The following is a 55,666-nucleotide window of genomic DNA, read 5'->3' on the forward strand; positions in this document are numbered from 1 at the left end:
GCTGGTCGACGTCCTGCGTTCGGCGCTGGTCAAGGTCGGGCTGCCCGCCGACGCCGTGCAGCTGCTGCCCAGCGAGAGCCGGGAGAGCGTGCGGCACCTGATCACCGCGCGCGGCCTGGTCGACCTGGTGATCCCGCGCGGCGGGGCCGGGCTGATCTCCTCGGTGGTGACCGAGGCGACGGTGCCCACCGTGGAGACCGGCATCGGCAACTGCCATGTGTACGTCGACGCGTCCGCCGACCTGGAGTTGGCCGAGCGGATCGTGCTCAACTCCAAGACCCGCCGGCCGTCGGTGTGCAACGCCGCCGAGACGCTGCTGGTGCACGCCGCCGTGGCCGACACGTTCGTGCCCGTGATCGCGGCGGCGCTGCACGAGGCCGGCGTCACCGTGCACGCCGACAAGCGCTTCGCCGCGCTCGCCCCGTCCGCCGTTGCGGTGACCGACGAGGACTGGGACACCGAGTACCTCTCGCTGGACATCGCCGCCGCCGTGGTCGACTCCCTGGACGACGCCGTCACCCACATCGCCGAGCACGGCTCGTCCCACACCGAGGCGATCGTCACCACCGACCTCTCGGCGGCCGATGCCTTCACCTCGCGCGTAGACGCAGCCGCCGTGATCGTAAACGCCTCCACCGCCTTCACCGACGGCGAAGAGTTCGGCATGGGCGCCGAGATCGGCATCTCCACCCAAAAACTCCACGCCCGAGGCCCCATGGCCCTCCCCGAGCTCACCTCCACCAAGTGGATCGTCTGGGGCACCGGCCAAACCCGCCCCGCCTAAAAGCCTCCGCGAGTCGGGGGTTTTGTCAGGGTGAGTCGCGGATTTTGTCAGGGCCCGTACGTGTTGACGGATCCTGGCTGATCACGTCATCAAGGTTGAGGGCGCGCTCCGCGTTGTCGAGGAGTTCCTTGTATGTGATGACGTCAATTCGGTTCCAGTGGCTCGCCTGAGTGCGTAGCACTTCGTTGATGAATGACTCATCCTGGTCTGGTGAAAAAAGAGGGTGACCTGCAACAACCGTGCCATGCGCGCGCCGAGCCTCGATGCCATGTTCCTCCAGTAGCTCATTCCGATGCTCATCGAGCACGCGAAGGTAGTTGACGACCTGCCCGATTGCATCGAAAACTTCCGAAGTGAGAACATGGCCGCTCCTCCTGTGCGGTTTGATCAGCTGAACATTGGCCTTCTTCAGTTCAACTACATGAAGTACGCCGTCAGGGCGGAGTAGTGGTATGTCAATCTCCAGACCTGCTGTGAGCCTTCGGAGTGGAGCTACGCTCAGGAATTGTCCGCCAAAGATCCACGGCAGTCCTGAGATTGCGCTCTGGATCTGTCGCTCGGTACAATACCGGTTCGCAACCAACTGTCGGATGTCCTGAAGTTTCTCGCGCCTGATCGTTAGTTGGGCTGCCGCGACGAGAGCCTCTGCGTCCGGCTCGGCAAGGAGCGTTCGCAGGCGGCGGTCGTCTCCGGTGCTACTGAGATCGCTGATGAAGTCAATTCGGTCGGATAGGACGTCAGTCACCCAGGCGTAGCCCTCCGTTCGTATTCTGTAGGCACCGTAGTGGCCGCCTCTCCGGGCGCGTACAAATCGCAGTGCCTGTCCTCCGCGCTCTTGGAAGTGCGCTTTGATGTCCGCCGTGGACGAATCGGGATGATCATCTAGATAGGATTCGATTTCCTTGGCGACTGCTGCGCTGAATCCTGACATGATGCGTTCCATCATGTGAATGTCGTCCTGGCCGCTCCCGTCGTACATGGCGTAACGCTGCTTTAGGTCATCTACGAGGACTTTTCCGGTGGCGTAGCCGAGAGCGTCGTCCAGCCCTGACAAACTGTCGTCAGATTCGTGGAGCTGTGCTTCCCGTCGGGCGAATGTCAAGAGATCCAGCAGCCGACGTCCACCCTTGTACGGGCTCTGCGTGCCGAGATGGTCAAGCACTTCCATGATCGCCGATGCGACCTCGGTCTTCTCGGCGTGCTCGTGGAGTGCCAAGAGTAATGACCTCAACATGAAGTCACTTCTGATGCGCACTGGCCCGGTCTCCCTTGATCTTTGTTCATTCGTGACCCGTTTTCTACATGAGGAGCCACCGACGTCGGTCCAGATACGCGAACGGTGTGCAGACCACTCGCCGCGCGCGATCTCTCTGTGAGTGGCAGAGCTACGCCGTTGCTGTCATGGCGGGGCGCTGTCGGTGCCGCGGTTGTGGGGTCGGTGTACCTCCACGGGCGGTGTGCGGGTGCCTCCTCCGGTATGACGCCGCGCGGGCTTTTCGTGCTTAGCGTTTGCGGGCATGAGGGAGATCGGGCGTGAGCTGTGGGGGAGCTGGCGCGGCGGGCGGCGGATTGAGCGGCTGTGTTACCTGGTCGGTGCGGTGCTGGTGCTTTCCGGGGTGGCGCATCTGGGGGTGCAGGCGGTGGTTGGTGGGCCTTGGGAGGGGCCGGTGTCGTGGCGCAAGCCGGTCACGTTCGGGTTGTCGTTCGGGCTGACGCTGGTCAGCGTGACGTGGGTGGCGTCGTTTGTGCGGATGGGGGTACGGGCGCGCGCTCTGCTGCTCGGCGCCTTCGGCGTGGCCAGCGTCGCGGAGGTCGGGTTGATCACGGCGCAGGCCTGGCGGCGGGTGCCGTCGCACTTCAACTTTGAGACGACGTTCGACACCCGCGTCACCACCGTGCTCGCGGCCGGCGGCGGGGTGTTGATCACGGTGGTGGTGTCGTTGTTCGTGCTGTCGCTGCGCGCCCAGCCCGGGCTGGAGCCGCTGTTGCGGGCGGCGATCCGGGCGGGGTTCGGGGCGTTGGTCGCCGCGATGGCCGTCGGCGCCGTGATGATCGGCATCGGCACCACGCTGGCCAGGGGCGGCGACCCGCAGGCTGCGTACCACACGGCGGGCGCGTTCAAGCTCGCGCACGCGGTGGCCATGCACGGCATCGCGCTGCTGCCGGGGCTGGCCTGGCTGGGTCGGTTCGGCTCGCTGGCCGGCGAGCGCCGCGCGCGGTTGCTCGCGCTCGCGGCCGTCGGCTACGTCGGGCTGCTCGGCTGCGCGCTGGCGGTCGGCCCGACGGTGGTCTGGGTCCTCGGCGCGGCGTTCGCCGCCATACTGATCACCGCCGCCACCCCGATCGTTCTCGACGCATCAGGCCTGGTCAGAGGCCGTGAGTGGTTAGCGTCGTCATAGCAACCCTAACCACTCACGGGTGGTGACCTGGGGTTTTAGGCGGCGAGGGCTAGGGCGAACGGCAACACGGACGGGGCGCCGGCGGTGCGCAGTGTCCTGGCGGCCACGGTCATCGTCCAGCCGCTGTCGATCACGTCGTCGACCAGTAGGACCGGGCCGGTCACGGTGGAGAGGTCGGGGAGGGCGTCGGCTTCGAAGGCGTTCCAGACGGCCGCCAACCGTTGCGCGGAGTTTTGTTGTCCTCCCGAGCCGGAGCCGGCCGGGACAAGTGTGCCGAGCAGCGGCAACCGGCCGATCTCCGAGATCCGCCTGGCCAGGTGCGCGAGCTGGTGCGGGCGGCGGCGTGAGCCGAGGCCGACCACCCCGACGGGCCGCTGCGTCCAGCCCCAGCCGGACAGCACCCGCACGCATGCGTCGAGCACCTCGGCCGGCACCGGCCCGTCTTCCCCGTCCAACAACGAGCGCAGCCGGGCGCCCCAGCCGATGTCGGACAGCCGGCCGATCACGCGGCCCTCCTCGGCCAGCTCACCGGCCGCGATCCGCCCGGCCAGCGGCACGCCGAGCTCCTTCATCCCGCTGGGCCACTGCTTGCGCGGTGGCACCGCCACCCCGGGCCGCGCCACCCGCTCGGCCGCCGCCGCCTCGGCCGACCCGTCCACCTCGGACGACCAGACGGTGCCGGTGCACACGTCACACCGGCCGCACGCCTCGTCGGCGCCTGGGTCGTCGAGCTGGCGGCGCAGGAACACCAGCCTGCACTCGGAGGTGTCGAGGTAGTCGAGCATGGCGCGCTGTTCGGCCTCGCGTGCGGCGGCGATCCGGCGGTGCCGCTCGCCGTCGTACACCCATGGCTCGCCGGTGCCGACCCAGCCGCCCTTGACGCGGCGGGCGGCGCCGTCGCTGTCCAGCACCTTGAGCAGCATCTCCAGCCGGGTGCGGGACAGGTCGACCCTGGTCTCCAGCGCGGCGGTGGACAGCGGCTGGTCGGACAGCGCGGCCAGCGTGTGACGGACCAGCGGTTCGGGCGGGAAGGCCAGCGAGGCGAAGTACGCCCAGATGTCGCGGTCCTCCCGGCCGGGCAGCAGCACCACCTCGGCCCGGTCCACCGCGCGGCCGGCCCGGCCGATCTGCTGGTAGTACGCCACCGGCGAGGCGGGCGCGCCCAGGTGCACCACGAAGCCGAGGTCGGGCTTGTCGAAGCCCATGCCCAGCGCGCTGGTCGCCACCAGGGCCTTGACCCGGTTCGCCAGCAGGTCCGCCTCGGCGGCCAGCCGTGCGTCCTGGTCGGTCCTGCCGGTGTACGAGGCCACCGCGTGCCCGCGCTCGCGCAGGAACTCCGCGACCTCCTCGGCGGCCTGCACGGTCAGCGTGTAGACGATCCCGGCGCCGGGCAGCTCGTCGAGCCGGGACGCCAGCCAGCCCAGCCGCTGTGCCGCCGTGGCCAGCTTCACCACGGACAGCCGCAGGCTGGCCCGGTCCAGCGAGCCGCGCAGCACCAGCGTGTCGTCGTCGCTGCCCAGCCCCAACTGCTCGGTGACGTCGTGCACCACCCGGTCGTTCGCGGTGGCGGTGGTGGCCAGCACCGGGATGCCGGCCGGCAGCTCCGCGATCAGCGCCCGCAGCCGGCGGTAGTCGGGACGGAAGTCGTGGCCCCAGTCGGACACGCAGTGCGCCTCGTCCACCACGAGCATGCCGGCGGTCGCGGTGAGCCGGGGGAGCACCCGGTCGCGGAAGTCGGGGTTGTTCAGCCGCTCCGGGCTGACCAGCAGCAGGTCCACCTCGCCGGCGTCGATCGAGGCGTACAGCTCGTCCCACTCGTCGACGTTCGCGGAGTTCACCGTGACCGCCTTGATGCCCGCGCGCCCGGCCGCCTCGATCTGGTTGCGCATCAGCGCCAGCAGCGGCGAGACGATCACCGTCGGACCGGCGCCGGCCTCCCGCAGCAACGCCGTGGCCAGGAAGTACACCGCCGACTTGCCCCACCCGGTGCGCTGCACCACCAGCGCGCGGCGGCGCTGGCCGACCAGGGCGTGGATGGCCGTCCACTGGTCGTCGCGCAGCCGCGCGTCCGGCCCGGCGAGGTCGGCGAGCAGCTCGTCGGCGCGTCGACGGAGGTCGGTGTCGGTCAGCGTCACGGACATGGCGACCATGGTGCGGCCCGGCCCCGACAACTCCGCGCCCGGGTCTCCTCCGATCCGTCGAGTAGTAGAACGCGCGCGCACAGTGCAGGATGGGCCTGGTGAGCGCAGAACAGTCAGACGTCCGGCAGACGCCCCTGTTCGGCTCGGTGGACGACGTCACCGAGCGGCTGGCCGGGGTGGGCTACCTCGCCTCGACCGCGGCGGCCACCACTGTCTACCTCGCCGACCGGCTCGGCAAGCCCTTACTGGTAGAGGGTCCGGCCGGGGTCGGCAAGACCGAGCTGGCCAAGGCCGTCGCGGCGGCCACCGGCTCCGGGCTGGTGCGGCTGCAGTGTTACGAGGGCATCGACGAGGCCCGCGCGCTGTACGAGTGGAACCACGCCAAGCAGCTGCTGCGGATCACGTCCGGCCAGGGTCGGGAGAGCTGGGACGAGACGCGCGACGACGTGTTCTCCGAGGAGTTCCTGCTGCCCCGCCCGCTGCTCACGGCCATCCGCCGCGACGACCCGACGGTGCTGCTGGTGGACGAGATGGACAAGGCGGACGTGGAGGTCGAGGGCCTGCTGCTGGAGGTGCTCTCCGACTTCCAGGTGACGGTCCCGGAGATGGGCACGGTGACCGCGACCCGCCGCCCGTTCGTGCTGCTCACCTCGAACTCGACCCGTGAGCTGTCCGAGGCGTTGAAGCGGCGCTGCCTGTTCCTGCACCTGGACTTCCCGGACGCCGAGCTGGAGCGGCGGATCGTGCTGACCAGGGTGCCGGAGCTGCCCGAGGCGCTGGCCGACTCGCTGGTACGGACGGTGCGGGTGCTGCGCGGGCTGGAGCTGCGCAAGGTGCCCTCGGTCGCGGAGACCATCGACTGGGCGCGCACCCTGCTCGCGCTCGGCCTGGACACCCTCGACGACGACGCCGCGCGGGCCACCCTCGGCGTCGTCCTCAAGCACCACTCCGACGCCCAGCGGGCGGCGGCCGAGTTGAGGTTGAACTGACGTGACGGTGCCGCTGAAGAACGGGCCACCCGAGCACGGCCTGCCCGGGCACCTGGTCGACTTCGTGAGCGCGCTGCGCCGCCACCAAGTACCGGTCGGGCCGGGCGAGACGGTGGACGCGGCCGCCGTGCTCGGCGCGGTCAACCTGCTGCGCCGCGACGAGCTGCGCGAGGGCCTGGCGTCCGCGGTGCTGCGCCGGTCCGGCCAGCGCGCCGTGTTCGACACGCTGTTCGACCTGTACTTCCCGGCGGCGCTGGGCCGTGGCCACGGCGACGTGGAGGTGCCCTGGACCCCCGACGGCCAGGTCGACCTGGACTCGCTGCGCGACATCCTGGCCGACCTGCTGCGCGACGGGGACGATGCCGCGCTGCGCGAGCTGGCCCGCGCGGTGGTGGACGCGCTCGGGCAGGCCAACGGCCCTGGCTCCGGCGGGCCGAACGGGCCGCGCAACTGGTCGGCCTACCAGGTGCTGCGCCAGGTCAGCCCGGAGACCCTGCTGGCCGGCATCCTGGCCGACCTCCTCGGGGAGAACAAGGACGCATTCGCCGAGGAGGTGGCCCGCCGCGAGATCCGCCAGCGGATTGCCGAGTTCCGCAAGATGGTCACCGAGGAGGTCCGCCGCCGCACCGCCGAGACCCGGGGCCGCGACCAGGTGGCCAAGACCGCGGTGCCCAAGCAGGCCGAGCAGGTGGAGTTCCTGTCCGCCTACGCCGACCAGCTCGCCCAGCTGCGCCGCACCGTCCACCCGCTGGCCCGACGCCTGGCCAGCCGCCTGGCGGTGCGCCGCAAGCACGCCAAGCGAGGCGAGATCGACATGCGCCGCACGCTGCGCCGCTCGATGTCCACCGGCGGCGTGCCGATGCGCCCGGCCTACCGCACCCGCCGCCCCGGCCGCCCGGAGCTGGTGGTGCTCTGCGACGTCTCCGGCTCGGTGGCCGGCTTCAGCCACTTCACCCTGCTGCTGGTCCAGGCGCTGCGCGAGCAGTTCAGCAAGGTGCGGGTGTTCGCGTTCGTGGAGCGCGCCGACGAGGTCACCCACCTGTTCGAGCCCGGCAATGACCTGGCCAACGTGATGACCAGGGTGCTGCGCGAGGCCGAGCTGGTCACCTTCGACGGCCACAGCGACTACGGCGGGGCCCTGGCCAGCCTGGTCGAGCACTGGCCGGACGCGGTCGGCCCGCGCAGCTCGCTGCTCATCCTCGGCGACGGCCGCACCAACTACCGCGACCCCAACCTGTCCGTGCTGCGCCGCCTGATCGGCCAGGCCCGGCACAGCCACTGGCTCAACCCCGAGCCCCGCCGCCAGTGGGGCAGCGGCGACTCGGCCGCCCTGCGCTACGCCGAGCTGATGCCGATGCACGAGTGCCGCACCGTCGCCCAGCTCGCCGACGTGGTCGAGTCACTGCTGCCGGTCTGAGTGCCCGACAAGATGCCGGCCGTGGGCGCGCGCCACCTTGTGTGACCGGCCGAGGACGGTGGCCACCAGGAGCAGCAGCGATACCGCCGTCATGATCCCGCCGAGCAGGTGCAGGCCGGCGTCGGTGGCGCGCTCGCGGTAGGTGACGCCGATCAGGCCGGCGGAGAGCACGGCGCCGATGTACATGAAGGTCCGCATCAGGCCGGCCGCGGTGCCGATCTGGTCGGCCGGGGCCTGGGCGTACATGGCGGCCTGGTTGCCGACGGTGTTCAGGCCGGTCGGGATCCCGAACAGGACGCTGACCCCGACCAGCGCCCAGACCGGCGTAGTGGCGTGCAGGAACAGCAGGCTCGCGCTGCCGGCGGCCAGCGCGGCGGTACCGACCAGCAGCGGCCCGAGCACTCGTCGCCCGCGCGAACCGATCGCCGAGGCCACCGCGGCGACCACGAAGCCGGGCACCAGCAGCACGCCGGTGGCCGAGGACGAGCGGCCGGTGCTCTGCTCCAGCCATTGTGTCCAGCCGTATACGAAGCAGTAGTTGACCAGGAACGTCGCCGCGTAGCGCAGGTAGGTGGCGGTCAGCGGGCGGTTCGCGGCGAGCATCCGGGTGTCCAGGAACGGGGTGTGCGCGCGGTGCTCCCACCAGAGCAGGCCGCCCAGCGCCAGCACGCCGAGCGCCAGCAGCGGCCAGGACGGCGTGGCCAGCTTCATCAGGAACAGCATCAGGCAGGTCAGGCCGGTTGCGAACAGCGCGAGGCCTGGCACGTCCAGTGCCCGGAACAGCTCGCTCGCGCGGTGCCGGGTGCCGGTCCGGGAGTCCGAGGGCAGCCAGCACAGCGCGAACACCGCGCCGACCAGCGCCATCGGCAGGTTGACCAGGAAGATCGCCCGCCAGCCGCCGGCCGCGATGAGCAGGCCGCCCAGCGGCGGACCGACCGCCATGCTGACCTGCCCGGCGATGGCCAGCGCGCCCAGCACGCTCCCGGGCGCCGAGGTGTCCAACCGCTCGGACTGCCGGCGTACCAACGCCATCGCCGCCGGGTACGCCGCCGAGGTGCCCAGCCCGATCACCACCCGCGCGACGACCAACCAGCCCAGCGTGGGACCGGCATAGCCGAGCAGACCGCCGGCGCCGACCAGGGCCAGCCCGGTCAGGTACACCCGCCGGGCGCCGAAGCGGTCGGCGAGCTTGCCCATGGTGGGCTGGCCGACCGCGGTGGCCAGGTAGAGCGCGGACACCAGCCACGCCGTGGTCTCCGCGCCGACGCCGAACGCGGTGCCGATCGACACCAGCGCCACGGCGATGATCGAGGAGTTGATCGGGTTCAGGATCGAGCCGGTGGACACCGCCGTGACGAACCGGGCGCCGAAGCCCAGCGCGGCCGGGTCCCGGTTCACGGCGTCCGCCGTTCGAACCGTTCGTACGTCTCGATCTTGTCGTCGATCGCCTTCAGGTCGTCCTGCAGCGCGGCGATCCGGGCGGCGACGGCCTGGCGGTGGCCCAGCAGCAGCTCCCGCCGCTCGCCGGTGGTGGCCTCTCCGGCCCGGGCCAGCTCGGCGTACCGACGCAGCCGCGCGATGGGCATCCCGGTGTTGCGCAGGCGCGCGACCAGGCGGATCCAGGACTCGTCGCGCTCGGAGTACCGGCGCCGGCCGTTGGTCCTGGGCGGCGGGGCGATCAGGCCCTCGCGCTCGTAGTAGCGCAGGGTGTCGGCGCTCAGGCCGGTGCGGGCGGCCATCTCGGTGATGGACAGCAACGGGGTCACGTCCTGGAGTCTCCTGGTTGGAGTGCACTCCAGGTCAAGCGTCAGTACTGGCGGGTTCGGGTGCCCTCGTCCAGGATCCGGTCCAGGTCCGCCACGGAGGTGCCGTTGGTGCCGGACGCGCTGCGCAGGAGCTGGCCGCCGGTGGGCAGCTCGCGGCGGCTCGGCCAGCTCTCGGCCTTCCACAGGCTGGAGCGGACGAACGCCTTCGCGCAGTGCATGTACAGCTCGTCCACCCGCACCTCGATGACGATCTCCGGGCGGTGGCCCTTGACGGTCAGCTGGTCGGCGTACGGCGCGTCGCGCAGGATCGTCGCGGTGCCGTTCACCCGGATCGTCTCGTTCATCCCGGGCACCAGGAACAGCAGCGCCACCTTCGGCTGGGTCAGGATGTTCTGGAAGCTGTCCAGCCGGCGGTTGCCCTTGCGGTCGCCGAACGCGAGCGTGTGGTCGTCCAGGACCAGCACGCTGCCCGGCGGGTCGCCGCGCGGCGAGACGTCGCAGTCGCCGTCGGGCGAGGCGGTGGCGAGCAGGAAGAACGGGCTCGCCCGCAGGACCCGGGCGGACTCCTCGTCGATGTGATCGGTGACCTTGTCGACGGCGAGCCCGGACGGCTCACCCATGATCTCGCGCAGCTCGTCCTCGGTGGTGATCCGCGTCCCCGGCATGCCTCCGACGGTAACCGGACTTTCCCCGGCACGCAGGGTGTGCACCCGTTCGCCCGAACCCGGCGCTATATCCTGCCGCAATGGGCGGCGGATGTGAGGAGCCGAGGCGCATCGGCGTCATGGGCGGCACCTTCGACCCCATCCACCACGGTCACCTGGTCGCCGCCAGCGAGGTGAGCTTCAAGTTCGGGCTGGACGAAGTGATCTTCGTGCCGACCGGCCAGCCGTGGCAGAAGAGTAACCGGATGATCAGTCCGGCCGAGGACCGGTACCTGATGACGGTGGTCGCCACCGCGTCCAACCCTCGGTTCTCGGTGGACCGCGCGGACATCGACCGCCCCGGCCCGACGCACACCGTGGACACCCTGCGCGAGCTGCGCGAGAAGTACCCGGGCAGCCAGCTGTTCTTCATCACCGGCGCGGACGCGCTCGCCCAGATCCTGTCCTGGCACAAGGTCGAGGAGCTGTTCGAGCTGGCCCACTTCGTGGGGGTGACCAGGCCCGGTTACGAGCTCGGCGACGAGCACCTCCCGGACGGCTCGGTCACGTTGATCGAGGTGCCGGCGATGGCCATCTCGTCGACCGGATGCCGGCAACGGGTCAGGGAGGGGCGCCCGGTCTGGTACCTGGTGCCGGACGGCGTCGTCCAGTACATCTCCAAGCGGCACCTGTACCGGGCGAACGACTGCTGACCGGCACGAACTACTGCGCCTCGCCGTCCTCGCGGGTGAGCAGGCGCAGATGTGTGATGGCCATGTCGATCGCGGAAGCCATCGGCGTGACATCGCGGCAGGTCTGCGCCAACAGGTAGCCGCCCTGGACGGCCGCCACGAAGCCCGTGGCGAGCTGGGCCACGTCGGCGTCCCTCGGGATGACACCTTCCTGTTGAAACCGGCGAAGGAGGTCCTCGAAGAGTTCTTGCCAGGCCGTGAACAGGTCGAGCAGTTTCCCGCGCGCGATCGAGTCCTGATCGGAGACCTCGTTCGCCAGGGAGCCCAGGGGGCACCCGTACCGGCCCTCTTGCAGGGCATTGTGCTCGACGAGTGCATCTCGCCAACGTCGCAGGCCCGCGAACGTCCTCACTTTCTCCAGGCGTTCTCGCTCACCGGTAATCGTTCGCTCGCCCACAAACTCGATCACCGCGCGCACCAGGGCCGGCTTGTCCTCGAAGTGTCGGTACAGCTGCGACTTGCTGACCTTGCTCGCTGAGACGACATCGTCCAGTGTCGTTCCACCGACTCCTCGCACGCGCATCAGTTCGGCGGCGTTGGCGACGATTCGAGACCTCGTCTTCGCGCCGCGCGCCGTCAACCGCGCGGCCGCGGCCGTCCGCGCGCGCTCCTCCACGCCGCCATGGTAGTGACTACCCGGTCGTATCTGGACGATTCCGTCTCAATGATCGTCGAAATACTTGCAACAGGACGCTACTCTGGACGAACTCGTCCAGTTGTAGCGCTGGACACAAGGAGGTGTCGGATGAAGGCGATCGTGGTGACGGACCAGGCCGAGGGAACGGCCGGGATGACGCTGGTCGAGCGTCCTGAGCCGGAGGCCGCGGGGAACGACGTCCTCGTCGAGGTTCACGCGTCGGGATTCACCCCGGGTGAGCTGTCGTGGCCGTCGACCTGGACGGATCGCCTCGGCCGCGACCGGACGCCGTCGATCCCGGGGCACGAGCTGGCCGGTGTGGTCAGCGTCCTCGGCTATGGGACGACGGGGCTGTCGGTCGGACAGCGGGTGTTCGGCCTCACCGACTGGACTCGCGACGGCACCCTCGCGGAGTTCGCGGCCGTCGAGGCGCGCAACCTCGCGCCGCTGCCGGGCGACGTCGACTTCACGGTGGGCGCGAGCCTGCCGATCTCGGGGCTGACCGCATGGCAGGGACTGTTCGAGCACGGCCACCTTCGGCCGGGACAGAGCGTGCTCGCGCACGGTGCGGCCGGCGGCGTCGGATCGATGGTGGCCCAGCTCGCGCGTGAGGCCGGTGCGTACGTCATCGGTACCGGGCGCGCCGCCGACCGTCAGGCCGTGCTCGACTTCGGCGCGATGGAGTTCGTCGACCTCGAGAACGACTCACTGGAAGACGTCGGCGGAGTCGATGTGGTGTTCGACGTCATCGGTGGCGACATCGGGAAGCGGTCGGCGGCGCTGGTCCGAGCCGGCGGAACACTGGTGACCATCGCCGGCCCGCCGGCCGCACGGCCCTCGGACGGCCTGGCGATCGACTTCGTCGTCGAGTCCGATCGCGCCCAGCTCGGTGAGGTTGTCCAGCGGGTGCGGGACGGACGTCTGCGGACGGTCATCGGCAACGTCGCGACCCTCGACGATGCCGTCGCCGCCTTCAACCCGACCGAGCGGACCAACGGAAAGACGATCATCCGCGTACGTCCGTGACGGTCGAGGGAAGCCTGGTCAGGAGAAGATGGCGTGCACCTGGTCGACCGCCTCCGGGCCGTAGCCGACCGTGCCCACCGGGACGGCGCCGTCGATCGCCTCGATGATCCGGCCCGCCCACACCGGGCCGAAGCCGCCGCACAGCTCGATCAGCTGCACGCCCTCGGCCACCAGTCGCCGCGCCACCTCGACACCCTGCTCGGGCTTCTCCACGCCGACCAGCACGGTGCGGCAGCTCCCGGTGTCGGCGACCGTGTACGAGCCAGCCGCGTCGCTGCCGGCCGCCGTGTAGATGAAGCCCCAGTGGGTCAGCGCCATGCTCCCTTCCTACCCGAGCACGGCGGTGCCGGCCGTCGCGGCGTGACGCACCGCATCCAGGAGCTCGTGCACCCGTACGCCGGTCGCGAAGTCCGGGACGTTCCGCCCGCCGGTGCGGATGTCCTCGGCGAGGTGCCGGTAGAGCCGTGACACGTGGCGCGCGGCGGTCACCGTGATCGCCGAATCGGGCCGGTGCCGCGCGGGGATCGGAAGTTCTCGCCACGGACGGCCGGGGCCGTCGGACGCGAGCAGGCGCAGCTCACCGATGGGCAGTTGGACGTCTTCGAGGGCGGTGGCCGGGGTCGACACGAGGGCCAGGCTTCCCGAGGTGCCGGCGATCTCCAGCCTGGACCTCGGCTCGGCCACCTCGGCCTGCGCGATGTGCACCGAGGCGACCACGCCGTCGCCCAGCACGCCGCTGACCAGCACGTGGTCCGGGCTGGTGACGGCCACCTCGGCGCCGGTCTCGGCCACGGCCAGCGTCGGGTGGCGCACCGCGAGCGTGGCGGACAGCTCGGAGAACCCGCCGAGCAGGTACTCCAGCGCGTCCAGGGCGTGGCCGCCGATGACCTCGAGCAGGCCGGCGCCGTTGGTGGCGTCGAGGGTGTACGCGGCCCAGCCGGGCAGCGTCCCGCCGGCGCCCAGGGCGCGGGCCGTGAACAGGTTCACCGACGTGACCCGGCCCAGCTCGCCGTGGGCGAGAAGCTCCCTGGCGTAGCCGACCGCCGGGGCGTACCTGGTCTGCAGCCCGACCGCAGTGTGCACCTCCCGGGCCGACCCGGCGAGCGCCACGCCCTCCTCGGTGGTCCGCGCCAGCGGCCACTCGCAGTAGACGTGCTTGCCCGCCGCGAGCGCCGCGCCGACCAGCTCGGCGTGCGCGGGCACCTTGACGGTGACGGTGACCAGGTCCACGTCCGGGTGTTCGGCCAGCGCGCGCGGGTCGGTGAACGCGTGCGCGGCGCCGAACATCCCGGCCGCCCGCTCGGCGCTCTCCGCCCTGCTGGTGCCGACCGCGACGAGCCGGTACTCGGGCAGCGCCCGCAGCGCCGGGACGTGCGCCCGGCCGGCCCAGCCCCGGTCCGGGCCGGCGCCGATGATCCCCACCCCGATCGGTCTCATCCTTCCTCCCTTCGCATAAGCGGACTTTGTGCGTCCGCTTATGCGAGCCTAGCAGGAAGCGGACGTGAGGCGTCCGGATAGGCTGGAGGCATGAGCGGTGCGGACGGCGCGGTGACACGGCTGCTGGCCGGGGGCGGCGGTCAGCCGCGCGCGGACGCCCGGCGCAACGTGGCGCGCCTGGTGGATGCCGCCCGGGCCGCGGTCGCGGAGGTCGGCGTGCAGGTCACCGCGCACGAGATCGCCCGGCGGGCCGGGGTGGGGGTGGGCACCTTCTACCGGCGGCTGCCGTCCAGGGAGGCGCTGCTGGAGGCCGTGCTCGCCGACGTCATCGACGAGATGCTGGCCCTGGCCCGCGAGTGCCTGCGTGATCCGGACCCGTGGCGCGGGTTCCGCCGGTTCGCCGTCGACTACGTCCAGCTGCGGGTGGCCAGCTGCGGGCTCAACGAGGCGCTCGGCGAGCACCGGGGCCTGGACCTGGACCCAGCGCTGGCCGAGCTGCGCGGGCACCTGGAGCGCCTGGTCACCCGCGCGGTCCAGGCCGGGGCGATGCGCGCCGACGTGCGCTGGCCGGACGTGGCCTTCCTGCTCGCCTCGGCCGTGCCGGAGCCGGCGACGATCGGGCTGCGCGCCGAACCGGAGCAGTGGCGCCGCAACCTGGACGTCATCCTGGACGGCCTGGCGGCCCCGACCAGCCCGTTCAGTAGTGTGAAAGGCCGAGTCGAACCTGGAGTGGAGGGAGTGCGGTGAGCGCGACCACGCAGTCGTTGGAGTTGGCCAGGGTCGCGGCCGGCGCCGCGGCCAACAAGAAGGCACGCGAGATCGTGGTGCTCGACGTCTCCGACCGGCTGGTCATCACCGACTGCTTCGTGATCGCCTCGGCCCCCAACGAGCGTCAGGTGCAGGCGATCGTCGACGAGGTGGAGGAGCGGCTGCGGATGGCCGGCAGCAAGCCGATCCGCCGCGAGGGCACCCGGGAGGGTCGCTGGGTGCTGCTCGACTTCGTGGACGTGGTGGTGCACATCCAGCACGCCGAGGAGCGCGGCTTCTACGGGCTGGACAGGCTGTGGAAGGACTGCCCGAGGATCGAGTTCCCGGAGGCCCGGGTCGATCCGGCGGGCGATGATGATCCCGACACGGAGGGGTACGCCGGGTGACGCTGCGGCGGCTGGTGTTGGTGCGGCATGGCGAGACCGACTTCAACGCCGAAGGCCGTATGCAGGGACATCTGGAGTCCGAGCTCACCCCGGTCGGGGTTTCTCAGGCGCGGCGGGTGGCGCCGGCGCTGGCCCGGTTCAAGCCGGCCCGCCTGGTCAGCTCCGACCTGAGCAGGGCGGCCCGCACCGCCGAGGAGATCGGGCTGGTCTGCGGCCTGCCGGTGGAGCTGGACACCCGGCTGCGGGAGACGCACCTGGGGGAGTGGCAGGGGCTCACCGTCGAGCAGGTCGAGGAGGGCTGGCCCGGCGCGCTGGACACCTGGCGGGCGGACCCGACCTGGTCGCCGCCCGGTGGGGAGTCCCGGGTGGCGGTGGCTGCGCGGGCGATGCCGCTGGTGGAGGAGCTGGCGGCGAAGTTCGCCCCGGAGCCGCCGACGACGGTGCTGCTGTGCGCGCACGGCGGGTTGATCTCGGCGTTGACCTGCGCGCTGCTCGGGCTGGAGCCGTCCAGCTGGACGGCGCTGGGCGGGCTGGACAACGCGCGCTGGGCAACCGTGCGGCGCCGCCCGGCCCCGACCGCGCCGTGGCGGCTGACCGGGTACAACGTCGGCATCCTGGACTGAGACGTGTCCGGACCGGTGCTGCTGGTGCTCGGCGACTCGCTGGCCTTCCACGGCCCGTCGCGCGCGGAGCCGGCGAACGAGCCCCGGCTGTGGCACAACGTCGCGGCCGAGGCCCTTGGCGGGCGCGCCGAGCTGCTCGCCGGGTACGGCTGGACGGCGCGGCACGCCTGGCGGGCGCTGATCCACGACCCCCGGATCTGGCCGGTGATGCCCACGGTGGACGCGCTGGTGCTCGGCGTCGGTGGCATGGACACGTTGCCCTCGCCGCTGCCGACGGCGGTGCGCGAGCTGATCCCGTCGCTGCGTCCTGACGGGCTGCGGCGGGTGGTGCGGGACGGTTACCAGGCGGCGCAGCCGTGGCTGTCCCGGGCGCTCGCCCGGCTCCCCGGCGGTGGGCCGGTCGCACTGCCGCCCGCGCAGACGGTGCGGTACCTGGAACAGTGCCGGCGCGCGGTGACGACCATCCGGCCGGGCATCCCGGTGGTGGCGTTCCTGCCCAGCGTGCACCGGGCGCCGGCGTACGGGTACGCGCACCCGGGGCGGCGTCCCGCCGAGCGGGCGACGCGGGCGTGGGCCACCTCGGTGGGCGCCGCGACGCTGGACGTGCCGACGCTGGTGCGCTCGCACGTGTTCGCCGGCGAGGGGAACCCGGACGGCATGCACTGGGGTTGGTGCGGCCACCGCGTCGTCGGCGAGGCGCTCGCCAAACTGCTCCGCGAGTCGGGGCTCTCGGCACCTTGAGTCGGGGCTCTCGGCACCCTGAGGGGTTGTTCACGCTCCAGCCAGGAGGGCGGGCCGGAGGCTCGTCCGAGTGGCTGGATCGGGCTTTGTGATCGCCGGAGGCGATTCGTGAACAACCCCGGTTCACGGGATGACCGAGTCGGGGGTTTGGGCGCCTTTGCGGTGGGGCGGCCGGCTGGATGCGTCGTGGCGGCACGCTCTAGGGTCGAGCGACCGCATCGGGTCGGCGCGCTCCGACCCCACCAAGTCGTCCTGACGGCCGGAGGTCGGCGTGCCCGTCGCCGTGGTGACCGACTCCACCGGCTACCTGCCGGCCGGGTTGGCCGAGCAACACCGCATCCACGTGGTGCCGCTGCGGGTAGTGTGGGGCGAACGGACCGGGCTGGACATCGTGGACGTCGGGCCGGCCGAGGTCCGGGCGGCGCTGGCCGACTCGAACGTGCTGGTCGGCACCTCCCGGCCGGCGCCCGCCGAGTTCGCCGCGCGCTATCGGGAGCTGCTGGACGGGGGCGCGGACGAGATCGTCTCGGTGCACCTGTCCCGGCGGCTGTCCGGCACCTGGGAGGCCGCGCGGATCGCCGCCGAGGAGGTCGGTTCCGGTCGGGTGCGGGTGGTCGACTCCAGGTCGACCGGGATGGGGCTCGGGTTTGCCGTGCTGGCCGCGTCGCGGGTGGCGTTGGCGGGTGGTGAGGGTGCGGAGGTGGAGGCGGCCGCCGCCGATGTGGCCGCCCGGAGCCGGGTGTTCTTCTGCGTGGACTCGCTGGAGCACCTGCGCCGGGGCGGGCGGATCGGCGCGGCGGCAGCCTGGTTGGGGAGTGCGCTCGCGATCAAGCCGGTGCTGCATGTCAGCGACGGGTTGATCGAGCCGTTGGAGAAGGTGCGGACGGCCGCGAGGGCGGCGACTCGGATGGTGGAGCTGGCGGCGCGGGAGTGCGGGACGGGGCCGGCGGAGCTGGCGGTGCACCATCTGGGCGCGGTGGCGCGTGCGGAGGAGCTGGCCGGACGGCTGGCGGAGCGGTTGCCGGCGGCGGGGCCGTGCGTGGTGTCCGAGGTGGGAGCCGTGCTCGGGGCGCACGCCGGGCCGGGGTTGTTGGGGGTTGTCGTGGTGCCCGGTGTGTCCGGCGTGCCCGCCGACCGAGCGGGGCGTACGTCGCCCCGGCCAGTGTGACACGCCGACCGGACGTTTTCGCGCCCTCCGGCGCCGTGGCGGCTCGGTTGTCCACAACTCCCGGGTAATCCACAGGGCGGGCCGCTGACCTGCACCGATCGCTCGGGAACTTCCTAGCCTCGCTCCCATGACGACGGCGCGCAGTGACGTTTCAACCGAGCAGGAGAGGTCGGCGGCCGAGCGGCTGGCCGCGCTTCGGGCGGCGCGGGGCTCTCCGGGCGCGGCGCGGGCTCGCGGTGACACCGCCCGGCCGGCCGAACGGCGGCCGTCCCCGCGCGCACCCGGAGCCCGCACCAAGCCCGCGCCGACCGACACCGCCCCGCTCCCGGTCCTCCCCGCCCCGCCCCGGTCGCTGACCCGGCTGCTGGAGCGGTGGCTGCCCTCGGCGTGGCGCGGCGCGCGACTGGACCCGGGCCGGCCGGGCGCGCTGGCGCTCGTGATCGTCGCCGTCCTCGCGGCCGTGCTCGCCACCGTCGCGGTCTGGCGCTCCCGGCCGGTCGCCGAGCCGGCGCCCGCACTCGCGGTGGCCACGCCCGCCGTGGAGACCGCCCCGTCCGTGCCAGCGCCCGCGCGAGCCCCGACCGCCGGCCAGCCGCTGGTGATCAGCGTCGCCGGCAAGGTCCGGCGGCCCGGCCTGGTCCGGTTGCCCGACGGCTCACGGGTCGCCGATGCGATCGCGCAGGCCGGCGGCCCGACCCGAGACGCGGACCTGACCACGCTGAACCTCGCACGGCGCCTCACCGACGGCGAGCAGATCCTGGTCGGCCTGCCGCAACCGGCCGAAGCCGCCGCCGGCGCACCGGCGAGCCCGTCCGGCGGACCCGGCGCCGCCGCACCGCCGTCCACGGGCGGCAAGGTCGACCTGAACCGCGCCACCCTGGAGCAGCTGGACACCCTCCCGGGCATCGGCCGGGTCACCGCCCAGCGAATCCTCGACTGGCGCACCCAACACGGCCGGTTCACCTCGATCGAGCAGCTCCGCGAGGTCGAGGGCATCGGTGAGCGCCGGTTCGGCCAGCTCAGGGCGCAGGTGACGATATGAGCCGCCCGGACGAGCGACCCGACCCGGCCGACGTCCTCGACCTGCGCCTGGTGCCCGCCGCCCTGCTGAGCTGGCTGGTGGTGATCCTCGGGCTCACCGCGGGCTGGCCGGTGTCCGCGATCGTCGCCGGGCTCGCCGTGCTGGTCGGGTTGCTCGCCCTGGCGCGGCCGGCCCGCCGTCGAGGTCGGTACGCCCACGGCCTGCTCGCCGCCGCCGGATGCGTCGCCGTCGCCGGCCTGGTGACCACCCTGAACGTCGCCCAGGTCACCCGGCACCCGTTGCGTGACGCGGCGGCACAGGGCAGCGCCGCCACGGTCCGCGCCGTCGTCACCGGCGACCCCACGCCGCTGCTGAGCGCGGGGTCCGACGGCTACGGCGGCCGCCAGGGCGGGGCCACCGAGGTGACGATCTCGACCGAGCTGGTGAGCGCGAGCTCGGGCGGCGGCCGATGGACCACCGGAGGCCGGTTGCTGTTGATCGCCTCCCGGGCGGAGTGGGGGAGCGTCCTGCCCGGCTCCGAGCTGACCGCCTCCGGGCTGCTCGCCCCGGCGACCAGGCCCGACCTGACGGTCGCCGTGCTGCGAGTGCGCGGCCCGCCCACCGACGCGACCGAGCCGCCCTGGTGGCAGCGCGGCGCGGACACCCTGCGCGACGGCCTGCGCCGGACGGCCGCATCGGTGCTGCCCGAACGCCCGGCCCAGCTGCTGCCCGGCCTGGCCATCGGTGACACCAGCACGATGTCCTGGACGCTGCGCGAGGAGTTCCGGGCCACCGGGCTCACGCACCTGGTCGCGGTGAGCGGGGCGAACCTCGTGATCGTGTGCGGCGCCGTGTTCGGGCTGCTGGGCCTGCTGCAAGCCGGGATCCGCACGCGCGTGCTGGTGGCACTGCTCGCGCTGGTCGGGTTCGTGCTGTTGGCCCGGCCGTCACCGAGCGTGCTGCGGGCCGCCGTGATGGGCGGGGTCGGTCTGCTCGCGGTGCTGGCCGGCCGGCGCCGGCAGGTGATCCCGGCGCTCGCGGCCGCCGTGATCGGACTGCTGCTCATCGACCCGGCATTGGGCACCGATCCGGGGTTCGCGCTGTCCGTGCTGGCCACCGCCGCGCTGGTGCTGCTCGCACCGCCGTGGGCCGCCTGGCTGCGCGCGCACGGCGTGCCACCGGGTGCCGCCGAGGCGTTGGCGGTGCCCTCGGCCGCGCACCTGGTCACCGCTCCGCTCGTGGCCGGCCTGTCCGGCCAGGTCAGCCTGGTCGCGGTGGTGGCCAACCTGCTGGTCGCCCCGGCGGTGGCACCGGCGACGGTGTTGGGCGTGCTGGCCGCGGTGGTGTCACCGGCCAGCACGGCGGTCGCGGAGTTCTGCGTCTGGCTGGCGGGGCATCCAGTGGCCTGGCTGGTCACGGTGGCGCACTGGGGCGCGGCAGTGCCGGGCGGCTCGGTGCCGTGGCCGGCCGGGGTCGGCGGAGCCCTGCTGCTGGCGGCGGCCGTGGTCGGGGTGGTGGTGATGTTCCGCCGCCGGCGGGTGCGGGCGTTGGTCGTGGCGGCGTTGCTGGGTGCGCTGCTGGTCCTGGTCCCGACGCGGTTCGCCACCCCGGGGTGGCCGGTGGAGGGCTGGTCGGTGGTGGCCTGCGACGTCGGCCAGGGAGACGCCCTGGTTCTGGCCACCGACCAGCCCGGCCGGGCGGTTCTGGTGGACGCGGGCACCGAGACCGGAGCGGTGGACGGCTGCCTGAGCCGCCTCGGGGTCAGCGTGCTGTCGCTGGTGGTGGTCAGCCACCTGCACGCCGACCACGTGGGCGGGCTCGGTGCCGCCCTCGACGGCCGCGCGGTGGGAGCGGTGGCCGTCGGCCCGGCCCGCCAGCCGGCGTGGGCGTTCGAGCGCGTACACCGGCTGGCGAGCGGGAACCGGGTCCCGGTCGTCGAGCTGCGCGCCGGCCAGCGGCTGAGCTGGCCGGGCCTGGTCCTGGACGTGCTCGGCCCGCGCGAGCCGCCGGCCTACCTGGACCCGGAGGACGGGACGGACGTGAACAACACCTCGCTGGTGCTGCGCGCGACCACCCGAGGCGGCACCGTGCTGCTGCCCGGCGACATCGAGCTGCTCGCCCAGGCGAACCTGCTCACCGACGGCGCCCTGCTACGCGCCGACGTGCTCAAGGTCCCGCACCACGGTTCCCGGTACACCTCGCCGGGCTTCCTGGCGGCGGTGCATCCTCGGCTCGCGCTGGTCAGCGTGGGCGCGGGCAACCGCTACGGACACCCGAACGCCGCCGTCCTGGACGCGCTGGGCAGGGGTGGCGCGCTGGTACGCCGCACCGACCAGGCCGGCGACGTGGCGGTGGTCGCCGCCAGGGACGGGCCCGTGGCGGTCGCCCGCGGCCAACCTCGGCCGGCACCCCGCCGTGGCTGAGGCGCCGGCCGGTGGCGCGGGCTCGGCCCGGCCGTGCTCAGCCGGCGAGCGCCTCCCGCACCGCGGCGGTGGACGCCGACACCACGGCCGTCGGGCGGGCGTGGTCGGCGACGGCGTCCAGGGTCTTCAGCCCGTCCCCGGTGATCAGCAGCACGGTGTCCGCATCCGGGTCCAGCTGGCCGCTCTCGACCAGCTTGCGGGTGCACGCCACGGTCACCCCACCCGCGGTCTCGGCGAAGATCCCCTCGGTGCGGGCCAGCAGCCGGATCGCGTCCACCACCTCGGAGTCCGAGACGTCGGTCACCGCGCCCCCGGTGCGACGCACGCTGTCCAGCACGTACGGGCCGTCGGCCGGGTTACCGATGGCGAGCGAGCGCGCGATCGTGTCCGGGCGCACCGGCCGGACCACGTCCTGCCCCTGCGCGTACGCGGTGGACACCGGGGAGCACCCGGTGGCCTGGGCGCCGAACATCCGGTACGGGGTCGGCTCGACCAGGCCGAGCTTGCCCAGCTCGCCGAACGCCTTGTCCACCTTGGTCAGCTGGGACCCGGAGGCCACCGGCACCACGATCTGGCCCGGCAGCCGCCAGCCGAGCTGCTCGGCCACCTCGAAGCCGAGCGTCTTGGAGCCCTCGGCGTAGTACGGCCGGACGTTCACGTTCACGAACGCCCAGTCCTCCTCCTCGGCGGCCAGCTCGGTGGCCAGCCGGTTCACGTCGTCGTAGTTGCCGTCGACGGCGATCAGGGTGCCGTCGTACACGGCCGTCATCTGGATCTTCGCCCGCTCCAGGCTCTTCGGGATGAGCACCACCGAGCGCCAGCCGGCGCGGGCGGCCGCCGCGGCCACGGCGTTCGCCAGGTTGCCGGTGGACGGGCAGGCCAGCACCCGGAACCCCAGCTCACGGGCGGCCGCCAGGGCCACCGCGACGACCCGGTCCTTGAACGAGTGGGTCGGGTTGCCGGTGTCGTCCTTCACCCACAGCCGCTTGATTCCCAGCTCGGCGCCCAGCCGCTCGGCCCGTACCAGCCGGGTCAGCCCGGGCTCGGTGTTGGGGTGGCGGGCGACGTCCGCCGGCACCGGCAGCAGCGGGGCGTAGCGCCAGATCGACTTCGGGCCGGCCTCGATGCGCTCGCGGGTCACGTCGCCGAAGTCGTAGGCCACCTCGAGCGGGCCGAAACACTCCGGACAGGCGAACTCGGGGGCCAGCGGGATCTCGTGGCCGCACTCCCGGCAGGACAGGGCGCGGGCGGAACCCAGGTCGAGCGAGGTGTTCGTGGACAGGGCAGCGGTGTCAGCGCTCATGGCGAGGTCTCCTCATCTGTCCCGCGCTTGCGGGTCGGAATTGGCACCGTGATCGTCGACGACCTCGCCCTACGGACGTGCTGCGCTACGGCAATGCGCAGATCGCTCGACGCCGGTTGCCGGGGCTTCGCAGGGCCGTTCCCTCTGCCCCTCTGGATGAGCCGTATTCGGTTGTGCCCGGTCACCGGGCGGTCCGCATCGGAACGGACTGCCAAACACGGTACGTCAAGGTCGTCGGGTCCGCCCAGCGCGTCTCGTGATCTGGGAGCGGGCTCACCCTTCCGATGCCGCCCGGGGGTGGGCCTGGGACGATGGCGGCATGAGTCGCTCCGCCGCGAGCCCGACCGGCGACACCGACCAGGTCGGGGTGACAGCGATCCCGCTGCGGTTGATCATCGGGGACGAGGAGCTGCTGGTCGAGCGGGCGGTGGCGCGGGCGCTGGCGTCCGCGCGGGCCGCCGACCCGGACGCGGAGCTGCGCCGGGTCGCCGCCGCCTCGTTGACCCGTTCCGAGCTTGCCGAGCTGGTCAGTCCCTCGCTGTTCGCCGAGGGGCGGGTGGTGGTGCTGGACTCCGCGCACGAGGCGAGCAAGGACGTCGCCGCCGCGATCACGGACTACGTCAAGGCGCCCGTCGACGGGGTGAGCCTGGTGGTGCTGCACGCCGGCGGCGCGCGCGGCAAGGCGCTGGCCGACGCGCTGCGCTCCGCCGGTGCCGAGGTCACCGAATGCACGAGGGTGACCAGGTACGACGAGCGGGTCGACTTCGTCAAGGCCGAGGTCCGCCGCGCCGGCGGGCGGATCACGCAGGACGGCGTGCGGGTGCTCATCGACGCGGTCGGCAACGACCTGCGCGAGCTCGCGGCCGCCGCCGGGCAGCTGGTCGCCGACACCGCCGGGGCCGTCGACGAGACCGCCGTGCGCCGCTACCACCGGGGCCGCGCCGAGGTGACCGGTTTCGCGGTGGCCGAGAAGGCGGTCACCGGGGACCGGGCCGGCGCGCTGGAGGCGCTGCGCTGGGCGGAGCTGCTGGGCGTGCCGGCCGTGCTGGTGGCCGACGCGCTGGCCGACGCCGTGCGCACGGTGGCCAAGGTGGGCGCGGCCGGTCGCGGCGACCCGTACCGGATGGCGGGATCGCTGGGCATGCCGCCGTGGAAGGTCCGCAAGGCGCAGGCGCAGGCCAGGGGCTGGCGCCCGGCCGGGATCGCGCGCGCCATGGCGGCGGTGGCCGAGGTGAACGCCGACGTCAAGGGCGCATCGGCGGATGCGAACTACGCGCTGGAGCGCGCGGTCATGAGGGTGGTGAGCGCCCGCGAGGCGCGCTGAACGCGCTGGACGGTCGAGGGCCGCACACACGTCGGCGGCGCTGCCCCACGGGAGTGGACAGCGCCGCCGATGTGCCGAAGAAGTTCTACCAGGTCTTCGTTGTCGCTGAGTACAGCGTTACATCCGATCCGGAAATTCCCTACCGGATGTGACGTAGACCCGATGTGACGTGGGTCAAAGCCCAGGTCAGAGCGCGTTGGCCCGGCGGGCCATGGCCGACTTCTTGTTCGCCGCCTGGTTGCGGTGGATGACGCCCTTGCTGGCCGCCTTGTCCAGCGCGCGGCTGGCGTAGCGCTGCCGCTCGACGATCTGCTCGGTGTCCCCGGCCTCGACGGCCTCGCGGAAGCGGCGGATCGCGGTGCGCACGGCGGACTTCACGGACTTGTTGCGCAGGCGACGCTTCTCGTTGGTCTTGACCCGCTTGATCTGCGACTTGATGTTGGCCACGCGACTGCCTCTGGTCTTCCTGTTCGTTGTCGTCCGCCGCGCGCCGGGACCTTGGCGCCGGAGTGCTGCCGGATTCCTCTGGCCCAGCGGTGGGATCACGCCGGGCGTTCGGCCTCCCAGGGTAACAGCGCGGGTCGGCCTCAGGGTTCCCGGGGCGAATCTCCGTAATCTCCCTGATGTCCCGCCCCACCCCTCCCGGCCACGATCGATGGCATGAGGGGAACACAGCTTTCAGACCAGCCGGCGCCCGCCTCGATCGGTACCGACCGCGTCCCGCACCCCCCGTCGGCCGTGCGCACCCCCTGCGCCGACGCCAACCCCGACCTGTGGTTCGCCGAGCGTCCGGCCGAGCTCAACGTCGCCAAGGCGCTCTGCGCGCACTGCCCGATCAAGGCCGCCTGCCTGGCCGGCGCGCTGGAGCGCGGCGAGCCGTGGGGGGTCTGGGGCGGTGAGATCGTCCAGCAGGGTGTCGTACTGGCGTACAAGCGCGGCCGCGGCCGGCCGAGCAACGCCGACCGCCAGCTCGGCCTGGTCACCAAGGTCGCCGATCCGAACGCGGACGGTGCCTCGGACATCGTCGAGGCCGCCGCCCGTCGCGCCGACCGGGCAGCCAGGGTCTCCGCCGAGCGGCGCCGGGCTCGCCGTCGCGTCACCGTCGTCCCCGGCGGCGCCGATGGGACCGGCCGGCCCACCGTGAGCGTGCACGGCCCGGCGGCGGCACACAGCTTCGCGTCGTGACACACAGGCCGGGCGTTGTGTGCGGCGCCGAGACGCCGTATGCGGCGCGGGTGGCGGGCGGTCACCAGGTTCGGTAGGGGAGGAACTTGCCGTTCAGGGTGAGCTTGACGCGGTCGCCGTTGGGGTCGGGGACGCGTTCGACGGACAGCTCGAAGTCGATCGCGCTCATGATCCCGTCGCCGAACCGCTCGCGGATCAGCTCGCTGATCGTGGAGCCGTAGACCTGGATCGCCTCCTGGAGCCGGTAGACGATCGGCTCGCTGGTGTCCACCGCGTCCGCTCCGCGCACCGGTGGCAGCCGCAGCGCCTCGACGACCGCCTCGTCCAGGTCGAGCAGCGAGCCGACGGCGCCGGCCTGCACGGCGGTCAGCGGCTGCTGGCCGAGCAGCGCGGAGGTCGTCCACTCGGTGGAGCTCCCGAGGCGCTCGGCGATCGCGGACCAGGACAGGCCGCTCCGCCGCTTGGCGGCCAGCACCGAGGCGGCCGCGTCGCGGCGGGTCAGCGGCGGCAAGGGGGTGAAGTTCATCGTGCGCTCCCGGGTTCGTCGGACGATCGTGATCGTCGTCCGCCCACCGACCGGCCGGCAAGCTGCCCAGAGCGAACACGGCGGACAGTTCGCGCACGGCGGACGCGCGGACGTCGACGCGCGGACGTCAAGACCGCGACACCGGCTCCGACCCACGGGTGTCACAAGACCCCTGGAACGGAGCAGAACGATGCGAATCCGCGCCCGCATGGCCATCAGCGCCGACGGCTACGTCACGACCCCGAGCGGCTGGCCCTCGCTGGCCGCCGACCCGAGCTTCGCCCGCGACAGCCACGGCATCCCGGAGTTCCTCGACGGGTGCGAGGCGGCGTTGATGGGCCGCACCACGTTCGAGCCCGCGCTGACCAACGAGTGGTGGCCGTGGCCGAACCTGGAGGTGTTCGTGCTCGGCTCGCACCGCCCCGCCGGCACCCCCGACCACGTCGTGACCGACCCCGACCCGGCCCGCCTGCTGGACAGGCTCCGCGCGGCCAACCGGGGCGGCGACGTGCACCTGGTCGGCGGCCCGCGCACGATCGAGACCTTCCGCGCCCTCGGCGCGCTCGACGAGCTGCACCTGCTGGTGCTGCCGCTGCTGATCGGCGGCGGGATGCGGCTCACGCCGTGGCTCAGCGTGCACACCGGCCTGGTCCTCCAGCGCCAGCGCGCCCTCCCGGAAGGCTCGGTGGAGATCGTCTACGCGGTGGACGAGGATGCGCGCCCCGCCTCGCCGGCGCTGGACGAGAACTGGCTGCCGGCCTCCCAGCGGGTGCGTTAGACCGGGTCACCGCCCCGGGCGCCCGGGGCCGTGCGCGCCGCGCAACGGGAGCAGCGCGAGGGCCGCCGCCGTGGCCAGCGCGGCGGCCAGCGCGATCGCCCACCGGTACCCGCCGGTGGCGTCGATGAGCAGCCCGGCCAGCGGCGGCCCGACCAGCACCCCGATCGCCGAGCCGGTGCCGGCGAGCCCGAGCGTCCCGCCCAGCCCCTCGGTTCCGAACAGCTCGGCCATCACCGCCGGCCCCAGCGCGATCCAGCCGCCGTAGCCCACGCCCAGTATCGCCGCGAAGGCGACCAGCGCGGGGTAGCCGGACACCGCCAGCCACACGATGTAGCTGGCCGCCATGATCCCGAAGCAGAACCGGTAGGAGCGCAGGTAGCCGATCCGCTCGGCCACCGGGCCGATGGCCAGCCGCCCGACCACGCTGGCCACGCCGACCACTCCCATCAGGCTCGCGGCGGCGATCGGGGCGGTGCCGTTCGCGGTGGCGAAGGCGGGCAGGAACACGAACGGCACGAACAGCGCGAGCGACGAGCACACCGTCGAGACGTACAGCGCCCGGAACCGGCGGTCGCGCACCAGCCGCCCGGCCCCGGACCCACCGCCGGCCGCCGCGGCTTGCACCGGAGGAGTGGTGGTCACCAGCGCGCAGCCGACCAGCGCGGCCGCCCCGGCGAACCCGAAGATCTGGTACGCCGTGCGCCAGCCGTACGCCGCGATCAGCACGGCGGCCACCGGCGCGCCGAACAGCGTGCCCGCCCCGATTCCCGACACCGCCACCCCGAGCGCGAGCCCCCGCCGCCGGGAGAACGAGCCCCCGACCGCCGCGACCATCGGGATGTACCCGCACCCCGCCGCCACCCCGACCCCGAGCCCGTGCGCCAGGTACGCCAGCCACACCGTGTGCGCGTGCGCGATGACCTGCAGCCCGCACACCAGCGCCACCGCCCCGACCAGCAGCAGCGGCCTCGGCCCCCACCGGTCCCCGGCCCGCCCGGTGACCAGGCCCAGCAGGAACCAGCACGCGGCGGTCACCGAGAACACCACGGAGGTGGCGCCGCTGCTGGTGTGGAACTCCCTGGAGATCGGGGTGAAGAACGCGCCGAAGCTGTAGCCGATCCCGAACACCACGAACGTCGACACGAATGCCGCGCCCGCGTTCAGCCACGCCCGTACCGGGTCGATGCCCCCCTCCGCGGCGCTGCGCATCGGTTCGATCGTGACACCGCCTGGCCGCCCGCGCCGCCTGTGACAGGTATCTCAGCGCTGTGACATATCACACGCCGAGCTGTCACATGCGACCAGCTCCGCGTGCCGGGCCAGCCCGTCGATGAGCTGCTCGCGGCTCACCCCGGCGTCGAGCTGGGCGAGCAGGTGCTCGGCGGCCAGCGGTCCGAGCAGCGCATGCGCCAGCACCACCGCCCGCGCCGGCGGGTGCCCGGCCCGTTCGAGCAGGATCCGCAGGTGGGTGTGCCAGAAGCCGAACGCGCCCAGCCGGAACCGCGCGCCCGAGCTGGCCGTCTCCGACATCCGCACCAGCTCGGGGGCGCCCAGCACGTAGTCCAGGTAGGCGCGCACGAACGCCACCACCCGCGCGGCCGGCCCGGCACCGGGCCCCAGCGGCGGCGGACCGGCCAGCATCGCCTCCTGCAGCTCGCGCTCCCGCTCGTCGAGCAGCGCCGCCGCCAGCCCCGACTTGTCCCCGAACCGCCGGAACACGGTGCCCTTGCCCACCCCGGCCTCGGCGGCCACCGCGTCCAGGCTCACCGCGTCCACCCCGTGCTCGGCGAACAGCCACGCGGCGGCGTCCAGGATGCGCCGCCGGTTGCGGGCGGCGTCGGACCGTTCCCGGGGCGGCGCGGGACGGCCGAGCGTGGGCGGTTCCAGCGGCGTTGACGAAACGGACCACGGTCCGTAATCTCGGGGCGACGGCATAACCGGACCGTAGTCCGAAACGACGGAAGGATCCACTCATGGCCACATCGATCACCCGCGAGGAGCTCCGCTCGGCCATCGCCGAGGGCTCGGTGGCGGTCGTCGACGCGCTGCCCGAGAGCTACTACGCGAAGGCGCACCTGCCCGGCGCGCTCAACCTGGAGGAGGCCGACGTGCCCGCCCGCGCCGCCGAGCTGCTGCCGGACCGGGCCGCCGCGATCGTCACCTACTGCGCGAACACGGCGTGCGCCAACAGCCACGCCGTGGCCAGCAAACTGGAAGCCCTCGGCTACACGAACGTGCGCACCTACCGCGAGGGCATCGAGGACTGGACGACCGCCGGCCTGCCCACCGAGTCCGGCATCCCCGCGACTCACTGACCAAGGCGGAGGGTGCGTTCCGACGCGGTACGGACTCCCAAACACCGACGCCGGAACGCCCCTCCGTTCTCACTGCACGGCTGACGCCCGAGGAAAGCAGACATCGAGCAAACTCGCCACGGCCGTCCCGTGAGCCGTCATAGGTTAGCCCGACCGATCTTGGTGCTTTCAAGTGGATGGGTTCGTACCCCCTCCGTCCACCTACAAGACGCACAAGCCCGCACCCAGTAACCCCCGCGAGTCGGGGGTCTCAGCACACTGAGTCGCGCGTTTGGGCACATCCGCGGCCGCGCGTCGCGGCAACGGCCGGTGTGCCAGAACGCCCGACTCGGTGTGCCAGAACGCCCGACTCGCGGGGGTTTTGGGCGCGGGCGCGGGGGAATTCCGGGGGGTGGGGCGGGCGCGGCCAGGTCACCCGGATGGCGTGCGACGATGGAGTAGACCCCCGCACGCAAAGGATCCGAGTGAGCACGTTCGCCGACCGTACCTTCACCGCGCCGGAGCGCATCCGCAACTTCTGCATCATCGCGCACATCGACCACGGCAAGTCCACCCTGGCCGACCGCATGCTGCAGTTCACCGGCGTGCTGGACGAGCGCAGCTACCGCGCCCAGTACCTGGACCGGATGGACATCGAGCGCGAGCGCGGGATCACCATCAAGGCGCAGAACGTCAGGCTGCCCTGGCGGGTGGGGGACACCGACCACGTCCTGCACCTGATCGACACCCCGGGGCACGTGGACTTCACCTACGAGGTGTCGCGCGCGCTGGCCGCCTGCGAGGGCGCGATCCTGCTGGTGGACGCCGCGCAGGGCATCGAGGCGCAGACGCTGGCCAACCTGTACCTCGCGCTGGAGCGCAACCTCACCGTCATCCCGGTGCTGAACAAGATCGACCTGCCGGCCGCCGACCCGGACCGCTACGCCGCCGAGCTGGCGCACATCATCGGCTGCGAGCCGGACGAGGTGATGCGGGTCAGCGCGAAGACCGGCATGGGGGTCCGCGAGCTGCTCAACGAGGTGGTCCGGCTGGTGCCGCCGCCACAGGGCGAGCCGGACGCGCCGCCGCGCGCGCTGATCTTCGACTCGGTGTACGACAGCTACCGGGGCGTGGTCACCTACATCCGGGTGGTGGACGGCAAGATCACGCCACGGCAGCGGATCACCATGATGTCCACCGGGGCCAGCCACGAGCTGCTCGAGGTGGGCATCATCTCGCCGGAGCCCAAGCCGTCGCAGGGACTCGGCGTCGGCGAGGTCGGGTACCTGATCACCGGGGTGAAGGACGTCCGCCAGTCGCGGGTCGGCGACACGGTCACCTCGCAGCGCCACGGCGCGACCGAGCCACTGGGCGGCTACCGCGACCCGCGCCCGATGGTCTACTCCGGGCTCTACCCGGTGGACGGCTCGGACTACCCGGAGCTGCGCGACGCGCTGGAGAAGCTCCAGCTCAACGACGCGGCGCTGACCTTCGAGCCGGAGACCTCGTCCGCGCTGGGCTTCGGCTTCCGCTGCGGGTTCCTCGGCCTGCTGCACCTGGAGATCACCCGCGACCGGCTGGAGCGCGAGGCCGGCCTGGACCTGATCGCTACCGCGCCCAACGTGGTGTACCGCGTGATCCTGGACGACGGTACCGAGCAGGTGGTGACCAACCCGTCGGACTGGCCCACCGGCAAGGTCGCCGAGGTGTACGAGCCCATCGTGAAGACCACGATCATCGCCCCGTCCGAGTACGTCGGTGCGATCATGGAGCTGTGCCAGAGCCGGCGCGGCCAGCTCGGCGGCATGGACTACCTGTCCGAGTCCCGCGTGGAGATCCGCTACACGCTGCCCCTCGCCGAGATCATCTTCGACTTCTTCGACGCGCTGAAGTCCCGCACCCGCGGCTACGCCAGCCTGGACTACGAGGAGGCCGGCGAGCAGGCCGCCGACCTGGTCAAGGTGGACATCCTGCTGCAGGGCGAGACGGTCGACGCGTTCTCCGCCATCGCGCACCGCGACGCCGCCTACGCCTACGGCACCCGGATGACCGCCAAGCTGCGCGAGCTGATCCCGCGCCAGCAGTTCGAGGTGCCGATCCAGGCCGCCATCGGCTCGCGGATCATTGCCAGGGAGAACATCAGGGCCATCCGTAAGGACGTGCTGGCCAAGTGCTACGGCGGTGACATCACCCGCAAGCGCAAGCTGCTGGAGAAGCAGAAAGAGGGCAAGAAGCGGATGAAGACGATCGGCCGTGTCGAGGTGCCGCAGGAAGCCTTCGTCGCGGCCCTGTCGACCGACGAGGCGGGCGACAAGCCCAAGTCCAAGAAGTAGTTCGTCGGGAAACGAAATCCACTCCTGGGTGGAAGGTAAAGGCACCTCTACTCGGTGGGCGCCACGGCGCTGGCCAGGCGAAATCGCTGATCGCGCCCTGCGGTGCGGGTAATGGGTGTCCTTGTTCTCGATTCGTTCACTCTCGTGTCGAGAAGATGTCACGCGGGTTTCTGAGGCAATAGTGAAACGTCCAGTGGGCGTGTGATCACGTGCCTGGCGTCCTCTTTATGCCAACACGCGCATAACGGTGCGAGCAGATTGATGCCGGTTACTTGGGGGCTCTACTCTGACACGCCCAGTTACCAGGGAGGGTGCATGAAAGCCAGGGACAGGCAAGGTCACGTACTGGAGCTGACCAGGATTGCCGGCGACTGGAGCATTGACGAATGTGAGTGCGTGTCACGGACCGACCGGGGCACCGCCGTGGTGCGCGGCACCGTGCTGCGCAGCGTCGACACGCCGCAGGGCGACGTGCTGGCCGAGATATCGATCAAGCTGCTGCTGGAGGCCGCCCGTACCCTCCGCTGAGCGCGCCGGGCGTACGCCCCGACGACCGGTCCGTTCACACCCGTGGGAGACCACCCTGTCGAACCCTGACCTGACCGAGTCCCGGCGCTATCGTGGCGTTGCGCTGGCCAAATCCGCTCGTCTTCCACGCTTGTCGACCGCTGACCGGGACGTGAGCCTGCAACCAGAGTGGTCCGAGGCGGACCGCACCGAGCTGGCCGGGGCACTGCGCGAGCTGCGCAGGGCCTCCGGCCTGTCCGGCGCGGCCCTGGGGGCCAAGGTCTACATGAGCCAGGCCAAGGTCTCGCGCATCGAGACCGGCCGCATCGTGCCCAGCGTCACCGACGTCGAGCTGCTCGTGCACGCGCTGCAGGTCGAGCCGGAGCGCGCCAGGGAGCTGGTCGGCCTGGCCAGGGTGGCCAACACCGAGCACCAGTCCAACCGGGTCATGCAGCGGCGCGGCTACGGCACCCGGCAGCGCGACCACCTGGCGATGGAGGAGCAGTGCCGGCTGCGCCGCCAGTTCCTGCCGACGGTGCTCGGCGGCGTCATGCAGATCCCCGCGTACACCCGCCGGGCGGTGACCGACCCGGTGCTGGAGGAGCCCGAGTCGATGATCGAGGAGATCATGGCCGGCAAGCGGCTGCGCCGCGCGGTGCTCGACCGGCCGGACAAGCGTTTCGAGTTCGTGCTCACCGAGGCGGCGTTGCGCACCCGGCTGCTGGACGCGACAGGGATGACCGAGCAGATGGACGACCTGGTCGCCACCGCGGCCCGCCCGAACGTCACGGTGGAGGTCATCCCGTTCAGCACCGAGCTGCCGACCGGGCCGCTGAACATGTTCTCGATCTACGACGACAGGCTGGTCGCGATCGAGGACGAGACCGGCCTGCTCATGCTGCGCGACCCCACCGACATCCGCTACTACACCGACCTGTTCGAGGTCTTCCGCGGCTACGCGCTGCGCGGCGACGAGGCGCGCGAGTTCGTCCGCTCCGTCGCCGACGACTACCGCCGGGAGACCTGACCTCGGGTGGCCGCCAAGACTGTCGGTGCCGTGCGGCGAGCTGGTCACCATGGGGAAAAGGAGGCACCATGACGGTCATGACCACGTCCATCCCAGGGCGTCCGTTCACGGTCGACGACCTGGAGGCGATGCCCGACGACGGGCATCGCTACGAGCTGCTGGACGGGGTGCTTCTGGTGAGCCCGGCACCCGGTAGGCGACATCAGCGGGTGTGCGGGCAGCTGTTCATCAAGCTGGAACAGGCATGCCCGGGTGGCATGGAGGTGTTGTTCGCGCCGTTTGCCGTACAGACATCCAAGAGCACCGAACTGCAGCCGGACGTTCTCGTCGCCCGAGAGTCCGACCTGACCGAACAGAACCTGCCGGCGGCGCCGCTGTTGGCTGTCGAGATCCTTTCACCGAGCACGGCGTTGTTCGACCTGAATACCAAGAGGGCCGCGTACGAACGGATGCGGGCGCCGTCCTACTGGGTGGTTGATCCCGACCAATTGGTGCTCACCGCGTTCGAGCTGGACGAGAACGGCCGGTATCAGCAGGTTGCGGAGGTCAAGGGCACCGAGGAGTTCCGGGCCGAGCGTCCGTTCCCGGTACGAATCGTGCCCGCGGAGCTGCTGAAGGGGCCGCGCCGGCGCGACCTGTGAGCCGGCGGCTACTCGGTGGCGGGGACGGGGAGCTGGTGGGCAAGGCGGGCGAGCAGGGTGGACAGCGCGGTGTTGCCGTCGGCCAGCTCGACCAGGGAGCCGTCCACCCGCTGCTCCAGTTGGCGACTGATCCTGGCGACCACCTCGCGGCCGTTCGGGGACAGGTGGACCAGGACGCGGCGGCGGTCGGCCGGGTCGTTGCGGCGGAACGCGAACGACTGGGCCACCAGGCGGTCCACCACCCGGGTGGCCGTCGGGTTCGGCACCGCCGCGTGCTCCGCGATCTCGCCCATGCTGCGGCCGCCACCGCGCGACAGCAGCAACAGGACCCTCCAGCCCTCTCGGCTCAGGCCTTCCTCCTCGGTGACCGGGGTGAGCACCGCGTCGACGGCCCGGTCGGCGTGGTCGAGCAGCTCGACCACGCTCGGGTAGGTGATCGCCGGGGTGCGTGGCGTAGGCACGAATGGACGCAACACGAGGGAAGAGTGTACGGCTGTTCTCACTAACGTGTGACGCCGGGTGGCGCTATAGAGTGATACTGGTCACCTTGTCCTATCCGGAGAGTCACTCCCGGGAAAAGACGATCTTGCCGGCGGTGCGGCCGTCCAGCATCGCGCGGAAGCCCTCCTCGGCGCGCGACAGCGGCAGCGTCAGGCCCACCTCCGGGACGATCCCGGCGGTCTCCACGAACCGCAGCAGGTCGCGCAGCTCGTCCAGCGTGCCCATGGTCGAGCCGACCACGCGGAGCTGCAGGAAGAACACCCGCTGCAGGTCGGCAGGGGGGTTCGGGCCGCTGGTCGAGCCGGAGCAGACGATCACGCCGCCGGGCTTGAGCGCGCGCAGCGAGTGGCTCCAGGTGGCCTCGCCGACGGTCTCGAACACGCCGTCCACCTTCTCCGGCAGCCGCTCGCCGGAGCCGAACGTGGCGTGCGCGCCGAGCTTCTCGGCGAGCGCGCGCTTCTCGTCGGTGCGGCCGGTCACCCAGACGCGCAGTCCGGCGGCGCGGCCGAGCTGGATGAGCGCGGTGGACACCCCGCCGGAGGCGCCCTGCACCAGCATGGTCTGCCCCGGCCGCAGCCCGGACTTGGTGAACAGCATCCGGTACGCGGTCAGCCAGGCGGTGCCCATGCCGGCGGCGGCGGTCGCGGACAGCCCGGCCGGCCGCGGCACCGCGTTGCGCGCCGGCACGACGACCGTCTCGGCGAAGGTGCCCTGGTGCTTCTCGGTGAGCAGGGTGCGCTTCGGGTCCAGCGTCTCGTCGCCGGTCCAGGCCGGGTCGCCGATCACCGAGTGCAGCACCACCTCGGTGCCGTCGGGCAGCGTGCCGGCGCCGTCGCAGCCCAGGATCATCGGGAACTGCTCGGGCTTGATGCCGACCCCGCGCAGCGTCCAGATGTCGTGCATGTTCAGGCTCGCGGCGGTGACCCGGACCGGCACCCAGCCGTCCGGCGCCTCGGGCTCGGGGCGCTCCCCGACGGTGAGCGAGGCGAGCGGGTCGTCGCGGTTGGGCTCGGCTGCGTAGACGGCGTACATACCCTGAACGTAGTGCCGATCCGGCTTGTCTACCCTATGGGGCGTGCTGCGCTCCTTGGCCAACTGGTGGGACTCGGTCGAGCTGTGGATCACCCAGCTCCCGTTCCCGTTCCAGGTCGCGCTGGCCATCGTGGTGTTGCTCCCGCTGTGCGCTTTGGTGGCGGCGTTGGCCGACAAGGCCTCCGACGCCTGGGACGCCTGGTGGGAGCGGCTGCGCGGGCCGCGCCACGGTTCCGGCGGTGGTTCCGACGCGGTCGCGGGGGACCCCTCGTGAGCGGTGCCTCCCGGCGCGTTCCGCTGGTGCTGTTCGTCTGCCTGCTGGTGGGCGCGGTGCTGGCCGGCTGCTCGGGCTCCGGCTCGTCGGGTGGGTCTACGACGCAGAGCTCCGGCAAGGTGGTGCCGGACGCCCCGTCGATCGGGGCCGGCTCCGCCCAACCGGGGTGTCCGGCGCCCAACGTGGCCACGCCGGGGGCCACCGAGTCCCGGCTGCCGCTGCGCTCGCTGTGCGCGCTGCCGACGGAGGCCGTCGAGATCTGGCAGAAGATCAAGACCGGCGGGAAGCTGCCGTCCACGAAGGACGGCAGCGTGTTCGCCAACAACGAGCGGCGGCTACCGCAGCGCCAGCGCGGCTACTACCGCGAGTACACCGTGCCCACCCCCGGCGAGAAGGACAGGGGCGCGCAGCGGCTGGTGACCGGCCAGAAGAGCGAGCTGTACTACACCGCCGATCACTATCAGTCCTTCGTGGTGGTCGACTCCACGGCGGCCGGCGCGGGCTGAAGCGCCGCGTCGCTGCCGGCCAGCCTGGACAGGTCGGCCAGGTCCACCGACCCGCCGGGTAGCACGCGGCGGGTGTTGCGGTAGCCGTACACCACGTAGACCACCAGCCCGAGCAGCAGCCAGCCGCCCAGGCGCAGCCAGGTCTCGGCGGTCAGGAACGACATCAGCCACACCGAGAATGCCACCCCGAGCAGCGGCACCACCGGCATGCCGGGGCAGCGGAACCCGCGCGGCAGGTCCGGCCGGCGGTAGCGGATCACCACCACCGCCGCGGACACGATCACGAACGCGAACAGCACGCCGATGTTGGTCAGCTGCGCGGCCTCCTGCACCGGCAGCACCCCGGCCAGCACGGCGGATGCGGCGCCGATGATCCAGGTCGCGCGGTGCGGCACCCGGCGGCGGGGGTGCAGCTCGCCGAACCAGCGCGGCATCAGCCCGTCGCGGCTCAGCGCGTACCACAGCCGGGACGCGCCCAGCATGAACGAGAAGCTCACCGTGACGATGCCGAGCACCGCGCCGACCGCGACCACCGCACCCACACCGCCCAGCCCGACGGTCCGGAACGCCGCCGAGAAGCCGCCGCTCGGGTCGATCTGGGTGTAGTGCACCATCCCGGTCAGGACCACGCAGGCCAGCACGTAGAGCACCATCGAGATCGCCAGCGAGTACATCATCGCCTTCGGCAGGTGCCGCCTGGCCTGCACGGACTCCTCGGCGGCCGTGCTCAGCGCGTCGTAGCCGAACACGGCGAAGAACACCGTGGCCGCGCCCGCGAACGCCCCGCCGAACCCGAACGGCGCGAACGGCGTCAGGTTGGCCGAGCGCACCTGCATCAGCCCGACCACCACGACCAGCAGCACGACCAGGATCTTGATGGTGGTCAGCACCACGTCCACCCGCGCCGAGGTGCGGGTGCCCCGGTTGAGCAACCAGGCCACCCCGACGCAGATGAGCGCCGCGATCAGGTCCACCTTGTGCCCGGCCCCGGTCCCCGGCGCGCCGAGCATCCACGCCGGCAGGTGCACGCCGACGGTGTCCAGCAGGTAGCCCACGTACCCGGACATGCCGATGGACACCGCCGCCACGATCGCCGTGTACTCCAGCAGCAGGTCCCACCCGATGACCCAGCCGACCAGCTCGCCGAGCACCGCCGACCCGTACGTGTACGACGACCCGGCGCGCGGCACCATCCCGGAGAACTCCGCGTACGCGAACGCCGCGCACAGCGACGCCGCCCCGGCCACCAGGAACGACACCAGCACCGCCGGCCCGGCCATCTCCTTCGCGACGGCCCCGGCCAGGCTGAAGATGCCCGCGCCGATGATCGCCCCGACCCCGACCAGGGTGAGCTGCCACAGCCCGAGCACCCTGGTCAGCCGGCGTTCCTGGGTCTGCTCGGGCGGGGGCAGGGTGCGCCGGAACACCCCGCGCTCGCCGGTGCCGAACAATCCTCCGTGCTCGCTGCTCACCACGGCACCCCCAGCCGATCGACGCCGATCGAAGTTGAGGGGCAGCCTCACCCGTTCAGGGGCACGGAGGGAAGGCATACGACCGCTGGTATTTGTCGTGCTGAGCCTCAGCAGGGCTGTTTCACGGCGTGTGCTGGTCGGCGAAGGCCAGCAGGGGAGCGGCGGTCCGGGGCGGGTCCTCGAGGATGGGCGAGTGTCCGACGCCGGGCAGCATCTCGATCGTTGCGCCGGGAACGGCGCGGTACTCGGCGGCGGACGAGGAGCGCCACCTGCGGTCGTCCGCGCCGAAGATCACCAGCAGCGGCGTGCCGAGGGGCGCCAGCCGGTCCGGGAGCGCACGCTCCTCCAGGTACGCCCGGAGCGCCCGCGATATCTCGGCGAACACCTCGAAGTCGATGCCGCGCGCCTCGTCGAGGAGCCACTCGGGGATCTCGTAGCCCTCACCGACCGCGGAGCTCAGGAACTCGCGAAGCTGCTGGTCGGTGAGGTCTGGCCAGCGCTCCGGTTCGATCGTGACCTCGTCCGCGATGTAGGCGGCCATGCTGGGGCCGGTGTTGATGAGCGCGAGCGCGGTCACCAGGTCGGGTCGTTGCTCGGTGAGGGCGGTGGCGACCACCCCGCCGCTGGAGTGGCCGACGACCACGGCGCGCTCGACGCCGAGCCGGTCCAGCGTGGTACTGACGCGGCGAGCCTGGTCCGGGGCCGCGTAGCTGGCGCCGACCGGTTTGGCCGACCGGCCGCACCCGGGCAGGTCGATCCGGATGACGCGGTGCGAGCCGGTCAGCAGCGGGACCATCGGGTCCCAGGTGCGCAGCGATGCGCCGGTTCCGTGGATGAGTAGGAGTGTGGGGGCGTCGCGGGGGCCGTCCTGACGGATGTGGATCTCGCCGTCGTCCAGTGGCAGGGACTTGTCGTTGACATCGGTCATGCATGCACCGTGGCCGCCGTGCGCGCCGGTGGCTTGGACAAATGTCCGCATCGGCCGGCGTCCGTAGCATGAAGGAATGCTGCCCGGCGGGTCGGAGCGGGGCGACGGGCTCCTGTGGGACATCGCGTGCCCGACGAGGCCCGGTCGGGTGCCGGGGGTCACCATGGCCGGGTTCGGTGACCGAGGCATCACCCCGCCCGGCCTCCGCCTGATCCCGCATCCGGCCGTGACGGTGGTTCTGGTGTTCGGCGGCACGCTTGCCGTGGAAGACGCCCTCGGGCGGCAGCGGCAGGGGAGTTTCGTGGCCGGGCTCGGGTTCGGCGAGGTCCTTCGCGCGCTCCGGGCGGAGGACTTCGAATGCCTGCAGATACGACTGTCGCCGGTGATCGCGCCCGTGGTGTTGGGCGCGGCCGTGGCCGACCTGGACGGCGCCGTGGTGGCCCTCGACAGCGTGCTGGGACGGGAGGCGGCGCGGCTCGCCGAGCAGTTGGGCGACCTCTCCTCCTGGGAGGATCGCTTCGCGTTGACCGACGCGTGGCTCGCCCGGCGGTGTGCGGCGTCGGCGTCCCGGGTCGCGCCGGAGGTGGCCTGGGCCTGGCGTGAGGTCGTCGCCAGCCGTGGCACGGTCCGGATCGAGCGCCTCGCGGCCGAGCTCGGCTGGAGCCGCAAGCGCCTGTGGTCCCGGTTTCACTCGCGGGTCGGCCTGCCGCCCAAGCGCGCCGCGAGGCTGGTCCGCTTCGACCATGCCGTCCATGGCCTGGTCGCGGGCGGGGACGTGGCCGCGGTCGCGGCCGACGGCGGGTACACCGACCAGTCCCACCTGCACCGCGACGTGGTGGCGTTCACCGGGTTGACCCCCGCGACAGTGGTCGACGAGCCGTTCCTGGCGGTCGACGACATTGCATGGGGCTGGCCAGGGCGTCTGCCGCCGGTCAGGCCGCCGGTCAGGCGCGGGTAGCGGGGAGGGCGGCGGTCAGGCGGTCGATCACCGTTGACGGGCTGGGTTGGGTGGCCATCTCGGCGCGCACCTCGGCGGCGGCGCGCGCGAACGCGGGCTCGTCCAGGAGCCGCTGGGCGAGGGCGCGCACGGTGGGCACGTCGATCGCGGCGGGGTCGTGGCTGAGGCCGACGCCCCTGGCCACCACGCGCTCGGCGGACATCGGGTTGTCCGCGAAGGACGGCAGCACCAGCTGCGGCACGCCGTAGTGCAGCGGCGCCGCGGTGGTGCCGGAGCCGCCGTGGTGCACGATCAGCGAACAGCCGGGCAGGAAGCCGGACAGCGGCAGGAAGCCGACCCGCCGCACGTTGGCCGGCAGCGAGTCGCCCAGCTCGCCGAGGTCGGCCGATCCCTCGGCCAGGACGACCTCGACGTCCATCCCGCCGAGCGCCTCCAGGACCACGGCCAGGCTGCTCGTCCCGGACAGCGCGGGCACCACGGTGCCGAGCGTGACGCACACTCTCGGCTTGTCTGGTGCGCGCTGCGTCCAGTCCGGCAGCACGGCGCCGCCGTTGTACGGCACGAACCGCATCGACCACCAGGGCACGTGATCGTGCCGGTCCGGCTCCTCGCCGGTCAGGCCGCCCATGCTCGGCGGGCGCGGGTCGATCCTGGCGACGAGCGCGGGCTCGCCGGGCGGGATGCCCAGCTCGGCGCGCAGCTCGGCCACCACGTCGTCGTCGGCGAACGACAGGGCGCGTTCGGCGAACTCGGCGTCGCGCATCGACCACGAGACCCGGTTGCCGACCTCCAACGCCGGGCGGCCCAGCGCGACCGAGGCGAGCGCGCCGGCGCGGTGGTCGGAGGAGTAGACGACCAGGTCGGCGCCGAAGCGGCGGCCCGCGTCGATGGTGCCGCCGGTCATGGTGCTGGTGAACAGCCCGAACGGGCTCTTCGGTGCCCCGTTGCCGCCCGCCTTGATCTTGCCGGCGAGCCCGCGCATCAGCTCGTCCCAGACGTCGCGGTCGGGGAACACGTCGGTCACGCCGAGCCCGGCGCCGGCCACCACCGTGGTCATCTCCGAGGTGGTGGCCACCAGCACCTCGTGCCCGGCGGCGCGGGCCGCCCAGGCCAGCGGTACCAACGGGAGCGCGAGCCCGTACGCGGGGCCGAGGGCGAACAGCAACTTCACCCGGACGAGATTACCCAGCGCTCGCGCTCACGCCGTCCAGGACGGCGTGCGCGGCCGCCGCGTCCTGCACCCCCAGCCCGACGCTGTTGTAGAACACCAGCTCGCCCGGGCCGCTCCGTCCGCGCGCCTTGCCGACCAGCACGTCGCCCAGCGCCACCAGCTCGCCCGCCGCGACCGAGCCGTCGGCGACCGCCCGCACCACCGGGCCGGCGTGCCCGAGCGCGGTGTCCACGTGGTCCACCACCACCCGGGCGGCGCCGACCAGGTCGCTGCCCACCTCGCACCGGTGCGGCTCGAACGAACCCACGCTGATCACCGTCGCCCCCGGCGCGAGCTGCCCGGCGTCCAGCACCGGCTCGGTACTGAGCGTGCAGGTGACCACCAGCGGCGCGCCGTCGATCGCCTCGGCGGTGGTGTCGACGGCGGTCACGTCCAGCCCGAGCTCGGCGGTCAGCTCGCTCGCGGCCCGGCGCCGGTTGTCCGCGTTCGGGCTCCAGATCCGCACCCGGCGCAGCGTCCGCACCCGGCTCAGCGCCCGCACGTGCGCGCGGCCCTGCACCCCGGAGCCGAGCACCGCCAGCTCGTCGGCGCCCGGCGGGGCCAGCGCGTCGGCGGCCACCGCGCTGCCGGCGGCGGTGCGCAGCTCGGTGAGGGTGGCCGCGTCGATCACGGCGGCCAGCCGCCCGGTCCGCGCGTCCAGCACCAGCACCGTCGCGGAGATGGACGGCAGGCCCCGCTCGGGGTTGCCCGGGTGGACGTCGACGAGCTTGCACACCGCGCCGTGCTCGGGGGAGAGCCTGCTGACGTAGCACAGCGCGACCGACCCGTCCGCCGGGTTGGGCAGCACCACCTTCTCGGCCAGCTGGGCGGTGCCGTCGCCGAGCGCCCGGAACGCCTGCCGTTGGGTGGCGATGACCGTGTCGTAGTCCAGCGCGGCGGCCACCTGGGTGTCGGTGAGCATGATCGGGGTCATACCCGTCACCCAATCCGACCTGGCCGGTCCAGACAACCCGAGCACTTACGGCAGCGGTGTGGCGGAGAAGACGCCGTCGGGGTCGTACCTGGTCTTCGCGGCCAGCAGGCGGTCGCGGTTCGGGCCGTAGGCGTGGGCGATCTGGTCGGCCTCGTCCGGGGCGAGCAGGTTGACGTACCCGCCCGGCAGCGCCTCGCCGGCCAGTGCTTCCGAGAGGTCGCGTGCCCAGCCGCGGTGCTCGGCCGCGTCGGCGTCGGCCGGCTCCCACTGGGCGACGTTCTCGACCATCAGGTGTGGGGTGCGCGCGGCGAAGGCCGTGTCCTCGGCGGGGACCCGGGCGGCCGCGCCGTGCAGGCCGTGCACCGAGACGGCCGAGAGTTGTGACGTCATCGTCCGGCCGCCGGCGGCGAGCGCGTCGATCACTCCGGGCGTGAGCCCCGGGACGGTCCGGGGGCGGATCTCGACGTGTCGCCCCGGCGGGAACATGGCGCCGGCGGCGGCGAGCATGTCGGTGAGTGCGGCCGGGCCGACCTGGGTGAGCAGGGGATCTCCGAGCCTGGTCAGCGGCTCGACGGCGCGCTCGCCCTCGGACGGATCGCCGCACCAGGTGGGCAGGACGAACAGCCCGGGCTCGCCGGTCGGGCCGGTGAGGACGGCGAACTGCACGGTCAGCTCGTCCGGCCCGTGCAGCACCGGTTCGTGCAGCGCCGCCAGCACCTCGGCGGCCCGGGACAGCGGGTACACGATCATGCCGGTGAGGATCGCGGGCACGGTGTGCAGCCGGACCCGCATCGAGGTCACCACGCCGAAGTTGCCGCCGCCCCCGCGCATCGCCCAGAACAGCTCCGGCTCGTGCTCGGCGTCGGCGGTGACCAGCGAGCCGTCGGCGAGGACGACGTCGAGGGACAGCACGTTGTCCACGGCGAGCCCGAAGCGCCCGCTCAACGGTCCGTACCCACCACCGAGGCTCAGGCCCACCATCCCGACGGCGTCCACCGTCCCGGTCACCGCGACCATGCCGTGGGGGTGCACGGCGCCGGCCAGGTCACCGGCGGTCGCCCCGCCCTGGAGGTTCGCCGCTGCCGTATCGGCGTCGACGCTCACCCGCCGCATCGACGTCAGGTCGAGCGTCAGCCCGCCCTCGGCCAGCGCCGACCCCGTCCAGCCGTGCCCGCCGGCCCGCACGGACATCGGAACGCCCAGGTCACGGGCGGCTCGGACGCCGGCCTGGACGTCGGCCGGGTCCGTGCACACCAGCACGGCGGCGGGCCGGCGCGTGACGGCCCCGTTCCACAACGTGCGGCTCGCCTCGTACGCCGGGCCGCGGGTCAGGACCCGGTCGGACGGGGCCGCTCGGCCCAGGTGAGCGGCGATCGTCGGCAGGCGCGTACCCGGTGGATTCGTCACAGCTACCCCTCATTGATCAGACCATGACATCGCTGAGCGAACCTAACACTCATTGGCCGGAGTTGGACTCCGATTAACAGATCCAGGCTCCGGACGATAATGGGCCGATGTCCGCACCTCTCCGAAGCCGGCGAAGCGACTACGCGGAGCTGACCCGCCAGGCCATCGTCGACGCGGCGCGCCTGCTGTTCTCGCGCAAGGGTTACTTCCAGACCACCGTCGAGGACATCGCCAAGCAGGCCCGGGTCGCCCCGACCACCGTGTACGCCGTCACCGGCGGAAAGCAGGGGCTGATCAGCACCCTGGCGGACATCTGGAGCCAGGCGCCGATCGTCGCCGAGTCGCTGGCCGAGCTGCCCGGGCTCACCGACCCGGACGAGATCCTGCGCCGTGCCGGCGCCGTGGTGCGGTCCATGCGCGAGGACTACGGCGACATCATGCGCATGCTGCTCACCACCGCGCCGCACAACGAGGCCGTCGCCGAGGGCTTCGCGCGCGGGACCGAGCGGTACCGAGGCGCCGTCGCCTCCGTCGCCGCCCGCCTGGCCGACGTGGGCGGCCTGCACCCCGGCATGACCGTGCAACAGGCCACCGACACCCTCTGGTTCTACTTCGGCTACGGCGGCTACTTCACGCTGGTGGACGACAACGGATGGTCCTACGACCGGGCCGAGCGCTGGCTGGTCGCGCAGGCCCGCTCCGCCCTGCGTTCGCCAACCCCGTGAGTGGCTGGGGGTGCTATGGCGCCCCTAGCCACTCACGGGGCATAAGCATTCCTGTCGGTCAGGGTGGGGAACCCTGCGTGTGGTGATGCTCGGCATGGGGTTGCCGGGACGCATAGGGTCACCGGCATGGAGCCGATGCAGCTGGCCTCGATCATCGACGGCACGGTCGTCCAGGGTGGCGCCGCGTACACCTCGGGGAACCCGAGCCGGTTGGACGAGCCGGTGGCCACCGTCGCGCTCGCGGACGCCGAGACGGTGCGGCTGGCCGCCCAGGTGGCCCGGCGGGCGCAGCCGGGCTGGGCGGACGTGCCGGCGCCGGTGCGCGGGCGGGTGGTCGCGAGCCTGGGCCGGCTGGTGGAGGCCAACAAGGAAGCCTTGTCACAGCTGGTCACCCGCGAGATCGGCAAGCCGGTCGCGGAGGCGCGCGGCGAGGTGCAGGAGATCATCGACACCTGCGACTTCTTCCTCGGCGAGGGGCGGCGGCTGTACGGGCAGACGGTGCCCTCGGAGATGCCGGACAAGCAGTTGTTCACCTTCCGGGTGCCGGTCGGGGTGGCCACCGTGATCACGGCGGGCAACTTCCCGGTGGCGGTGCCGTCCTGGTACCTGGTGCCGGCGTTGCTGTGCGGCAACGCGGTGGTGTGGAAGCCGGCGGAGTACGCGGCGGCCAGCGCGCGGGCGTTCGCCGAGCTGGCCTGGCGCGCGGGCGTGCCGGCGGGGGTGCTCAACCTGGTGTTCGCGGACGGTGCGTCGACGTACGAGGGGTTGGAGCTCGCGCTGGGCGAGCGGTTGGTGGACAAGGTCGGCTTTACGGGTTCCAGCGCGGTCGGTGCGCGGGTGGGCGAGCTGTGCGGGCGGCACCTGCAGTCGCCGTGCCTGGAGCTCGGCGGCAAGAACCCGATGGTGGTCGCCCCGGATGCGGACCTGGACCTGGCGGTGGAGGGCGCGCTGTTCTCCGGGTACGGCACGGCGGGGCAGCGGTGCACGTCGCTGGGCTCGGTGATCGTGCACGCGGACGTGCACGACGAGTTCGTTGCCCGGTTCGACGCGGCGGTGCGGTCGGCGGCGGTCGGCGACCCGACCCAGGACGTGATCTACGGACCGCTGCTGGACCAGCGGTTCGCCGACAACTTCGAGAAGATCCTCGGCTGGGTCACCGGGCACCACCGGGTGCTGGGCTCGACCGCCGTGGGTCGGATCTCGTCGGGCGCGCCGCGCGAGGGGTTCGTCGGCGACCCCGCGAGCGGCCTGTACTACCACCCGGTGCTGCTGGACGGCGTGCGCGCGAGCGACGAGGTGTTCATGCAGGAGACGTTCGGGCCGATCGTCGGCGTGACGACCTACCGCGAGCTGGACGAGGCGATCGAGCTGGCCAACGCGCCCGGCTACGGGCTGTCCGCGTCGGTGTACACCAATGACCCGGCCACCGCGTTCCGGTTCCGTTCGCGGGTGAGCGCCGGCATGGTCAGCGTGAACAACTCCACGTCCGGGGCGGAGGCGCACCTGCCGTTCGGCGGCAACGGACGCTCCGGCAACGGCAGCCGCCAGTCCGGCATCTGGGTGCTCGACCAGTTCACCCGCTGGCAGTCGATGAACTGGGACTTCTCCGGCTCGCTGCAGAAGGCGCAGATGGACGTGGCCACCGTCGAGCCGGAGCTGGACTACCGGCTCGGCGAGCGGTTCGATCCAGCGCGACCCGCACCGCGCGGTGGGCAACCAACCGACGAGCGCTCATCGAGCCCCGCCGGCGAGTGAGGCGAGAACACGTGACGCCCGCGCCATTACGTCCGCCGCCGCACGCCGAGGTGGTGATCATCGGCGGCGGCGTGATCGGCACCAGCGCGGCGTTCCACCTGGCCGAGGCGGGCGTGGACGTGATGCTGCTGGAACGCGACGAGCTGGCCTCCGGGAGCACCTCGAAGGCGGCCGGCGGGGTGCGGGCGATGTTCTCCGACCCGGTGAACATCGAGCTCGGGCTGCGCAGCCTGGCCGCGTTCGAGCGTTTCGGCGAGCGGCCCGGCGGCGAGATCGACCTCGCGCAGCACGGCTACCTGTTTCTGCTGGACAACCCCGACGACGTCGCCGCGTTCGAGAGCAGCGTGGCACTGCAGAACCGGCTCGGGGTGCCCAGCCGGATGCTGGACGTGGCGCAGGCGTGCGCGATGTCGCCGTACGTCGACCCGGACGGGCTGCTCGCCGCCGCCTTCTCCCCTCGGGACGGGCACTGCACCCCGGAGGCCGTCGTCCAGGGCTACGCGGCCGGGGCTCGTGCGCACGGCGCCGTGATCAGACGGCACTGCGAGGTGACCGGGATCGCCGCCGCCGACGGCCACATCACCGGGGTGCGGACGGCCACCGGTGAGGTGCGGACAGGGACGGTGATCTGCGCGGCCGGGGCCTGGTCGGCGGCGGTCGGGGACATGGTCGGCGTGCCGCTGCCGGTGCGGCCACTGCGCCGGCAGGTGCTGGTCAGCGAGCCGGTCCCGGACCTTCCGCCCGGCCTGCCGTTCACCATCGACTTCGGCTCGACGTTCTACTTCCATCCCGAAGGCCCCGGGCTGTTGATGGGCATGTCCGACCCGGAGGAGGACTTCGGCTTCGACACCTCCCGCAACGACGCCTGGCTGGGCCGGTTCGCCGAGGTGGCGGCGCGGCGGGCGCCCAGGCTGGCCGAGGTGGGCATCGCGCACGGCTGGGCCGGGCTGTACGACATGAGCCCGGACCACAACGCGGTGGTCGGCGAGGCGCCGTCGGTGAGCCGTTTCCTGTACGCGACGGGGTTCTCCGGGCACGGCTTCCTGCAGGGACCGGCGATCGGCGAGGTGCTGCGCGACCTGGTGCTCGGCCGGCCGCCTGCGGTGGACGTCTCCGGGCTCGACGTCCGCCGGTTCGCCCACGACCGCTCGCGGCCGGAGCGCAACTGCGTCTGAGAGCCGATTTCCCAGCTATCAGGCTGCGCAAGACGCTCACCTGCTGACAGCATGCACCAGTGCTCAACCCGATCCACCTGCGCACCCTGCGGGAGTGCGTCAGCACCGGTTCGTTCGCGGAGGCCGCACGCAACCTCGGGTACACCGCATCGGCGGTCTCCCAGCAGATGTTCTTACTGGAGCGGGCGCTGGGCGCCGCGCTGTTCGAGCGCTCGGCGCGCAGCGTCCGGGCCACCGCCGTCGCCAAGCTGCTGGCCGCCCGCAGCGGCGCGGTGCTCGGCGCGCTGAACATGCTCGAACGCGAGGCCAGGTCGATGGTGCTCGGCGAGGCGGGCACGCTGCGGCTGGCCAGCTTCGCCACCGCGAATGCGCGCATCGTGCCGGCCGCGCTGGCCGCCGTGGTCGCCAAGCGCCCGAACGCCGAGGTCCAGCTCGACGAGGGCGACCCGGACGAGGTGCTGGCCGGCGTGTTGGACGGCGGGCTGGATGCCGCCGTGGTCTTCGAATACGACCTGGACCCGAGGGACTGGCCGGTCGAGCTGACCCGCACCGAGCTGTTGTCCGAACCCTTCGTGCTCGCCGTGCCCGCCGAACACCGCCTCGCCGACCGCACCGAGGCCGACCTGGCCGAGTGCCGCGACGAGACCTGGATCTGCCCTCGTGAGGACACCGCCGGCGCACGCTCGCTGGTGCGGCTGGCCGCCGAGGCCGGCTTCGTGCCCAGAATCATCTTCCGCTCCAATGACTACGGCGTGATCCGCGACCTGGTGTTCCGCGGCCTCGGCGTGGCCATGCTCCCCGGGCTGGCCTGGCCCGACGGTGGCATCCACCCGCTGCGCCTGACCGGCCGCCAGCCGCACCGCCACGTCCTGGTCCTGCACCGCGACAACAACAGCAACCCATTGCTCCCGCTCGCCCTGGACTGCCTCGCCCAGGCCAGCGCCGAGTTCACCGGCGCCCGGGAGTGGTGAGCGCCGCGCGACCCCCGCGGCTCGACGGTCGTTACCTGCCCTCGGCGCCGAGCTGTCGCAGTAGGCCGCGGTAGTCGGTGCGCACCCACTCCTCGACCAGCCGACCGTCGTCGTCGAACCTGAAGATGTTGATCAGGTCCATGGTGACCCTCGTGCCCGTGGGGGGCAGGGGGCCGGCCGGCGACTGGGTGAACTCGCGTACGAACGTGCCCTCGATCCACGTCTGGCACGCCAAGGTGTTGCCCTCGGCCACGATGATGCCCCGGGTGATCGTGCGGTCGTCGAAGGCCGCCCGGATCGACTCGAAGTACGCGGTGAGCCCCGCGTAGTCGGACTCGAAGCCGTCGGGACCGTGGAAGCGGAACTTCTCCTGGTCGAAGTAGGTGTCGACCTCGGCTTGGTCTTCACCGGACACCTCCAGCTCGCCGGCGCGAACGAGCCGGGAGATCAACTCGGTACGGGTGAACTTCTGGGTCATCTGACTGCCTTCCGCTCGGGGTGGCCGGCGATCGATGAGCTGCGTTTGCTGCATGATTGCCATAGTAGCAGCGAATGCTGACGATGCAATGCTGCATGTGTGGTAGTCTTGCCGTGTGAAGGAGACGATGACGCGCCACGAGCGGAGGAGGCAACGCACTCGTGCCCTCATCCGGGAGACGGCATGGGAGCTGTTCGTGGCTCATGGCTACGACGCCACGACCATCAAGGCGATCGCCGACGCCGCCGACGTCGCGCCGCGCACCGTCACGATGCATTTCCCCGCCAAGGACGACCTGCTGTTCGCCGACGACGACTACTTCGGTGCCGACCGGCTCGAGCGCCGGCTCACCGCCCGCCCCGCCGGGCAGCAGGCGTTGGAGGCGCTGCGGCACTGGATGGTCGAGACCATCGACGACATCGGCTCCAGCAGGGCCGACCGCGCCGACCGCTACTGGCACGCACGAGCGCAGCGCGCCAGGCTGATCGACGAGAACGACCGGTTGCGCGGCCTCGCGCGCGCCTCCTACTCGCCCATGGAGCGCATCCTCGCCGCCGCCATCGCCGACGATCTCCACGTCGAGCCCGACGCTCTCGGGCCGCGCCTGGCCGCGACCACGGCCGTGACCGGCCTCCGTGAGCTCTACGACAGCCACGAAGCCCGTTCGCTCGGGCCGCAACCGACCGGAGGTGATCTCATACGACTCGTCAACGAGGTCGTCGACTACGCCATTGCCGGACTGGCGGCGGTCACCGTCGAACCCGCCTAGCGACGGCTCCGTAGGCCGAGACCTGGGCACTTCTCCGCGGTGACCTTCCGCGGCGGTGACCTTCCGCGGCGGTGACCTTCCGCGGCGGTGACCTTCCGCGGCGGTGACCTTCCGCGGCGGTGACCACAGCGTGTTCCGTGACCTGGTGTTCCGGGGCCTCGGCGTCGCCATGCCGTTCCACCTTGGCCGGTCCGATAGCGGTATCCACGCGTCACTCCCGTTCTCGCCATCCCCTCGAGCGAGCGGCGGGGCGCGTTGATCACGACCGGGGAGATCGTCCACCGAGGCGGAGCACTCCTTGGGCTGAGGGCGAGCTACCCGCACCCAGGGGTACTTGGCCTCGGGTCGATATGCGGCCAAGCTGCTTGGTGATGACCGAAGCGATCGATGAGCACTTCCTGTCCGCCGTCTCCGCGCTACCGGCGCCGGACCGGGCCCGCGCTCCCGACGAGGAGATCGCGCCCGGGCTGACCGGGGCCCGCGCGCTGGAGCTGTTCGACGCCCAACTGGGCAACCGGCACCTCGATCTGGCCGCCCGCGAACTGGGTGCGGCCGGGCGCGGGTACTACAGCATCGGCTCGTCCGGGCACGAGGGGAACGCGGCGGTGGCGGCCGCGCTGCGACCCACCGACCCGGCGCTGCTGCACTACCGCTCGGGCGCGTTCTACCTGCAGCGGGCGGCGCAGGTCCCGGGGCAGGAGCCGCTGCGGGACGTGCTGCTCGGGGTGACCGCGGCGGCGGACGAGCCGATCGCGGGCGGGCGGCACAAGGTGTTCGGGAACAAGGCGCTCGCGGTCATTCCGCAGACGTCCACGATCGCCTCGCACCTGCCGCGCGCGCTGGGGCTGGCGTTCGGGCTGGAGCGGGCGGCGAAGCTCGGGCTGGGGTGCGAGTGGCCGGCCGACTCGGTGGTGGTGTGCAGCTTCGGCGACGCCTCGGCCAACCACTCGACGGCGGTGGGCGCGATCAACGCCGCGCTGGCCTGCCGGTACCAGGGGCTGCCGGTGCCGCTGCTGCTGGTCTGCGAGGACAACGGCATCGGCATCAGCGTGCGCACCCCGCCGGGCTGGGTCGAGGCGGCGTACGGGAGCCGGCCCGGGCTGCGGTACTTCGACGCGGACGGCGCCGACCTGGCCGACGCGCTGGAGACGGCCACCCGGGCGGCGGAGTTCGTGCGGGCGGAGCGGGCGCCGGCGTTCCTGCGGCTGCGCACGGTGCGGCTGATGGGCCACGCCGGCTCGGACGTCGAGCTGTCCTACCGGAGCGCGGCGGAGATCGCCGCCGACTACGCCCGCGACCCACTGCTGGGCACCGCGCGGCTGCTGGTCGGGTCCGGGCTGGTGGCCGCCGCGGACGTGGTCAAGCTGTACGAGCGCAAGCGGGAGGAGGTGCGCCGGGTCGCCTCGGAGGCGTGCGAGCGGCCCAAGCTCGGCTCCGCCGAGGAGGTGATGGCCCCGCTCGCGCCGTCGGACCCGGAAAAGGTGGCGTCCGCCTCGGCGGTGGCCGCCCCGGACGAGGCGCGGCGGCGCGCGTTCGAGGCCCAACCGCCCGAGCGCGAGGGCCCGCTCACCCTGGCCCAGGCGATCAACAGGTCGCTGGCCGACGTGCTGGCGGCCGACGGCGGCGCCGTGCTGTTCGGCGAGGACGTGGCGGTCAAGGGCGGCGTGTACGGGGTGACCAGGGGGCTGCGCAAGCGGTTCGGCGCGGCCAGGGTGTTCGACTCGCTGTTGGACGAGCAGAGCGTGCTCGGCACCGCGCTGGGCATGGCGCTGGCCGGGTTCCTGCCCATCGCGGAGATCCAGTACCTGGCGTACCTGCACAACGCCGCCGACCAGTTGCGCGGCGAGGCCGCCACGCTGCGGTTCTTCTCCCAGGGGCAGTACCGCAACCCGATGATCGTGCGGATCGCCGGCTACGGGTACCAGAAGGGGTTCGGCGGTCACTTCCACAACGACAACGCGGTGGCCGCGCTGCGCGACATCCCGGGGCTGGTGGTCGCCTCGCCGGGCCGGCCCGATGACGCGGCGGCCATGTTGCGGACCTGTGCGGCGGCGGGGCGCGCGGACGGTCGGGTGTGCGTGTTCCTGGAGCCGATCGCGCTGTACCACACGCGCGACCTGCACGAACCGGGCGACGACGGCTGGCTCGCGGAGTACCCCGACCCGGACGGCTGGGCGTCCACGCACGTGCCGCTGGGCAGCGCCCGACGCTACGGCGACGGGGCGGACCTCACGCTGGTCAGCTTCGCCAACGGGCTGCGGATGAGCCTGCGGGTGGCCCGGCGGCTGGCCGCGCGCGGCATCGGCGTGCGGGTGCTGGACCTGCGCTGGCTGGCCCCGCTGCCGACCGACGACGTGCTCCGCGAGGCGCGGGCCACCGGGCGGGTGCTGGTCGTGGACGAGACCCGGCACACCGGCGGGGTGGCCGAGCCGGTGCTGGCCGGGCTGGTCGACGCGGGCTTCGACGGCCGGATGGCCAGGGTGGCCAGCGCGGACAGCTTCATCCCGCTCGGCGCCGCCGCCGAGAAGGTGCTGTTGTCCGAGCCCCGGATCGAACGGGCCGCCCTGGACCTACTCCGCCGGTGAGCCGAACCGAGGGGCGGCGGGCGGGGCGTCGCGGGTGAGCACGGCGTCGAGCTCGCCGTCGAGCCGGCGCCAGAACTGGAGGCACGACGCGATGTCGGGCTGCCGGGCACCGGCGAGCTCCGGCTGTTCCGGCAGGAGCTTCAGGATGGACTTCCAGTGCTCGTCGCGCAGGGCCACTATCGTGTCGAAGTATTCGTCCGGATAGGCCAGGGTGCGGCCTTGGACAACGGGCCCGAGCAGCTCGTAGCGGCGTACGTCGGGGTCTTCCTGGAACTGTGGGAGCGCGCTTCCAGGAGAGGCGCGATGGCGCCGCCGGGCGAAGTCGTCCATCTCGTCGATCAGCTTGATCCGGGTGCGCCAGTCGCGGTCGTCGAGGGCGAACGCGCGAGCAATTCTTCGTGCTCTGTTCTCGCGGTCGGTCTCGTCCTTGATGGCCAGGGCGTCGGCATCGGGCCTGAGCTCGCCCTCCCAGTAGCTCGCCCGCAGGTGCGCGTACTCCTGGAGCAGGCGCATTGTGTGTGTCGAGATGAGTACGGGCAGCAACTTCACCGGGCGCGCCGAGCGGGGTTCCTCGTTCGGCAGGTACCTGTCGAGATAGTCCACGAACTGAGGGGTCGAGCGCAGCGGGTTGAGATCCTGGTCGCCGACCGAGAGCCATTGCGAGAACTGTCCGACATAGCTGCTGTCCGAGCAGCTCACCGCCCTTTCGAGATGTCGCACGGCACGCAGCCTGAGCTCTTTGTGCTCCGAGGTGTGTTCGCGCCATCCGCGCATGGCGACCACGAGCGTGCACGTCGCGTTGTAGTGCTCCTGCCATTCCTGCGCCCGGGCCGGCTTCCGGCGCAGGATGGCATCGAGCTCGGCGTCGAGCTCGCGGGGCGAGCGTGGCCATGTCGAGGACGGCCCGTTGCCGCCGTCGTCCAGCCCGGACGCCGCGTAGTCGAGATAGAGCGGCGCCCAGACGCTCAGTACCTCCAACGACGTCTGGGTGACCGGCATGCCCGGACGCCGGCGGCCGCGCGACCATCGGTAGTCGTCGACGAGATGCGTCGTTTCCCGGTACGCGACATATTGGAGGAAGTGCCGCAGGCGCGGTGGGCGCTGAATGAGGTCGTCCAGCTCGAATCGCGTCCGCATGGCGTCGTTGTATTCCCTGACGTACGAGCGCAGCCAGACCTTCAGGCGGTCGATCAGAGCCCTGCGCTCCGCCGCGCGGATACGGTTGCGCACGACCTGGCCCGGTGAGGTTTCGGCAGTTATCGGCACCACCCTGGACCATTGTTCGGCGAGCTGGTCCGCGGCGGCCAGGCGACATACCAGTCGATACCGCGCGATGAGCAACGCATCGCGTCCGCTTCGGCTGCGCCGGAACCGGTGCGGAGGCTCGCCGCTCGCGGCGTAGTAGTCACCGAGCAGGGCGCGAAGCCGCAGCCACAACCGGCGGTCGTACCAGGACTCGATGGCAACGACGTCCGCATAGCTCGCGAGCGCGTCGACGAACAGGCCGAGTTGCTCCTGGGTCTGGGCCAGCTCGACACGCAGGTACGGGTTCTGTGGATCCATCTTCAGCGCGCGGTGAAATGCGACCAGCGCCTTTTCGTACTCTCGGTTGCGGACGTGATGGTGCGCGAGCTGGCTCTGGTGGAACAGCTCGGACGGCATTTCGTATCCGCGCCAGGCGGTCCACGGCGCGCGGCGCGACAGCCGGGTGTGGGGCAGGATGAACGCGCCGACGAAGTGCGCGGCGCGCTCGGCGACCGAGGCCCAGTCGTCCGACCAGAACGTGTCGATCTCGCCGCGCCCGCCGGGCAGCGCCGTGATCGAGATGGTGATCCCGCGGGGCCGAGGACCGGGACGCGTTCTCAGCTGGGCGGACACCCGGTAGGCGTGGCGGACCTGGATGACGGCGCGAACCAGACCGGCGATCGTGGCGATCATGTTGGCGCTGCCGTCGGTCGCGGTCTTGACGTTGTCGAGAACCGAGTCGGCGGAGGGCTCGTTGGGCACGGACTGGGGCGCCGACAGGCTCATCGTCGTCAGCTTCTGGCGAAACTCGGCGAGCACCTCGTCGGCGGACTTGGTTTCCGGGGACTTGGTTTCCGGGGACGTGGTCCCGAAGGACGTGACCTCGACCGCTCCGGGGCGGTAGGCCAGCCTGGCGAACAACGCGCGCCGAATCGTCAGCAGCGCCGCCACGAACAGCGCGGCCGTGATGATGTGTCCGATCGTGGTCCACTGGTGCTCGGTCACGGCCGGAGGTCGAGGAACCGTCGTGTCCCAGACCGCGAACGCCGCTGCGGACGCCACGAGCAGCAGCAACGCCAGTACGGCCAGCCGGATCGGGTGCGGCATAGGGATCCGTTCGGTGACGGACTGCCGCCTCGACCACCATCTGATCATGTCGCGGCCCCTTTCGCCGTTGGCCGCCCGTTGGCCCGCTCCGGCCCTCGGCACCACTGAGGAGGTCATCGGGGCTAGCCGTGATACCTGATGCCGCGTCGTCGTGGCCGGGTCGTGACGCGATTGGATACCGTTGCGGCTATATGCTTCATTAGCTATACTCCCTGCCCGTGTCCGGTACGTTCGAGGTGCTTGCGGAGCCGACGCGGCGGCGGATCCTCGACCTGCTGCTTGTGCGGCCTCGGCTGGTCGGTGAGCTGACCGAGGCGCTCGGCCTGAGCCAGCCCGGGACGTCCAAGCACCTGCGGGTGCTGCGCGAGGCCGGCCTGGTGCGGGTCCGCCCGGAGGCGCAGCGGCGCTGGTACGAGCTGCGGCCCGAACCGCTGGAAGAGCTGGATGCCTGGCTGGCGCCCTACCGGCGGTACTGGTCGACCCAGCTCGACGCGCTGGAGCGGTACCTGGACGTCATGCCCGACGACCCCGAAGGAGATGACCCGCAGACATGACAGCCACCACGTTGCGCGCCGAGGACGGCCGCCCGGCGGTACGCGTCGAGCGCCGGCTCGCCCACCCGGTGGAGAAGGTGTGGCGCGCGCTCACCGAGCCGTCCCACCTCAACAGGTGGTTCCCGTTCGACGTCGAGGCCGACCTGAAGGTGGGCGGCACGGTGCGGTTCGTCGAGAAGGAGGGCGGGTCGACGCTCGGCGGCGTGATCACCGACCTGGAGCCGCCCCGGCTGATCGCCTACAGCTGGGAGACCGACCACCTGCGCTGGGAGCTGCGGCCGGAGGACGGCGGATGCGTGCTGGTGCTCGTGCACACGGTGGACGACCGCTACGGCATGGCCAGCTTCGCCACCGGCTGGCAGGCGTGCCTGGACGGGATGGAGCAGGTGCTCGCCGGACGGCCGGTGACGGCGGGTGGCGACCCGGCCGCCATGGACGCGGTGCACGAGCGGTTCGTTGCCGAGCTCGGGTTGGACCGCGCCACCGTGACCGAGACCGGGGACGGCTGGCGGCTTCGGTACGAGCGCCAGCTGGTACGGCCGGACTCGGTGGCCTGGCCGGCGCTGGTCGGTGACGGGGCTCCGGCGGCGGGCGGGCCGGTCCCGGCGGGGTGCGTGCCGGCGGGGCTGGCGGCGGGGGCGGTCACGGAGGTCACGCCGTCGCGGGCGCTGGAGTACGACTGGCTGGACGGCGGGCGCGCGGCCGGCCGGGTTCGCTGGGAGCTCGGCACCGGCACCGGGCACGGCGCGCGCCTGGTGCTCACCCAGACCGGCCCGTCGGACGCCACGCCGCCGCTGGACGGATGGCACGAGCACATCGAGCGGTTCGCGTCCGCGCTCACCGCCGCTCAGCGCACCTGAGGCCGGTCAGTCCGTTCAGTCCGGTCAGTCCGTGACCCAGGACGGCGGGCGCTTCTCCAGGAACGCGCGGACGCCTTCCCGGCCTTCCTCGGAGGCGAAGTTGGCGGCGGACACCCGGGCCATCGCGGCCAGGTCGTCGGGCATGGTGCGGGCGCTCGGGCCGCGCAGCAGGTCCTTGGTGCCGGCCAGGGCGCCGGGGGCGCCGAGCCGCAGCATGTCCGCGTAGCGGCGCACCTCGGCGTCGAGCCGGTCGGCCGGCACCGCGCCGGTGATCAGCCCGATGGCGGCCGCGCGCCGGGCATCGAACGGCTCTCCGGTGAGGAACAGCTCGTACAGCGCGGCCGGCTGCACCCTGGGAACCAGCGGCACCGAGATCACCGCCGGCACCACGCCGATGCGGACCTCGGTGAACGCGAAGCTCACGTCCTCGGCGGCCACCGCGAGGTCGCACGCGGCGACCAGGCCGACCCCGCCGGCCCGCGCCGGACCGGCCAGCCGCGCGATCACCGGGGTCGGCGAGATCCACATCCGGCGCAGCAGCTCCGGGAAGTCGACGACGCCCGGGCCGCCGGTGTCGGCTTCTTTCAGGTCCATGCCCGCGCAGAACACCGGGCCGGTGTGGGTCAGCACGATCACCCTGGCGTCGTCCGAGGCGATGGCCGTGTCCATGTGGGCGAGCAGCTCGCGGCGCACCTGGGCGGACAGCGCGTTGCGGTTGTGCGGCGAGTCCAGGGTCACGGTGGCCACCCCGGAGTCGATCTCCAGATGGACGAGTTCGGCGAGTTCGGCGGGGGCTGTCATGGCCGCACGGTAGCCGGTGGCGGCCCGGTGGTGGTACCGACGCGGACGGCCACCGGGAGCGTCAGGTCGGCGGGGCGCTGGCCGTCCAGCAGCTCGACCACCGCGCCGGCGGCCGCCCTGCCCTTCTCGTCGGTGGGCTGGACGACCGTGGTGAGCAGGGTTGGGCGCAGCCAGGGCAGGTCGGCGCCGTCGAAGCCGGCCACGCTGACGTCCTCGGGCACCCGCAGGCCCAGCTCGGCGGCCGCCCGCAGCACGCCGGAGGCCAGGATGTCGCTCTGCGCGATCACCGCCGTCGGGCGCCGCTCGGGGGGCACGTCCAGGACCGCGCGGCCGGCCCGCTCGCCCTCGTCCACCGAGTTGCTGGCCGTCTCGTACGCCT

At 72.3% G+C, this 55,666-nt stretch carries 55 protein-coding genes, 1 pseudogene and 1 riboswitch (2 of these 57 only partly in view); of the genes and pseudogenes, 32 read left to right on the forward strand and 24 right to left on the reverse strand.

Going from position 1 to position 55,666, the window contains the following annotated elements; translation table 11 throughout:
• Positions 1-784: the 3' portion of a glutamate-5-semialdehyde dehydrogenase gene (locus N912_RS0137445; RefSeq protein WP_037068653.1), read on the forward strand. It extends 506 nt beyond the left edge of the window; only the last 784 of its 1,290 coding nucleotides appear in the window; the start codon falls outside the window, past its left edge; its stop codon occupies positions 782-784.
• A gap of 25 nt (positions 785-809) precedes the next feature.
• Here the strand turns inward: N912_RS0137445 and N912_RS62740 are convergent, their stop codons facing one another.
• Positions 810-2,000, reverse strand: coding sequence for a Shedu anti-phage system protein SduA domain-containing protein (locus N912_RS62740; RefSeq protein WP_169748024.1), 1,191 nt, complete (start codon positions 1,998-2,000; stop codon positions 810-812).
• Between the two features lie 301 nt (positions 2,001-2,301).
• Between N912_RS62740 and N912_RS57115 the strand changes: the two genes are divergently transcribed.
• Positions 2,302-3,183: a hypothetical protein gene (locus N912_RS57115; RefSeq protein WP_051581354.1), complete on the forward strand. Its 882-nt coding sequence runs from the start codon at positions 2,302-2,304 to the stop codon at positions 3,181-3,183.
• 35 nt (positions 3,184-3,218) lie between these two features.
• On the opposite strand, the gene N912_RS0137465 is transcribed toward N912_RS57115, so the two are convergent.
• On the reverse strand, positions 3,219-5,324 hold the full coding sequence (locus N912_RS0137465) for a RecQ family ATP-dependent DNA helicase (RefSeq protein WP_028926455.1): 2,106 nt from the start codon (positions 5,322-5,324) through the stop codon (positions 3,219-3,221).
• 98 nt (positions 5,325-5,422) lie between these two features.
• On the opposite strand from N912_RS0137465, the gene N912_RS0137470 reads away from it, so the two are divergent.
• Positions 5,423-6,313 carry an AAA family ATPase gene (locus N912_RS0137470; RefSeq protein ID WP_028926456.1) on the forward strand — a complete coding sequence of 297 codons (891 nt, stop codon included), beginning with the start codon at positions 5,423-5,425 and terminating at the stop codon, positions 6,311-6,313.
• A 1-nt stretch (position 6,314) separates the two neighbouring features.
• Positions 6,315-7,730 carry a vWA domain-containing protein gene (locus tag N912_RS0137475; protein ID WP_051581356.1) on the forward strand — a complete coding sequence of 472 codons (1,416 nt, stop codon included), beginning with the start codon at positions 6,315-6,317 and terminating at the stop codon, positions 7,728-7,730.
• Here the strand turns inward: N912_RS0137475 and N912_RS57120 are convergent.
• Genes N912_RS57120 through N912_RS0137490 form a run of 3 tightly spaced genes read right to left on the reverse strand, consistent with a single transcriptional unit; the run spans position 7,713 to position 10,161 of the window.
• A complete protein-coding gene (locus N912_RS57120; protein ID WP_064745505.1) occupies positions 7,713-9,128 on the reverse strand; it encodes an MFS transporter in 1,416 nt (471 codons plus the stop codon). The genes N912_RS0137475 and N912_RS57120 overlap by 18 nt on opposite strands.
• The gene (locus N912_RS0137485; protein WP_028926458.1) at positions 9,125-9,496 is read right to left on the reverse strand and encodes a MerR family transcriptional regulator; all 372 of its coding nucleotides are present in this window, start codon (positions 9,494-9,496) and stop codon (positions 9,125-9,127) included. Before N912_RS0137485 ends, N912_RS57120 begins: the two co-directional genes overlap by 4 nt.
• A gap of 41 nt (positions 9,497-9,537) precedes the next feature.
• The gene (locus N912_RS0137490) at positions 9,538-10,161 is read right to left on the reverse strand and encodes an MSMEG_1061 family FMN-dependent PPOX-type flavoprotein (protein WP_028926459.1); all 624 of its coding nucleotides are present in this window, start codon (positions 10,159-10,161) and stop codon (positions 9,538-9,540) included.
• Between the two features lie 80 nt (positions 10,162-10,241).
• Here N912_RS0137490 and nadD point away from each other — a divergent pair, with 80 nt between their 5' ends.
• Positions 10,242-10,853, forward strand: coding sequence for a nicotinate-nucleotide adenylyltransferase (gene nadD, locus N912_RS0137495; protein WP_028926460.1), 612 nt, complete (start codon positions 10,242-10,244; stop codon positions 10,851-10,853).
• Positions 10,854-10,863: 10 nt separating this feature from the next.
• On the opposite strand, the gene N912_RS0137500 is transcribed toward nadD, so the two are convergent.
• Positions 10,864-11,508 carry a TetR/AcrR family transcriptional regulator gene (locus N912_RS0137500; protein ID WP_037068657.1) on the reverse strand — a complete coding sequence of 215 codons (645 nt, stop codon included), beginning with the start codon at positions 11,506-11,508 and terminating at the stop codon, positions 10,864-10,866.
• A 129-nt stretch (positions 11,509-11,637) separates the two neighbouring features.
• Here N912_RS0137500 and N912_RS0137505 point away from each other — a divergent pair, with 129 nt between their 5' ends.
• Positions 11,638-12,555, forward strand: coding sequence for an NADP-dependent oxidoreductase (locus tag N912_RS0137505; protein WP_028926462.1), 918 nt, complete (start codon positions 11,638-11,640; stop codon positions 12,553-12,555).
• 18 nt (positions 12,556-12,573) lie between these two features.
• Here the strand turns inward: N912_RS0137505 and N912_RS0137510 are convergent, their stop codons facing one another.
• Both N912_RS0137510 and N912_RS0137515 read right to left on the reverse strand, forming a co-directional pair.
• Positions 12,574-12,873, reverse strand: coding sequence for a DUF6506 family protein (locus tag N912_RS0137510; RefSeq protein ID WP_028926463.1), 300 nt, complete (start codon positions 12,871-12,873; stop codon positions 12,574-12,576).
• Between the two features lie 9 nt (positions 12,874-12,882).
• Positions 12,883-13,992, reverse strand: coding sequence for a Gfo/Idh/MocA family protein (locus N912_RS0137515; protein WP_028926464.1), 1,110 nt, complete (start codon positions 13,990-13,992; stop codon positions 12,883-12,885).
• A 90-nt stretch (positions 13,993-14,082) separates the two neighbouring features.
• On the opposite strand from N912_RS0137515, the gene N912_RS57125 reads away from it, so the two are divergent.
• From N912_RS57125 to N912_RS0137550, 7 genes are all read left to right on the forward strand, one after another.
• Positions 14,083-14,739 carry a TetR/AcrR family transcriptional regulator gene (locus N912_RS57125; protein ID WP_064745506.1) on the forward strand — a complete coding sequence of 219 codons (657 nt, stop codon included), beginning with the start codon at positions 14,083-14,085 and terminating at the stop codon, positions 14,737-14,739.
• Complete coding sequence (gene rsfS / locus N912_RS0137525) at positions 14,736-15,146, forward strand: ribosome silencing factor (protein ID WP_028926465.1); 411 nt, start codon at positions 14,736-14,738, stop codon at positions 15,144-15,146. Before N912_RS57125 ends, rsfS begins: the two co-directional genes overlap by 4 nt.
• A complete protein-coding gene (locus tag N912_RS0137530) occupies positions 15,143-15,769 on the forward strand; it encodes a histidine phosphatase family protein (RefSeq protein WP_028926466.1) in 627 nt (208 codons plus the stop codon). The genes rsfS and N912_RS0137530 overlap by 4 nt, the downstream gene beginning before the upstream one ends.
• A gap of 3 nt (positions 15,770-15,772) precedes the next feature.
• On the forward strand, positions 15,773-16,510 hold the full coding sequence (gene octT, locus N912_RS57130) for a diglucosylglycerate octanoyltransferase (protein WP_037068658.1): 738 nt from the start codon (positions 15,773-15,775) through the stop codon (positions 16,508-16,510).
• A 271-nt stretch (positions 16,511-16,781) separates the two neighbouring features.
• Positions 16,782-17,678 carry a DegV family protein gene (locus N912_RS0137540; RefSeq protein WP_028926467.1) on the forward strand — a complete coding sequence of 299 codons (897 nt, stop codon included), beginning with the start codon at positions 16,782-16,784 and terminating at the stop codon, positions 17,676-17,678.
• A 127-nt stretch (positions 17,679-17,805) separates the two neighbouring features.
• The gene (locus N912_RS0137545) at positions 17,806-18,720 is read left to right on the forward strand and encodes a ComEA family DNA-binding protein (RefSeq protein WP_084211550.1); all 915 of its coding nucleotides are present in this window, start codon (positions 17,806-17,808) and stop codon (positions 18,718-18,720) included.
• Positions 18,717-21,122, forward strand: a complete 2,406-nt coding sequence (locus N912_RS0137550) for a ComEC/Rec2 family competence protein (protein WP_051581357.1) — start codon at positions 18,717-18,719, stop codon at positions 21,120-21,122. The genes N912_RS0137545 and N912_RS0137550 overlap by 4 nt, the downstream gene beginning before the upstream one ends.
• A 37-nt stretch (positions 21,123-21,159) precedes the next feature.
• Here the strand turns inward: N912_RS0137550 and thrC are convergent, their stop codons facing one another.
• Positions 21,160-22,425 carry a threonine synthase gene (thrC, locus tag N912_RS0137555; RefSeq protein WP_028926470.1) on the reverse strand — a complete coding sequence of 422 codons (1,266 nt, stop codon included), beginning with the start codon at positions 22,423-22,425 and terminating at the stop codon, positions 21,160-21,162.
• Positions 22,426-22,434: 9 nt separating this feature from the next.
• A riboswitch (SAM riboswitch) is annotated at positions 22,435-22,588 on the reverse strand.
• A gap of 156 nt (positions 22,589-22,744) precedes the next feature.
• On the opposite strand from thrC, the gene holA reads away from it, so the two are divergent.
• Positions 22,745-23,749 carry a DNA polymerase III subunit delta gene (gene holA, locus N912_RS0137560; protein ID WP_051581358.1) on the forward strand — a complete coding sequence of 335 codons (1,005 nt, stop codon included), beginning with the start codon at positions 22,745-22,747 and terminating at the stop codon, positions 23,747-23,749.
• A 186-nt stretch (positions 23,750-23,935) separates the two neighbouring features.
• On the opposite strand, the gene rpsT is transcribed toward holA, so the two are convergent.
• The gene (gene rpsT / locus N912_RS0137570) at positions 23,936-24,196 is read right to left on the reverse strand and encodes a 30S ribosomal protein S20 (RefSeq protein WP_028926472.1); all 261 of its coding nucleotides are present in this window, start codon (positions 24,194-24,196) and stop codon (positions 23,936-23,938) included.
• Positions 24,197-24,409: 213 nt separating this feature from the next.
• Between rpsT and N912_RS66090 the strand changes: the two are divergent.
• Positions 24,410-24,700: pseudogene (locus N912_RS66090) on the forward strand (WhiB family transcriptional regulator); the annotation flags it as partial.
• Positions 24,701-24,995: 295 nt separating this feature from the next.
• Here N912_RS66090 and cynS read toward each other — a convergent pair.
• Positions 24,996-25,460 (reverse strand): cyanase, encoded by a 465-nt coding sequence (gene cynS, locus N912_RS0137580; RefSeq protein WP_037068659.1) that lies wholly within the window; start codon positions 25,458-25,460, stop codon positions 24,996-24,998.
• Positions 25,461-25,650: 190 nt separating this feature from the next.
• Between cynS and N912_RS0137585 the strand changes: the two genes are divergently transcribed.
• Positions 25,651-26,238, forward strand: coding sequence for a dihydrofolate reductase family protein (locus tag N912_RS0137585; protein WP_028926474.1), 588 nt, complete (start codon positions 25,651-25,653; stop codon positions 26,236-26,238).
• 6 nt (positions 26,239-26,244) lie between these two features.
• On the opposite strand, the gene N912_RS0137590 is transcribed toward N912_RS0137585, so the two are convergent.
• Positions 26,245-27,447 carry an MFS transporter gene (locus N912_RS0137590; RefSeq protein ID WP_037068661.1) on the reverse strand — a complete coding sequence of 401 codons (1,203 nt, stop codon included), beginning with the start codon at positions 27,445-27,447 and terminating at the stop codon, positions 26,245-26,247.
• Between the two features lie 51 nt (positions 27,448-27,498).
• A complete protein-coding gene (locus N912_RS57140; RefSeq protein WP_051581359.1) occupies positions 27,499-28,173 on the reverse strand; it encodes a TetR/AcrR family transcriptional regulator in 675 nt (224 codons plus the stop codon).
• A gap of 38 nt (positions 28,174-28,211) precedes the next feature.
• Between N912_RS57140 and N912_RS0137600 the strand changes: the two genes are divergently transcribed.
• From N912_RS0137600 to N912_RS0137620, 5 genes are all read left to right on the forward strand, one after another.
• Positions 28,212-28,553 (forward strand): rhodanese-like domain-containing protein, encoded by a 342-nt coding sequence (locus N912_RS0137600; protein WP_028926476.1) that lies wholly within the window; start codon positions 28,212-28,214, stop codon positions 28,551-28,553.
• Between the two features lie 464 nt (positions 28,554-29,017).
• Positions 29,018-30,865, forward strand: a complete 1,848-nt coding sequence (lepA, locus tag N912_RS0137605; RefSeq protein WP_028926477.1) for a translation elongation factor 4 — start codon at positions 29,018-29,020, stop codon at positions 30,863-30,865.
• A 396-nt stretch (positions 30,866-31,261) separates the two neighbouring features.
• Positions 31,262-31,393: a hypothetical protein gene (locus tag N912_RS66610; protein ID WP_281176340.1), complete on the forward strand. Its 132-nt coding sequence runs from the start codon at positions 31,262-31,264 to the stop codon at positions 31,391-31,393.
• Between the two features lie 151 nt (positions 31,394-31,544).
• Positions 31,545-32,399, forward strand: a complete 855-nt coding sequence (locus N912_RS0137615; RefSeq protein WP_028926478.1) for a helix-turn-helix domain-containing protein — start codon at positions 31,545-31,547, stop codon at positions 32,397-32,399.
• A gap of 68 nt (positions 32,400-32,467) precedes the next feature.
• A complete protein-coding gene (locus N912_RS0137620) occupies positions 32,468-33,040 on the forward strand; it encodes a Uma2 family endonuclease (RefSeq protein WP_028926479.1) in 573 nt (190 codons plus the stop codon).
• Between the two features lie 8 nt (positions 33,041-33,048).
• Here the strand turns inward: N912_RS0137620 and N912_RS0137625 are convergent, their stop codons facing one another.
• Complete coding sequence (locus N912_RS0137625) at positions 33,049-33,501, reverse strand: MarR family winged helix-turn-helix transcriptional regulator (protein WP_064745507.1); 453 nt, start codon at positions 33,499-33,501, stop codon at positions 33,049-33,051.
• Between the two features lie 103 nt (positions 33,502-33,604).
• Positions 33,605-34,573 (reverse strand): zinc-binding dehydrogenase, encoded by a 969-nt coding sequence (locus tag N912_RS0137630; protein ID WP_028926481.1) that lies wholly within the window; start codon positions 34,571-34,573, stop codon positions 33,605-33,607.
• Between the two features lie 43 nt (positions 34,574-34,616).
• Between N912_RS0137630 and N912_RS57145 the strand changes: the two genes are divergently transcribed.
• Positions 34,617-34,847, forward strand: coding sequence for a hypothetical protein (locus tag N912_RS57145; protein WP_037068664.1), 231 nt, complete (start codon positions 34,617-34,619; stop codon positions 34,845-34,847).
• Entirely contained in the window at positions 34,844-35,353 is a 510-nt protein-coding gene (locus N912_RS0137640; RefSeq protein ID WP_245645711.1) for a guanyl-specific ribonuclease, read from the forward strand. Before N912_RS57145 ends, N912_RS0137640 begins: the two co-directional genes overlap by 4 nt.
• On the opposite strand, the gene N912_RS0137645 is transcribed toward N912_RS0137640, so the two are convergent.
• Both N912_RS0137645 and N912_RS0137650 read right to left on the reverse strand, forming a co-directional pair.
• Positions 35,308-36,825, reverse strand: coding sequence for an amino acid permease (locus tag N912_RS0137645; RefSeq protein WP_245645713.1), 1,518 nt, complete (start codon positions 36,823-36,825; stop codon positions 35,308-35,310). The two genes, N912_RS0137640 and N912_RS0137645, sit on opposite strands and share 46 nt — an antisense overlap.
• A gap of 121 nt (positions 36,826-36,946) precedes the next feature.
• Positions 36,947-37,753 carry an alpha/beta fold hydrolase gene (locus N912_RS0137650; protein ID WP_028926484.1) on the reverse strand — a complete coding sequence of 269 codons (807 nt, stop codon included), beginning with the start codon at positions 37,751-37,753 and terminating at the stop codon, positions 36,947-36,949.
• Positions 37,754-37,829: 76 nt separating this feature from the next.
• Between N912_RS0137650 and N912_RS0137655 the strand changes: the two genes are divergently transcribed.
• On the forward strand, positions 37,830-38,711 hold the full coding sequence (locus tag N912_RS0137655) for a helix-turn-helix domain-containing protein (protein ID WP_051581361.1): 882 nt from the start codon (positions 37,830-37,832) through the stop codon (positions 38,709-38,711).
• Here N912_RS0137655 and N912_RS57150 read toward each other — a convergent pair.
• From N912_RS57150 to N912_RS0137670, 3 genes are read right to left on the reverse strand one after another with little or no spacing between them, the layout of a single operon-like run.
• Positions 38,698-39,882 carry a nucleotide disphospho-sugar-binding domain-containing protein gene (locus tag N912_RS57150; RefSeq protein WP_028926486.1) on the reverse strand — a complete coding sequence of 395 codons (1,185 nt, stop codon included), beginning with the start codon at positions 39,880-39,882 and terminating at the stop codon, positions 38,698-38,700. The genes N912_RS0137655 and N912_RS57150 overlap by 14 nt on opposite strands.
• Positions 39,883-39,892: 10 nt before the next feature.
• The gene (locus tag N912_RS0137665) at positions 39,893-40,855 is read right to left on the reverse strand and encodes an ornithine cyclodeaminase family protein (RefSeq protein WP_028926487.1); all 963 of its coding nucleotides are present in this window, start codon (positions 40,853-40,855) and stop codon (positions 39,893-39,895) included.
• Between the two features lie 45 nt (positions 40,856-40,900).
• A complete protein-coding gene (locus tag N912_RS0137670; RefSeq protein WP_028926488.1) occupies positions 40,901-42,262 on the reverse strand; it encodes an FAD-binding oxidoreductase in 1,362 nt (453 codons plus the stop codon).
• Positions 42,263-42,369: 107 nt separating this feature from the next.
• On the opposite strand from N912_RS0137670, the gene N912_RS0137675 reads away from it, so the two are divergent.
• From N912_RS0137675 to N912_RS0137690, 4 genes are all read left to right on the forward strand, one after another.
• The gene (locus tag N912_RS0137675) at positions 42,370-42,987 is read left to right on the forward strand and encodes a TetR/AcrR family transcriptional regulator (protein WP_028926489.1); all 618 of its coding nucleotides are present in this window, start codon (positions 42,370-42,372) and stop codon (positions 42,985-42,987) included.
• 126 nt (positions 42,988-43,113) lie between these two features.
• Positions 43,114-44,742 carry an aldehyde dehydrogenase family protein gene (locus tag N912_RS57155; protein ID WP_084211555.1) on the forward strand — a complete coding sequence of 543 codons (1,629 nt, stop codon included), beginning with the start codon at positions 43,114-43,116 and terminating at the stop codon, positions 44,740-44,742.
• 11 nt (positions 44,743-44,753) lie between these two features.
• Complete coding sequence (locus N912_RS0137685; protein ID WP_037068668.1) at positions 44,754-45,917, forward strand: NAD(P)/FAD-dependent oxidoreductase; 1,164 nt, start codon at positions 44,754-44,756, stop codon at positions 45,915-45,917.
• Between the two features lie 59 nt (positions 45,918-45,976).
• Positions 45,977-46,888 carry a LysR family transcriptional regulator gene (locus N912_RS0137690; RefSeq protein ID WP_028926491.1) on the forward strand — a complete coding sequence of 304 codons (912 nt, stop codon included), beginning with the start codon at positions 45,977-45,979 and terminating at the stop codon, positions 46,886-46,888.
• Positions 46,889-46,919: 31 nt separating this feature from the next.
• Here the strand turns inward: N912_RS0137690 and N912_RS0137695 are convergent, their stop codons facing one another.
• Positions 46,920-47,366 (reverse strand): ester cyclase, encoded by a 447-nt coding sequence (locus N912_RS0137695; RefSeq protein WP_028926492.1) that lies wholly within the window; start codon positions 47,364-47,366, stop codon positions 46,920-46,922.
• Between the two features lie 127 nt (positions 47,367-47,493).
• Between N912_RS0137695 and N912_RS0137700 the strand changes: the two genes are divergently transcribed.
• Positions 47,494-48,135 (forward strand): TetR/AcrR family transcriptional regulator, encoded by a 642-nt coding sequence (locus N912_RS0137700; protein ID WP_028926493.1) that lies wholly within the window; start codon positions 47,494-47,496, stop codon positions 48,133-48,135.
• Positions 48,136-48,506: 371 nt separating this feature from the next.
• Entirely contained in the window at positions 48,507-50,720 is a 2,214-nt protein-coding gene (locus tag N912_RS0137705) for a thiamine pyrophosphate-dependent enzyme (RefSeq protein ID WP_028926494.1), read from the forward strand.
• Here the strand turns inward: N912_RS0137705 and N912_RS0137710 are convergent.
• A complete protein-coding gene (locus tag N912_RS0137710) occupies positions 50,706-53,039 on the reverse strand; it encodes a tetratricopeptide repeat protein (RefSeq protein WP_169748025.1) in 2,334 nt (777 codons plus the stop codon). The two genes, N912_RS0137705 and N912_RS0137710, sit on opposite strands and share 15 nt — an antisense overlap.
• Before the next feature lie 251 nt (positions 53,040-53,290).
• Here N912_RS0137710 and N912_RS0137715 point away from each other — a divergent pair, with 251 nt between their 5' ends.
• Together N912_RS0137715 and N912_RS0137720 are read left to right on the forward strand one after the other, a co-directional pair.
• A complete protein-coding gene (locus N912_RS0137715; protein WP_037068670.1) occupies positions 53,291-53,626 on the forward strand; it encodes an ArsR/SmtB family transcription factor in 336 nt (111 codons plus the stop codon).
• Positions 53,623-54,486, forward strand: coding sequence for an SRPBCC family protein (locus tag N912_RS0137720; protein WP_028926497.1), 864 nt, complete (start codon positions 53,623-53,625; stop codon positions 54,484-54,486). The genes N912_RS0137715 and N912_RS0137720 overlap by 4 nt, the downstream gene beginning before the upstream one ends.
• Positions 54,487-54,510: 24 nt before the next feature.
• Here N912_RS0137720 and N912_RS0137725 read toward each other — a convergent pair whose 3' ends face one another.
• Positions 54,511-55,287 (reverse strand): enoyl-CoA hydratase-related protein, encoded by a 777-nt coding sequence (locus N912_RS0137725; protein WP_028926498.1) that lies wholly within the window; start codon positions 55,285-55,287, stop codon positions 54,511-54,513.
• Positions 55,284-55,666 carry the final stretch of a LacI family DNA-binding transcriptional regulator gene (locus N912_RS0137730; RefSeq protein ID WP_028926499.1) on the reverse strand. It continues 688 nt past the right edge of the window, so only the last 383 of its 1,071 coding nucleotides appear in the window; its start codon lies beyond the right edge, outside the window; the stop codon is at positions 55,284-55,286. Before N912_RS0137730 ends, N912_RS0137725 begins: the two co-directional genes overlap by 4 nt.

Source organism: Actinospineispora acaciae DSM 45401 (assembly GCF_000620785.1).
Classification (GTDB): Bacteria; Actinomycetota; Actinomycetes; order Mycobacteriales; family Pseudonocardiaceae; genus Pseudonocardia; species Pseudonocardia acaciae.

Excerpts from the sequence above, each read along its gene's own strand:
- N912_RS0137700 (WP_028926493.1), top strand. The coding sequence starts at position 47,494 with ATGACGCGCCACGAGCGGAGGAGGCAACGCACTCGTGCCCTCATCCGG.
- N912_RS0137490 (WP_028926459.1), bottom strand. The coding sequence starts at position 10,161 with ATGCCGGGGACGCGGATCACCACCGAGGACGAGCTGCGCGAGATCATG.
- N912_RS0137465 (WP_028926455.1), bottom strand. The coding sequence starts at position 5,324 with ATGTCCGTGACGCTGACCGACACCGACCTCCGTCGACGCGCCGACGAG.
- nadD (WP_028926460.1), top strand. The coding sequence starts at position 10,242 with ATGGGCGGCGGATGTGAGGAGCCGAGGCGCATCGGCGTCATGGGCGGC.
- N912_RS0137650 (WP_028926484.1), bottom strand. The coding sequence starts at position 37,753 with ATGACCGATGTCAACGACAAGTCCCTGCCACTGGACGACGGCGAGATC.
- N912_RS0137515 (WP_028926464.1), bottom strand. The coding sequence starts at position 13,992 with ATGAGACCGATCGGGGTGGGGATCATCGGCGCCGGCCCGGACCGGGGC.
- N912_RS0137585 (WP_028926474.1), top strand. The coding sequence starts at position 25,651 with ATGCGAATCCGCGCCCGCATGGCCATCAGCGCCGACGGCTACGTCACG.
- holA (WP_051581358.1), top strand. The coding sequence starts at position 22,745 with ATGAGTCGCTCCGCCGCGAGCCCGACCGGCGACACCGACCAGGTCGGG.
- N912_RS0137590 (WP_037068661.1), bottom strand. The coding sequence starts at position 27,447 with ATGCGCAGCGCCGCGGAGGGGGGCATCGACCCGGTACGGGCGTGGCTG.
- N912_RS0137550 (WP_051581357.1), top strand. The coding sequence starts at position 18,717 with ATGAGCCGCCCGGACGAGCGACCCGACCCGGCCGACGTCCTCGACCTG.
- N912_RS0137545 (WP_084211550.1), top strand. The coding sequence starts at position 17,806 with ATGACGACGGCGCGCAGTGACGTTTCAACCGAGCAGGAGAGGTCGGCG.
- N912_RS0137705 (WP_028926494.1), top strand. The coding sequence starts at position 48,507 with ATGACCGAAGCGATCGATGAGCACTTCCTGTCCGCCGTCTCCGCGCTA.
- thrC (WP_028926470.1), bottom strand. The coding sequence starts at position 22,425 with ATGAGCGCTGACACCGCTGCCCTGTCCACGAACACCTCGCTCGACCTG.
- N912_RS0137505 (WP_028926462.1), top strand. The coding sequence starts at position 11,638 with ATGAAGGCGATCGTGGTGACGGACCAGGCCGAGGGAACGGCCGGGATG.
- N912_RS0137630 (WP_028926481.1), bottom strand. The coding sequence starts at position 34,573 with ATGTACGCCGTCTACGCAGCCGAGCCCAACCGCGACGACCCGCTCGCC.
- N912_RS0137720 (WP_028926497.1), top strand. The coding sequence starts at position 53,623 with ATGACAGCCACCACGTTGCGCGCCGAGGACGGCCGCCCGGCGGTACGC.
- N912_RS0137675 (WP_028926489.1), top strand. The coding sequence starts at position 42,370 with ATGTCCGCACCTCTCCGAAGCCGGCGAAGCGACTACGCGGAGCTGACC.
- N912_RS57155 (WP_084211555.1), top strand. The coding sequence starts at position 43,114 with ATGGAGCCGATGCAGCTGGCCTCGATCATCGACGGCACGGTCGTCCAG.
- N912_RS0137665 (WP_028926487.1), bottom strand. The coding sequence starts at position 40,855 with ATGACCCCGATCATGCTCACCGACACCCAGGTGGCCGCCGCGCTGGAC.
- N912_RS0137600 (WP_028926476.1), top strand. The coding sequence starts at position 28,212 with ATGGCCACATCGATCACCCGCGAGGAGCTCCGCTCGGCCATCGCCGAG.
- N912_RS57115 (WP_051581354.1), top strand. The coding sequence starts at position 2,302 with ATGAGGGAGATCGGGCGTGAGCTGTGGGGGAGCTGGCGCGGCGGGCGG.
- N912_RS0137655 (WP_051581361.1), top strand. The coding sequence starts at position 37,830 with ATGCTGCCCGGCGGGTCGGAGCGGGGCGACGGGCTCCTGTGGGACATC.
- N912_RS0137510 (WP_028926463.1), bottom strand. The coding sequence starts at position 12,873 with ATGGCGCTGACCCACTGGGGCTTCATCTACACGGCGGCCGGCAGCGAC.
- cynS (WP_037068659.1), bottom strand. The coding sequence starts at position 25,460 with ATGAACTTCACCCCCTTGCCGCCGCTGACCCGCCGCGACGCGGCCGCC.
- N912_RS0137695 (WP_028926492.1), bottom strand. The coding sequence starts at position 47,366 with ATGACCCAGAAGTTCACCCGTACCGAGTTGATCTCCCGGCTCGTTCGC.
- N912_RS57140 (WP_051581359.1), bottom strand. The coding sequence starts at position 28,173 with ATGCCGTCGCCCCGAGATTACGGACCGTGGTCCGTTTCGTCAACGCCG.
- N912_RS0137620 (WP_028926479.1), top strand. The coding sequence starts at position 32,468 with ATGACGGTCATGACCACGTCCATCCCAGGGCGTCCGTTCACGGTCGAC.
- N912_RS57125 (WP_064745506.1), top strand. The coding sequence starts at position 14,083 with ATGAGCGGTGCGGACGGCGCGGTGACACGGCTGCTGGCCGGGGGCGGC.
- N912_RS0137725 (WP_028926498.1), bottom strand. The coding sequence starts at position 55,287 with ATGACAGCCCCCGCCGAACTCGCCGAACTCGTCCATCTGGAGATCGAC.